General features: G+C 43.6%; 27 protein-coding genes and 1 tRNA gene (1 of these 28 only partly in view). 25 read left to right on the top strand and 3 right to left on the bottom strand.

The features are described 5' to 3' along the window. The first annotated feature begins 202 nt into the window (after nucleotides 1-202). Genes AB5062_RS05645 through AB5062_RS05625 form a run of 5 tightly spaced genes read left to right on the top strand, consistent with a single transcriptional unit; the run spans nucleotide 203 to nucleotide 4,577 of the window. Entirely contained in the window at nucleotides 203-472 is a 270-nt protein-coding gene (locus AB5062_RS05645; RefSeq protein ID WP_005851254.1) for a PqqD family protein, read from the top strand. 4 nt (nucleotides 473-476) lie between these two features. Then, on the top strand, nucleotides 477-1,583 hold the full coding sequence (locus tag AB5062_RS05640) for a nucleotidyltransferase family protein (protein ID WP_118292458.1): 1,107 nt from the start codon (nucleotides 477-479) through the stop codon (nucleotides 1,581-1,583). A gap of 7 nt (nucleotides 1,584-1,590) precedes the next feature. Continuing rightward, nucleotides 1,591-3,243, top strand: a complete 1,653-nt coding sequence (locus AB5062_RS05635; RefSeq protein ID WP_074783136.1) for an ABC transporter ATP-binding protein — start codon at nucleotides 1,591-1,593, stop codon at nucleotides 3,241-3,243. Continuing rightward, nucleotides 3,227-4,141, top strand: coding sequence for a hypothetical protein (locus tag AB5062_RS05630; RefSeq protein ID WP_016270742.1), 915 nt, complete (start codon nucleotides 3,227-3,229; stop codon nucleotides 4,139-4,141). Before AB5062_RS05635 ends, AB5062_RS05630 begins: the two co-directional genes overlap by 17 nt. Beyond that, nucleotides 4,110-4,577 (top strand): S26 family signal peptidase, encoded by a 468-nt coding sequence (locus AB5062_RS05625; protein WP_032945253.1) that lies wholly within the window; start codon nucleotides 4,110-4,112, stop codon nucleotides 4,575-4,577. The genes AB5062_RS05630 and AB5062_RS05625 overlap by 32 nt, the downstream gene beginning before the upstream one ends. Before the next feature lie 27 nt (nucleotides 4,578-4,604). Here AB5062_RS05625 and AB5062_RS05620 read toward each other — a convergent pair whose 3' ends face one another. After that, nucleotides 4,605-5,765: an exo-beta-N-acetylmuramidase NamZ domain-containing protein gene (locus tag AB5062_RS05620; protein WP_005840441.1), complete on the bottom strand. Its 1,161-nt coding sequence runs from the start codon at nucleotides 5,763-5,765 to the stop codon at nucleotides 4,605-4,607. A 53-nt stretch (nucleotides 5,766-5,818) separates the two neighbouring features. Between AB5062_RS05620 and AB5062_RS05615 the strand changes: the two genes are divergently transcribed. Together AB5062_RS05615 and AB5062_RS05610 are read left to right on the top strand one after the other, a co-directional pair. Further along, nucleotides 5,819-6,355, top strand: coding sequence for an HD domain-containing protein (locus tag AB5062_RS05615; protein WP_005840439.1), 537 nt, complete (start codon nucleotides 5,819-5,821; stop codon nucleotides 6,353-6,355). A 90-nt stretch (nucleotides 6,356-6,445) separates the two neighbouring features. Then, nucleotides 6,446-9,181, top strand: coding sequence for a putative LPS assembly protein LptD (locus tag AB5062_RS05610; protein WP_008671498.1), 2,736 nt, complete (start codon nucleotides 6,446-6,448; stop codon nucleotides 9,179-9,181). Nucleotides 9,182-9,270: 89 nt separating this feature from the next. Here AB5062_RS05610 and AB5062_RS05605 read toward each other — a convergent pair whose 3' ends face one another. After that, nucleotides 9,271-9,933, bottom strand: a complete 663-nt coding sequence (locus AB5062_RS05605; protein ID WP_005840435.1) for a uracil-DNA glycosylase — start codon at nucleotides 9,931-9,933, stop codon at nucleotides 9,271-9,273. A 560-nt stretch (nucleotides 9,934-10,493) separates the two neighbouring features. On the opposite strand from AB5062_RS05605, the gene AB5062_RS05600 reads away from it, so the two are divergent. The 4 genes from AB5062_RS05600 (at nucleotide 10,494) to AB5062_RS05585 (ending at nucleotide 17,446) form a co-directional block, all read left to right on the top strand. Beyond that, nucleotides 10,494-13,565, top strand: a complete 3,072-nt coding sequence (locus tag AB5062_RS05600) for a SusC/RagA family TonB-linked outer membrane protein (RefSeq protein ID WP_368326846.1) — start codon at nucleotides 10,494-10,496, stop codon at nucleotides 13,563-13,565. A 19-nt stretch (nucleotides 13,566-13,584) separates the two neighbouring features. Further along, nucleotides 13,585-15,288, top strand: coding sequence for a RagB/SusD family nutrient uptake outer membrane protein (locus AB5062_RS05595; protein WP_368326847.1), 1,704 nt, complete (start codon nucleotides 13,585-13,587; stop codon nucleotides 15,286-15,288). Nucleotides 15,289-15,343: 55 nt separating this feature from the next. Then, nucleotides 15,344-15,802: a hypothetical protein gene (locus AB5062_RS05590; protein WP_118292461.1), complete on the top strand. Its 459-nt coding sequence runs from the start codon at nucleotides 15,344-15,346 to the stop codon at nucleotides 15,800-15,802. Between the two features lie 144 nt (nucleotides 15,803-15,946). After that, a complete protein-coding gene (locus AB5062_RS05585; protein WP_118292462.1) occupies nucleotides 15,947-17,446 on the top strand; it encodes a putative Ig domain-containing protein in 1,500 nt (499 codons plus the stop codon). A gap of 93 nt (nucleotides 17,447-17,539) precedes the next feature. On the opposite strand, the gene asnA is transcribed toward AB5062_RS05585, so the two are convergent. After that, nucleotides 17,540-18,580, bottom strand: a complete 1,041-nt coding sequence (gene asnA, locus AB5062_RS05580) for an aspartate--ammonia ligase (protein WP_005851270.1) — start codon at nucleotides 18,578-18,580, stop codon at nucleotides 17,540-17,542. 202 nt (nucleotides 18,581-18,782) lie between these two features. Between asnA and AB5062_RS05575 the strand changes: the two genes are divergently transcribed. The 14 genes from AB5062_RS05575 to nagA all read left to right on the top strand — a co-directional run. After that, nucleotides 18,783-18,854, top strand: a tRNA-Arg gene (locus AB5062_RS05575). A gap of 311 nt (nucleotides 18,855-19,165) precedes the next feature. Further along, a complete protein-coding gene (locus AB5062_RS05570) occupies nucleotides 19,166-22,441 on the top strand; it encodes a TonB-dependent receptor (protein ID WP_005840431.1) in 3,276 nt (1,091 codons plus the stop codon). 19 nt (nucleotides 22,442-22,460) lie between these two features. Then, a complete protein-coding gene (nanU, locus tag AB5062_RS05565) occupies nucleotides 22,461-23,963 on the top strand; it encodes a SusD family outer membrane lipoprotein NanU (RefSeq protein WP_005840429.1) in 1,503 nt (500 codons plus the stop codon). 132 nt (nucleotides 23,964-24,095) lie between these two features. Beyond that, entirely contained in the window at nucleotides 24,096-25,736 is a 1,641-nt protein-coding gene (locus tag AB5062_RS05560) for a sialidase family protein (RefSeq protein ID WP_005851277.1), read from the top strand. A 3-nt stretch (nucleotides 25,737-25,739) separates the two neighbouring features. Further along, entirely contained in the window at nucleotides 25,740-27,746 is a 2,007-nt protein-coding gene (locus AB5062_RS05555) for a family 20 glycosylhydrolase (protein WP_118292387.1), read from the top strand. A 1-nt stretch (nucleotide 27,747) separates the two neighbouring features. After that, nucleotides 27,748-28,413, top strand: coding sequence for a GDSL-type esterase/lipase family protein (locus tag AB5062_RS05550; RefSeq protein WP_005840423.1), 666 nt, complete (start codon nucleotides 27,748-27,750; stop codon nucleotides 28,411-28,413). Next, nucleotides 28,410-30,473 (top strand): GDSL-type esterase/lipase family protein, encoded by a 2,064-nt coding sequence (locus AB5062_RS05545; protein ID WP_118292388.1) that lies wholly within the window; start codon nucleotides 28,410-28,412, stop codon nucleotides 30,471-30,473. The genes AB5062_RS05550 and AB5062_RS05545 overlap by 4 nt, the downstream gene beginning before the upstream one ends. Before the next feature lie 26 nt (nucleotides 30,474-30,499). Beyond that, nucleotides 30,500-33,067, top strand: coding sequence for a glycoside hydrolase family 2 protein (locus AB5062_RS05540; RefSeq protein WP_118292389.1), 2,568 nt, complete (start codon nucleotides 30,500-30,502; stop codon nucleotides 33,065-33,067). A gap of 16 nt (nucleotides 33,068-33,083) precedes the next feature. Further along, a complete protein-coding gene (locus AB5062_RS05535) occupies nucleotides 33,084-35,408 on the top strand; it encodes a glycoside hydrolase family 20 protein (RefSeq protein WP_012056031.1) in 2,325 nt (774 codons plus the stop codon). Nucleotides 35,409-35,594: 186 nt separating this feature from the next. Then, nucleotides 35,595-36,722 carry a cyclically-permuted mutarotase family protein gene (locus AB5062_RS05530; RefSeq protein WP_118292390.1) on the top strand — a complete coding sequence of 376 codons (1,128 nt, stop codon included), beginning with the start codon at nucleotides 35,595-35,597 and terminating at the stop codon, nucleotides 36,720-36,722. Then, entirely contained in the window at nucleotides 36,719-38,773 is a 2,055-nt protein-coding gene (locus AB5062_RS05525; protein WP_005840414.1) for a family 20 glycosylhydrolase, read from the top strand. The genes AB5062_RS05530 and AB5062_RS05525 overlap by 4 nt, the downstream gene beginning before the upstream one ends. A gap of 26 nt (nucleotides 38,774-38,799) precedes the next feature. After that, nucleotides 38,800-41,052, top strand: coding sequence for a GH92 family glycosyl hydrolase (locus tag AB5062_RS05520; protein WP_005840412.1), 2,253 nt, complete (start codon nucleotides 38,800-38,802; stop codon nucleotides 41,050-41,052). Nucleotides 41,053-41,054: 2 nt separating this feature from the next. Then, entirely contained in the window at nucleotides 41,055-43,559 is a 2,505-nt protein-coding gene (gene galB, locus AB5062_RS05515) for a beta-galactosidase GalB (RefSeq protein WP_118292391.1), read from the top strand. 174 nt (nucleotides 43,560-43,733) lie between these two features. Then, nucleotides 43,734-43,888: the beginning of an N-acetylglucosamine-6-phosphate deacetylase gene (gene nagA / locus AB5062_RS05510; protein WP_005840408.1), read on the top strand. 1,009 nt of this gene lie beyond the right edge of the window; only the first 155 of its 1,164 coding nucleotides appear in the window; it begins with the start codon at nucleotides 43,734-43,736; its stop codon lies off the right edge, out of view.

The raw sequence follows: 43,888 nt of genomic DNA, 5'->3' as shown, positions 1-43,888 counted from the left end.
AATAGAATCTGTTGTGCCGTTTCTTGTTCCTGTTATATCAGTAACGATATGGGAACTGAAGTCTTTCGCAGCTTTTATCGGACCTCCTTTTTCAGCTTATGCAGTATTATGAGTTAAACACCTAACCACTTAATAGACTGCATTTTTGCTGTATTATCATCAACCTTGCTTTTTCTTTCTGCGTTTACTTTATATTTTGCTTATGAAACTCAACTCTAACTTCAAACTCCGCCATATAGCCGGAGAAACCATTATAATCAATCAAGGTACACCGGATGTGGATTTCACCCGAATTATCTCGCTGAACTCTTCCGCACGTTTTCTATGGAACAAGTTTTGCGGAAAGGAATTTTCTGTAGACGAGGTAGGTTGTCTCTTGGCTAAAACCTATCATATACCGGTGCAGCAAGCCCGGCAAGATGCAATGGCTTGGGTTAGCTCATTGAAAAAATGTAATGTTATAATAGACTGAACCGATGGAATTGAACCAATCAGAAAAAATGCTGTTTGCTCTGCTGTGTTCAGCCTTGAACACCATTCCGGTCAATTCTGCCCTTTTTGCCGATGTGTCATTGTTATCTTGGCAGAGTTGCTATAAGCTGGCAGTGGAACAGGGAGTGATGGCTTTGGCATGGGACGGAATACAAACCCTGCCGGCCTGTTTGCAACCTCCGAAGGCTTTGAAGTTAAACTGGGCGATGGCGGTAGAGAACTATGAAAAACGCTACCTGCGGTACTGCCATACCATAGCCGAACTTTCAGCTTTTTATAAAACGCATGGCATTACCACGGTCCAGTTGAAAGGAGTGGGTCTCTCCACCTATTATCCTATTCCTTCGCACAGGGAAGGGGGAGATATAGACATCTTCACTTATTCGGCAGACCATTCCCGGAAAAGTGATGCCGAGGCCAACCGGCTGGCAGACCGGTTAATGGAAGAAAAAGGAATAGAGGTAGACTTTGAACACTCCGAAAAGCATAGTGTGTTTTACTATAAAGGTATTCCGATAGAGAATCATAAAACCTTCATTAATTCGGAAACATACCGTATAGCAGTGAAGATGGATAAGCTCCTTCAAAAACTGCTACAACCCGTATCGGCGGAATTGGACGGAAAATGCTCCATTTTAATCCCATCTTCCACCTTTAATACCGTATTTCTCGCTTTTCATGCCGCCCAGCATTATGCACGCGGCCTGGCACTTCATCATCTTTGCGACTGGGCTTGCCTGCTGAATAGATACGGCCTGCATATTCCTGAGGAAGTGACGGATATTCGTTTTAGAAATATGATATTGGCAATGACCCGCCTCTGTAATGATTATTTAGGAACTTCCGTTCCTGTATATGGAGGAGAAGGATTGGCGGAGGAAATCTTGCGGGAAATCATCCGGCCACCCTATACGATGTCAGTTCCGGCGAAGAATAAATGGGGCATTCTGGTTTATAAAACCAAACGTATGCTGCATACTCATCGTGCGTGCAACAGCGTGTTGCGCATTTCACTGTGCAAATGGGTTGGAAATTCTATTCTGTTGCATCTGCGCTCTCCCCATACCATCTTCCAGACGGAACGAAAATAAGCGGTTTATGTTGAAAAGAATCTGCCGTTTGTTGTTGCCTGATGAAAGGAAAATGGGGATAAGGGTGGTTTGTGCCGTATTTCTTTGCGCATTACTTGACTTTGCCGGACTCGCTGCCCTGTTGCCTGTCTTGTTTTTTCTGTTGGATGACGGGAGGGATAAAGATGCCGCCCTGTTATTTTGTCTGGTGGCAATAGTCTTTATTTTGGTGAAAAACGCTTTGGCAGCGGGGCTTTCACGTTTTCAAAACCATTTTCTGATGTCTCTTTACCGTCGGCTCAGCTTTTCTCTCTTTACTTCTTACTATCAACGGGGATTATTGTTTATACGCAGCAGGGGGAGTATCCGGCTGGGATATGAGGTGAACTATATCTGTTATGCTTTTTCTTTAAACCTTCTTTCCCCCTTGCTTCGCATGACAGGAGAACTGCTGCTTGTTTTTTGGGTGACGGCAGCTTTGTTGGTTTATGCTCCGTTGACGGTACTGATGTTGTATATTGCCTTTCTGCCTTTCATGCTGATTTACGGATGGGGGATCAGGAAACCGATGCGCCGTTATGGTGAGCAGGAGCAGCAGGCTCGTCGTGAGCAATCCCGGCTGGTCACGGAAACGATGAAAGGGTATGCCGAATTGGAACTGAATGCGGCGTTTCCTTTTCTTCAGCAGGCATTCGCCCAGAGGGTAAGGAAAATCAGTGAGAGCCGTTTGAAACTGGAAACGATACAGCATCTTCCTCTTTGCCTTTCCGAAATGGCGGTCATATCGGGGCTGACCTTGCTCACCGTTTTCGGAACAGGGGATATCAAAGCGCTGGTAGGTGTCTTTGCTGTGGCGGCTTTCCGGCTGTTACCCGCTTTGCGCGGCATCTTAGGTGGTTGGACACAAGTACAGAATGCGGTCTATTCTCTGCGGATTATAGAGGAAGGGTTGGGGGATAAGGGGATGGAAGCAGTTTCTCCATCATGGGGGCAGGAAGCGTTTTCTTTTCAAAAAGAGATACGGATAGAACACCTCACCTATGCTTATCCTGAAAGTAAAGAGGTTCTAAAGGACTTTTGTTGTACTATTCGTAAGGGGGAATATGTAGGTATCTGTGGTGAGAGTGGCGTGGGTAAATCTACCTTGTTTAATCTGCTTTTGGGATTTATCACTCCGGATAAAGGCGCTATTCGGATAGATGGCAGGCCGCTTGCCGATGTGCCGAGGCAGGAATGGCATCGCAAGGTGGGATATGTGCAACAGGAAGTGTTTGTGCTGGATGGGACCTTGGCGGAAAACATTGCTTTGGGATGCCGGTCTATAGATAAGGAACGGGTAGCGGAGATAGTGAGGCTGGTGAGATTGGATGCTTGGATGGATGAATTGCCGCAAGGAATGGATACTCCTTTGGGTGAAGGGGGAGGAAGGCTTTCGGGAGGTCAGAAACAACGGGTAGGCATCGCCCGTGCTTTGTATAAGAAAGCGGAGGTGCTTCTACTGGATGAGGCTACTTCTGCATTGGATAATGAGACTGAACGGGCTGTCAATGAAATGCTTCTCGGTCTGATGAAGGAGTGTAGGGGGCTGACTGTTCTTACGATAGCCCATCGGGAAAGCTCGTTGGCATATTGTCATCGTGTAATCAGATTAAATGGAAAAGACAATGGATCGAATTTATAAAATAGGTGGCCACTGCTTCGCATTGCCGGACGAAAGGTTGATGGAGGCGGTGGATGGTATCAGCGGTTTCAAGCCTTTTGTTTGGCAACCGGATCTGGTTTCGGCAAAAGATGTATATGAGGGTGCTTGGTTGCCGGATTTTACTGTTTGGGAGGGAAACGGTTGGGGTTTTCCGGCTTTTCAGAGAAAGTCCTATGGGTTCGGATATGAAGATGTAACCGGTACTTTTGGTGTGAGTGGGGATAGCTTTTTGTTGGAACTGGCTCCGCAGGGAGAACCGTCGCTTTATCTCCGGACGATGGGTGGAACCGGGAGAGGTATCTGTTTATATGGTCATTATTCTCCCCGTCTTTTAAGGTTTGCCTTATGGATGGGGTATGGCCTGATGACGGTACGGAAAGATACGGTTGCCTTGCATGGCAGTTGTATTGTTTATAAGGGGAAAGCGGTTCTTTTTTTAGGTGAAAGCGGAACCGGAAAAAGTACCCATACCCGTTTGTGGAGGGAAAATATAGCAGGAAGTAAGTTGCTGAATGATGACAGTCCCATTGTGCGTTATGAAGAGGGGGGCGTGTGGGTATATGGCAGCCCGTGGAGTGGGAAGACTCCTTGTTATAAGGCGGAGCGTTATCCGTTGGCCGGATGTGTACGTTTGTCACAAGCACCGTATAACAAGATACGGAGATTGAACACTTTGCAGGCTTATGCAGCTTTGCATCCGTCTGCTCCTCCTGCATTTGCATACGAGGAGGAATTATACTGTGGGGTTTGTAGTCTGTTGGAAAAGATGGTTTCATCCATTCCTGTTTATCATCTGGAGTGTTTGCCCGATGCGGAGGCGGTGAAATTAGTATGTCGTACTTTATATGGAGATGGGTATGAAGCGGATAGCGAATGAATGTTTCTTTGCGTGGGTGGAGTCGGAAATCAAAAGTGGCAGGAGTGTGAAGTTCCGGGTGAAAGGCAATTCCATGATGCCTTTACTGAGAAATGGGAAGGATGAAGTGGTGGTGGGGCCGTATGATAAGGAGGAGTTGAAACTTTTTGATGTCATTCTGTTCCGGCAGACAGACCGGTATGTATTGCATCGGATTATTCAAAAAAGAGGCAGTCGTTATCTGATGCAGGGGGATGGCGTCTGCCGTTTTTATGAGGAATGTGAGGATACGGATATCATCGGGGTGGTGAGAAAGGTATGCAGGCCTTCCGGAAAGAAGATTGAAACGGATTCCATGTGTTGGCGGTTGGGAAGCCGTTTGTGGTTGGGGCTTGGTGGATGCAGAGGAATGGTGCTGCGTGTCCTGAATAGATTGGGTTGTTGTCTCCTTTTTTGACGAAAGCTGTCAGCTTGGAAGGAAATATTATTCATAAAGCAGGTATTTCTCTCTCATCTTTTTGTAGGCTTCCAGTTCATTCTGCCATCCTGCACGGATTTCTTCTTCACTGGCTCCTTTCATGATTTGTTCCCTTACGGTACGGTTCCCTATCAGCAGGTCGAACCATTGCGGGCGGGTAAAGAACTTGTCCGCTTTCCCAAGGTCTTGATAAGCTTGATAATAGGTGATGATGTATTTTAGAGAGAATCCTTTCGGGGCGGTGATATGGCGGAGATTATTGCCATAGCAGTATTGGTTTTTATACATCGGATTCTTGTCAAAGCCTTCCAAGGCTTCCGGTCTGAAAGAAAAGGAGGAGATGCGGATATCCGGTGAACCGATTACTTGAAAAGGATAAAGAGTACCTCTGCCCACACTGATGGCTGTACCTTCAAACGGGCAGAGTGAAGGATATAAGGCAATTGCCTGGTCGTTGGGCAGGTTGGGAGAGGGTTTTACCGGAAGCGAATAGGGTTGTCCGTGTTTCCAGCCTTCCACGGGGATGACGGTCAACGCGCATTTTTTGCCGTTGGGCAGCCAGCCTTCGCCATTGATCATTTGAGCCAGCTCGCCTACAGTGCAACCGTGTAAAATGGGGATGGCGTGCATACCCACAAAACTTTTCTGGTTTTTCTGTCGCACAGGGCCGTCCACGTAATCACAAGGATTGGGCCGGTCTGTGATGACCAGTTGTTTCCGGTTCTCGGCACAAGCTTCCATTACATACTGCATGGTGCTGATATAGGTATAGAAACGGGCGCCTACATCCTGAATGTCGAACACAATCAGGTCTATGTCCTGTAGCTGTGTGGCTGTAGGTTTCTTATTTTTACCGTAAAGGGACAGGATGGGTATTCCCGTGCGGGTATCTTTTCCGTTCCTGATGGTTTCTCCGGCATCGGCGTCACCCCGGAAGCCGTGTTCGGGAGCGAATACCTTTTTAATTTGTATATGCGCTGCAAGCAGGGTGTCCAACAGATGGGTTTCTCCTACTTTGGAGGTTTGGTTTACAACCAATGCCACACGCTTCCCTTTTAATATAGGTAAGAGACGGTCCATCTGTTCGGCTCCGGTGATAACCTTTTGCGCGGTCACGGCGTTGCAGATAAACAAGAGGCAGTATAGGAAAATGTATTTTGTTTTCATGATATGTGGCGATTATTTTGTAATATTGCACAAAAATAAGAATTTAATTGAGAATGGACGCACTTGCTATCATTAATAAATATTATCCTGAAGATAATGAACTGAAACATATCCTGCTGGCGCATAGCCGTTCGGTGGCCGATAAGGCGTTATGGATTGCCGGCAAGCATCCGGAATTGAATCTGGACAAGCAGTTTCTGGAAGAGGCGGCGATGCTGCACGATATTGGTATTTTTATGACGGATGCTGAGGGCATTTGTTGTTTCGGATCTTATCCTTATATTTGTCATGGATATTTGGGGGCTGATCTGATGCGGAAAGAAGGATTTCCGCGTCATGCATTGGTCTGTGAAAGACATACGGGAGCGGGTATGTCTTTGCAAAGTATTATTGACCAGCAGTTGCCTGTTCCTCATCGGAATATGGTTCCGGTTTCGCTGGAAGAACAGGTTATTTGCTTTGCCGACAAGTTTTTCTCAAAGACGCATCTGGACAGGGAAAAGAGCGTGGAGAAAGCGTTAAAGAGTATTTCACGTTATGGGGAAGATGGGATAATCCGTTTTAACCATTGGTGCGAATGTTTCTTGTAAGCCTTAAAAATAAATTAAATATCCGCTAAATAGTTCATTATTGGCGGATAATGCTTAATTTTGCCCCTCAAAAGCGTAAATGATTTGTGAATGACGCCACTAAAACGACATAGATTTATAACATTCCTACTACTATTTGCATGCCTGTCACTTTCTTTAAGTACAGGTGCTCAACGCAGAAAGCGGAATTCTGCATCCGGTAATGATTCCCTGAAAGTAGATAGTGCTTTGGTAGATACGTTGTCTATCGATACGGTTGCACCTAAAAAGAAACAGCCGTTGGATGCGCCTGTTATTTATGAAGCAAATGACTCTATCGTATTCACTGAGGGCGGATATGCCCATCTGTATGGTGACGGTAAGGTGAACTATGAGAAAATAGAGTTGACCTCTGCCGTGATTACAATGAACATGGATAGCAGTACGGTGTATGCCCGTGGTGTTCCCGACTCGGCTGGCGTGGAAAAAGGTACTCCTGTCTTTAAGGATGGCGAGACTCCGTATGAGTCAAAAATCATGCGTTATAACTTCAAGTCGAAGAAGGGGTTCATTAATAATATCGTTACTCAGCAGGGGGAAGGATACGTTACCAGTGAGGAGTCGAAGAAAGGTGCTAATGATGAACTTTATTTGCGTCACGGACGATATACTACGTGTGATAATCACGAACATCCTCACTTCTATCTGAAACTTTCCATGGCGAAAGTGCGTCCTAAGAAAAATGTGGTTTTCGGTCCTGCCCAGCTGGTGGTGGAGGATGTGCCGTTGCCTATCGCCATTCCTTTCGGATTTTTTCCGTTTAACAGCAGTTATTCGTCAGGATTCATTATGCCTACATACGGTGATGAAATGAATCGTGGTTTTTATTTGCGTGATGGGGGATATTATTTCGCCATCAGTGACCGTATGGATTTGAAAGTGTTGGGTGAGATCTTTACGAAAGGTTCATGGGGACTGTCCGTGCAGTCTAATTATAACAAGAGATATAAATATAGCGGTAATTTCAATGCCAGTTATCTGGTAACGAAAACCGGTGAGAAGAATATGCCGGACTATATGGTTACAAAAGATTTCAGAATTGCATGGAGTCACAGACAGGATGCCAAGGCTAACCCTAACAGCTCTTTTTCGGCGAATGTGAACTTTGCGACCAGTAGTTATGACCAGCGTAACCTGAGTAGTTTGTATAACCCGCAGCAGTATTCAAATAACACCAAGACGTCTAGTGTGAGTTATTCGCGCAATTTCCCCGAAATAGGATTGAATCTGTCCAGTACATTCAATATCTCTCAGAATACGCGTGACTCTTCTATCAGTGTGACGTTGCCGGATTTGAATATTTCATTGAACCGTATTTATCCGTTCAAGCGTAAGAAAGCGGTAGGTGATGAACGTTGGTATGAGAAAATCTCACTCCAATATACCGGCCAGATGACGAACTCGATTAATACCAAGGATAATCTGATTCTGAAGCAGGGTTTGAATAAATGGACTAATGGTATGCAGCATAAGATTCCTATCAGCGCTACATTCACTTTGTTTAAATATATCAACGTTGTGCCTTCTTTCAACTATACCGAGCGCTGGTATATGCGCAAGGTGGAGCAGAGTTATGATCCGTCGGCACCTAATAATGTGCGGAGAGATACAATCAACGGTTTCAACCGTGTGTATAACTATGATTTGAGCTTGCAGGTGAATACCAAGATGTATGGTTTCTACAAACCGTGGAAGAAATTGTTTGGCGACAAGATTGAAATGATCCGTCACGTCTTTACTCCTTCGGTGAGCATGAGTTATGCACCGGACTTCAGTACGTCCAGGTATGGATATGTGGGAACGTATACTTATACTGATACGGATGGAGAAGTACGTACTCAGACTTATAATCCATATGAAGGTTTGCCTTACTCTTTCTCGCCCAGTGGTAAATCCGAGAATTTCACTTTCTCTATAGATAATAATGTGGAAATGAAAGTGAAATCCGATGCGGATACTACCGGAGTGAAGAAAATCAGCTTGATTGACCAGTTGGGAGCCAGTATTTCCTATAATGCGGCGGCTAAAGAGAAACCTTGGGGAAATTTGAGTATGAATCTGCGCTTGAAACTGACCAAGAGTTATACTTTTAATATGAACGCCCAGTTTGCTACGTATGCTTATGAGTTTGATAAAGACGGCAAGGTAGTGGAAGGCAACCGTACAGAATGGTCATACGGACGTTTTGGTCGTTTTCAGGGGTATAGCGGTTCTTTCTCGTATACATTGAATAATGATTCGTGGAAAAAGTGGTTTGGTCCGAAAGATGAAAAGGACAGTAAGGGGGATAAAGACAAGAAGAATGAAAATCTGGATGAGTACAGTGATGATGGCAATGAAAACACGGAGGAAGAAGATAACTCCGGTTTGAGAAAGACAGAGAAGGCGGCTATAGATCCGGATGGCTATATGGCTTTCAAGATGCCATGGTCATTGAGCTTGAGTTATAGTTATAGTATTCGTGAGGACAGAAGCAAGCAGATTAATATCAAGACGATGCGATATCCTTATTCGGTGACTCATTCATTGAATGTTTCCGGTAATGTGAAGTTGGGTAGCCGCTGGAATGTGAATTATTCTTCGGGGTATGATTTTAATACGAAAGAGATGTCAATGACAACGGTCAATATCAGCCGTGACCTGCACTGTTTCAATATGAGCTGTGGCTTGGTATTCGGTCCCTTTACTTCCTATAACTTCAGTATTCGTGCTAACTCCAGTATGCTGACCGATGCTTTGAAATGGGATCAGCGAAGCAATACGGGTAGTGCGGTGAATTGGTACTAGGAAGAAGTTGGGAATAAAAAAATGAGAAATGGTTTCTGATAACAACACGCAACCATTTCTCATTTTTTTATTCTGTTTTTTATTTATGTCTACCACTCAATCGGTGTTTGCCCGTGCGCTTGCAAATATTCGTTGGTACGGCTGAAGTGCTTGTTGCCAAAGAAACCGTTATAGGCTGACAGGGGGGACGGATGTGCAGAAGCCAGTACCAGGTGCTTGTTGCGGTCTATGAAGGCGCCTTTTTTCTGTGCATAAGATCCCCATAAGATGAATACAATATTTTCACGTTGTTCTGCCAATACACGGATGGCGGCATCTGTAAATTCCTCCCAGCCCCGTCGTTGATGAGAGCCTGCCTGGTGGGCACGGACCGTCAGTGTGGCATTGAGTAATAAAACTCCTTGATTCGCCCAGCGGGTCAGGTTGCCTGAAGTAGGGATGGGAGCACCCAAATCGCTTTGTATTTCTTTGAAAATATTTTGTAGGGAAGGAGGAAAAGGTACTCCGTCATTAACAGAGAAGCAGAGTCCGTGCGCCTGGCCGGGACCATGGTAGGGATCTTGGCCGATAATGACGACTTTCACTTTGTCAAACGGGCACAGATTGAAGGCGTTGAATATAAATCTGCCCGGTGGGTAAATAGTGGCAGTCTGGTATTCGCTTCTTACAAACTCAGTGAGTCTGATAAAGTAATCTTTTTCAAATTCGGGTGCCAGATGTTGTTTCCAGCTTTCTTCTATTTGTACGTTCATCTTATTTTATTTTTTAATTTTCCCAAAGATAGGGAAAGTTTATAAACGATGTTACGTTTCGAATGATAAAAATAAGCTTCGTTTTCATGGAAATCGCTCTATTCTTTTTCTACTCCTAAGAAAAAGTAAATTTCAGATGGAAGTATGCTTTTTATTTTCAGCGGTTTGAGTAGGTGGGCATGTGTAATGACTAAGTTCTTTGAGAATTAAATAATAAATCTGCTCTATCCGGGAACAAATATAGAAATTATTTTCAATTTTCATTGTTAAATCCGAAAGTATTTTTCTTATGAATGAGGCTTTTTATTAAATGTATATTTAATAAAATAGGTTTATATTGCTGAATATTAGCCTAATATAGCTTTTATTCCAATTTATTAATTTCTTCTTATTTTGCGCTTTCTGGTAGAAAACAGGTATCACAAATAGGGCCGAAACGGGTTCTTCATGCTCTTGAATAGGCTTTTAAAGGCGTGGCTAAGTTCTCAAAGAACTTAGCTAATTAACATCTGTGTATTTAAAATTATTAAAAATATTATTTAATCTAATGTCTAATTTTAATGGAGAAAAGCATGAAAAAAAATGTGCCTGTTCCTTGTTCGTTGAGGCAGATATTGTCCTTGGCGTTGCTATTACTTGGATCGACAATGGTAGCACAAAATCTCACAGTGAAAGGTCTTGTTGTGGACAGCAGTGCAGAACCTGTAATTGGGGCAAACGTGTTGGTAGAGGGAACTACCAATGGGACAATTACAGATTTTGAAGGGCTCTTTACGCTGCAGAATGTCCCGAGTAAAGCCAATCTTGTAATTTCTTTTATCGGGTACAAAACCCAAGTTGTCCCTGTAAGTGGGCAAAAAGACTTTAAAATTGTATTGAAAGATGACAGTGAACTGATTGATGAGGTGGTGGTGATTGGTTACGGTACGACTTCTACCCGTAAGATGGCTTCTTCCGTTACGGCGGTGAAGGGCGAGAAGTTGCAGGACTTACCGTTCAATGACGTGGTCAGCTCTTTGCAAGGACGTGCCAGCGGCGTCATCGTCCAGCAGTCCGGAGGAGAACCGGGATCGGTTCCGTCCATTTCAATCCGTGGAGGTGGAGCTCCCATTTATGTAATAGATGGTGTGATTTCTGACTCTTGGGATTTCAATACTTTGAATCCGGTAGATATTGAGAGCATGTCCATATTGAAGGATGCGGCATCTTTGGCCGTATACGGATCGCGCGCTGCCAACGGTATTATAATGGTGAAGACCAAGCAGGGCGGCAAAGGCAAAATAGCCGTAACTTATTCATTTAATGCGGAATTCAGCCAGCCCACCATGATGATGGAAAAGACCCGTGCTTATGATTATGCGGTACATCAGAATTTGGTGCGCGAAAATGATTTCCTTTCTCCCACCTTTGATGATACGCAGTTGCAGGCTATTCTCAACCAAACTGATCCCTACAATCTGGCAGACACCGATTGGCAGGACTTGGCTTTGAAGAATTTTGCCCCGCAGTACAAGCATTCCCTCTCGTTGAGCGGAACCAGCCAGCGGGTGAATTATTATGTGTCATTGGGCGCTTTCGACCAGGGGAGCTTGTATCGTTCCAATGCATTGAATTACAACCGCTATAATCTCCGTAGTAACATCAATACCACGTTTGATGAAATAGGATTGAAAGTGGGTGTCAATATCAATGGCGCCATTGAGAATAAAGAATATCCGTCCACCAGTGCCGGACGTATCTGGGAATTGCTGGCCGATGTGTCCCCCTTGCAGCCGGCTTATAATGAAGACGGTACTTACAGGGCGCTGACGGACCATCCGTTGGTACTGACCGACAAACGCTCGGGCTATGACAAGAACGACGGAAAGTATATCAATGTACAATTGGTAGCCGACTGGACCTTGCCTTGGCTGAAAGACTTGACTTTGGGTACCATGTTCAATTACAGGGCAAACGACTCGCATGTGAAGAACTTTTCAACAAAGGCTCCCCAATACAATGCCGACGGTTCGTTGTACCCCATTGCCAAACCATCTTTGACGGAAAAAGGTTATTGGGGATCAATCTATAACTTTGAGTTGAGTGCAGCCTATATGAAGACTTTTGCCGAGAAGCACACCATAGACGCCAAAGCTGTCTTTACTGTTTCGGAGAGTGACGGTTCCGAGTTCTGGGCTTCTCGTAAGGAATATATGTCGGCAGTCGTTGACCAGTTGTTTGCAGGTTCGCAAGAAGGCCAGCTGAACTCCGGTAACTCCAGTGAAGGAGGAAGAATGGGTTTTGTAGGCCGTTTGAAGTACGATTATGAGAACCGTTATATCATTGAAGGCAGCTTCCGCTATGATGGCTCTGATAATTTTGCACCGGGACACCGTTGGGGCTTCTTCCCTTCGGGCGCAGTAGCCTGGGCGCTTAGCGAAGAACCCTTCTTTAAAAACCTGGACTTGAAGTTTGTCAACTTGTTGAAGTTCCGTGCTTCTTATGGACAAACAGGTACGGAAGCGGGCGTGAACCGTTTCGGCTATCTTTCTACTTATTCCATGGATACGACGGGTGCTGTGGTAGGAGGTGCCTTGGTGTCGGGCTTTAACGAAGGGGCTTTGGTCGCTCCGGAACTGTTGAGCTGGTACACTGTCAATTCCTTGAACTACGGTCTTGACTTCTCGTTGTTCAAACAACGCTTTACAGGTTCGCTGGATTATTTTTATTACGTAACCAAAGGTGGTTTGATGAGTCCGGGCGACCGTTATACCACTCCGTTAGGCAAATCGCTTCCACAGATAAAATCGGATAGCGAACAGCGCCGCGAAGGTTTTGAGTTTTCATTCCGCTGGAGAGATACTACTGCCCGTAAGTTTACTTACAAAGTGGGCTTGAACATGACTTATTATAACAATTTGTGGAAGGTAAAAGCGGATGAAGGCGAAACCAGCCTGAAGAACCCTTGGAAGCGCCAGACCCATCAGACGGACTATTTCGGTATCGCCTATTATGACAGGGGCTTGTATCAGACTCCTCAGCAGATTGTAATGTACCCCCGGCGTACTTCTTCTGCGGACACCCGGCTGGGCGACATCGCCTATACGGACGTAAACGGTGACGGAAAAATAGACGGAGAAGACCAGGTACGCATAGGTATGCCTACCAGTCCTCATTTCACCTTCGGTGTGGACTTCTCCTTCAATTATGAAGGATTTACGCTTTCCGGATTGATTTACGGAACGGGTAAACGCTATCTGGGATTGGGCGACCGCTTGAAAAAGGGTGAAGCCAAATACCTGTATTATAAAGAACAACTGAACTATTGGCGTCCCGATAACACAGATGCCGATTTCCCGCGTGTCTCGACTTCTGCCAATGTCAATGGAAGCAACAACCAGGCTGCGTCTACTTTCTGGTATAAAAACGCTCAGTTCTTGCGCTTGAAGAATCTTTCTTTAAGTTATGACTTGAAATATAAATTATTGAAGAAATGCGATTGGATATCCACGCTCCGCATTAATCTGGCAGGCAGCAACTTGTTCACTATCTCCGGCGTGAATGATTATTTCGACCCGGAAACATCCGATACAAGTGCTAACGGTTATCCTGTACAGCGCGTTTATTCAATTGGTGCAACAATCGGTTTTTAAAGTAAGGGAGGAATAAACAATGAAGAAACTCAAAAATATACTGGCAGTCGTTCTTTTAGCTGCCGCAACGTTTTCTTGTAGTGATGTATTGGACAAAGGTCCGCTAGATAGCTATTCGGAGAATGATGTATGGAAAAGCACGGATTTAACGCAGGCTTTCCTCTACACTACACTCAGAATATCTACCGACAAGTTGATACAGAATGACCGTTGGACGGACAATGACATCATTCTGGATGATGGGGAGGCCACGGCCATCAACAAGGACTTGAAAGACAGATATTATGATGCCGGATGGAATGTTTATGAAAACATCCGCCGTTGCAATCTGGTGATAGCCAAAATGGCCGATGCGCCTTTTACGGAAGGCGAACGCGCCAACTTTATAGCCCAGGCTAAATTCTTTAGGGCAATGACTTATTTTTCTCGCGCACGTCTTTTCGGCAAACTGATGTTGGTCAAGGAGTTGGTGGACAAAGACGAGGACATGACTCAGTATGGCAGGACGGCCACCATTAAAGATACGTATGACTTTATTTTGCAGGACTTGAAAGACGCTGCTTCCGGATTGAGAGCCAGTGAACCCACAGGAATGCCGACCAAAGGTGCTGCTTATGCTTTGCTGGCCGAAGCTGCATTGCACGGTGCGGCTTACATTGAAAGCGGACAAAGTGAATATTACGAAATAGCCCGGCAGGCCAGTGAGGATTTGTTTGCGCTGAATGTCTATTCATTGGACACCGATTACAAGAATATGTTCAATGACTTCGACCATTCCCAGAACTCGAAAGAGATTATACTTGCCCAGTGGAAGAGCTCGGATAATACCATTTTCCAGAATACGTGGATGCAGGATCTGGTTCCCAACAACGACAACAATAAGAATAAGGAAGGATCGCTCCCCTTGCTGGTTGAAGAGCTGGCAGGCTGGCCCAAGTCTTTCCCTTCCGTTGATTTGGTAAACCAGTATCTGGTAGTGGATGAGGACGGCAAGGCAAAAGAATGGGATGAAACGTCTTATTATCAGAACTTTTTAGCAAAAGGGGGATATGTGTCCAATGCGATTTATAAGAATAGGGACAACCGTTTTTATGCTTCCATTGCCCAGGATTCTTCCAACTATTTTAAGAATACCATCACGATGAGAAAAAAGGGTAACCTGAACTGGGCGTCGAAAGCTGCCGAGATATGGGGAACTCCTATTTCAGGATATGTGTATCGCAAAGGAGTGTACGAGGCTGTAAGGTTGTTGAACAGCGAACCTACTTCTTATCACTACGTACTTTTGAGGTTGGGACGTTCTTATCTGAATTATGCTGAGGTCATGTTGCGTCAGAACAAAGTGAATGCCGCTATTGAATATATCAATAAGACCCGTACTGTTCATGGCGGTTTGCCTGAATTGCCTTCCGGATTGTCAGCCGAAGAGGCGTGGAAAGAATATAAACGGGAACGCCGCATCGAACTGCTGCACGAAAATGACCGCTACTGGTCTTTGCTTCGTTGGGGTAAGGCCGACGGACTGGAAATTATGAAGGAGCTGAATACACACCAAAATGCATGTATGGAAATAGCAGAGGATGGCAAGTCGTTTGAAATCATTGATTTACCTTCTAATATTTCGGATAATAATCATGCCTTTACTTCCAGGCGTTATTTATTCCCGGTGCCGCAGTCGGAAAGAGATGTCAATCCCAGTCTGGACCAGAACCCGGAATGGTAATGCGGTGAAACGTATTTTTTAATATAAGTGGAATTTAAAACAAAATATTGCAGATATGAAGAAAATTATAAATATAGCGATGCTATTGGTACTGTTGGTATCAGCCTCTTCGTGCTTGAAATCCGGATTGGATGACCTGCCGACTTACGATGAGGCTAAGATTACCAATATCTATTTTGAATACCGTTGGTATGACGACGGTGCAAAACAATTGCGGGTTCAAACTTTGACACTTGCCAAGACAATAGATGAAGAAAACAATACGGTTACGTGCAAGATTACCGTTCCCGGAACCAATGCTCTTTTTACAGAGCAGATTCGGAATGAAGTTTCGTTGAGTAATATTGTATGCTACATTGATATGTCTACGGCCGCACGTCTGAAACCTTTGAATGGTGCTCCTACTTTAGGGGAGGTGCAAGATTTCTCGGCAAAGGATTTCCGTTATCTTATTACTGCCGCTAATGGTGATAAAAGAGAATGGACTATCAAGATACAGGATTTTATAAAATGAGATTTTAACATAGCTGAATAGGTATTAGGATTACTGTGATTGATTAACTGGAGGTGCCGTGAGGAAAAGCGGCACCTTCTTCGCTTTTTCTTATAAATGTGTATTTTTACAGACCGATTTAACCTATTAATTTTATAAATCAAGATGATGATGAAAAGAAGTTTAACTCCCACAATATTCGTTTGGGTGCTTGTGCTGGTTCTGGGAACCTTTCAAGCGGTGGCAAACGGAGCAAATCCTCGCTTGTTTGAGGGCGCACCTCAGATCAATCCTCCTTCTATTATAGGTAACTATCCTTCTACGCCTTTCTTGTTTTACATTCCCACTTTGGGAGAACGTCCTATGCAATGGAAGGCCGACGGACTGCCCCAAGGGCTGGTGCTGGATGAGAAGACAGGGATCATAAAGGGGCAGGTATCCCGGAAAGGTGTTTATAAAGTAAAGCTGGTTGCTGAAAATAAATCAGGTAAAGACGAGAAGGAATTGCTTATAAACATCGGTGATGCACTGGCTTTAACCCCTCCTATGGGCTGGAGTAGCTGGAATACCTTTGGAAGGCATCTCACCGGAGAACTGATAAAAGAAGTGGCCGACGCGATGGTGGCCAATGGTATGCGCGATTTGGGATATGCCTATATTAATATAGATGATTTCTGGCAATTGGCAGAACGGGGGGCGGATGGACATATTCAAGTGGATAAGGAGAAGTTTCCCGATGGCATAAAACCGATTGCGGACTATCTGCACGAACGGGGATTTAAACTTGGCATCTACTCCGATGCGGCAGATAAAACTTGCGGGGGAGTATGCGGCAGTTATGGCCATGAGGTGACGGATGCCAATGACTTTGCTTCGTGGGGAGTGGACTTGTTGAAATATGACTATTGCAATGCGCCGGACGGAAGGCAGGATGCGATGGAACGTTACACGGTGATGGGGAAGGCGCTGCGTGCTACAGGCCGTTCCATTGTTTTCAGCATCTGTGAATGGGGACAACGTGAACCGTGGAAGTGGGCCAAATCCGTAGGCGGGCATTACTGGAGGACTACAGGAGATATCGGCGACCATTGGTCTAATGCTGTCACGGGTCCGGGTTGGGGTGTCATGGAAATAACGGATATAAACGGGAAATTGGATAACTATGCAGGTCCCGGCGGTTGGAATGATCCGGACATGCTGATTGTGGGGATTTCAGGAAAAAGTATGTCTATTGCTGATGCAAAGAGTGGCTGCTCCGATGAACAGTATCGTTCGCACATGAGTTTGTGGTGTATGATGGCTTCTCCTTTATTGAGCGGAAATGATGTACGCGATATGACGTCGGTTACTTTAGAAACTCTGACTAACCCTGAAATCATAGCCATCAATCAGGATGTGCTGGGCAGACAGGCAGAGAGGGTTATCCGTCATGATAAATACGATGTCTGGGCTAAACCGCTGAGCGACGGTTCGGTGGCAGTGATGTGTCTGAACCGTTTTGACGAGCCTGTGACAGTGCACCTTAATGACAAGACCATTCCCGGAGTTACCACGAATACCGGGATTCGTGATGTATGGTTGCACAAAGAGTTAGGAAAGTTTCCGCAAGGAATGAATGTGGAATTGGGGGCTTATCAGTGCAAAGTATTTATTTTCAAGAAATAAAGTGTGGCGGATAGAAAAAGAGGATGATGAAAGAGAAAACCTGAGAGCTTTCTTTTTACGTCATCCTCTTTTTTCATTGCTGATGGATTATAATCAAATAAGTTGCATACCCAGTTGGGCGCATTCTTTTCTCATCTCTTCGGGCCATATACTGGCTTGGATTTCACCTATGTGGGCTTTCTGTAAATAAAGCATACAGAGTCGTGATTGTCCTATACCACCGCCGATACACAAAGGAAGAGTTTCATTTAGCAGGCGTTTGTGGAAATACAGTTCTTTACGTTTTTCCTGTCCGCTGAGTGTCAGTTGGCGGAGCAGCGCTTCTTTGTCTACACGGATACCCATAGAGGAAAGTTCGACGGAACGGTCCAGTACTTTGTCCCAAACTAACAGGTCGCCATTCAGACCGGGAAGTCCGGTTTCCGGGTTGATTGTGGTATAGTCGTCATAGTCAGGTGCGCGCAAGTCATGTTCTTTACCGTCACTCAGTTTGCAGCCTATACCTATAATAAATACCGCACCGTATTTTTGTGAGATGGCATGTTCACGTTCTTTCGGACTCTTGTCGGGATACATCTGGCAAAGCTCTTCCGAGTGGATGAAATGAATGTCATGTGGCAGGAAGGGTTTGATCTGCGGGTACATTTCACATACCATATATTCTGTGCGGCGCATGGCTGCATAAATACGGGTTACTATTTGTTTCAGGAAATCAACCGTGCGTTGTTCTTTGGTAATTACACGCTCCCAGTCCCACTGGTCTACATATAGCGAGTGGAGATTACCTAATTCCTCGTCAGCCCGGATGGCGTTCATGTCTGTATAGATGCCATAACCCGGCTCTATATTGTAATCGGCCAAAGTCAGCCTTTTCCATTTTGCCAGTGAATGGACAACTTCGGCCTGTGCGTCTCCCAAGTCTTTGATAGGGAAAGATACCGCCCGTTCGGTTCCGCTCAAGTCATCATTGATACCCATTCCCTTCAATACAAATAGCGGGGCGGTGACACGGCGCAGACGTAATTCTGAAGACAGGTTCTGTTGAAAGAACTCTTTTATTTGCTTAATGCCTAACTCTGTTTGTTTTAAATCAAGCAAGGCTTTATAGTTAGCTGGTTTAATTAGGTAACTCATTGTAAAATAGATCTAGTTGTTTTAATTGCTTGCAAATATAGAAATTATTTGTGATATTGTTATATATTTAGCCGAAAATATAATCAAATTGATTGTTTTATACTTAAATTAATGAGCAAAATATTATTTTGATAGATAAATATCCCAAATTATTAGGATAAAGACAATATATTTTGTACTTTTGCACGTCCAAGTTTCAGACGCACCCGTAGTTCAATGGATAGAATACCGGATTCCGGTTCCGACGATATGAGTTCGATTCTCATCGGGTGTACAATTCAGTAACCTCTTTGCAAAGAATTGCAAGGAGGTTTTTTCTTGTTATATCTTCTCCGTATGAACCTTTTTTCCTTTTTTGAGTTATTCCCTTATGTAACTTTTTAAAATATGCCTTAATATTTAGTTTATTCTAAAAAACAAAGACTAATAAAGAATATAGTTCCTTTTGTTTCTTGTATATACTAAATATATGTGCATATATTCGCTGTTGATTTTAAAATTATTTTCTTTTTGAGGGGTTTTAAAACTAACACTTAATTAAACTTTTTTATTTAAACATTAATTTATCAACCAAATCTGAGATTCATGAAGAAAGCTCTCTTTTTTATCGTATGCCTCTGTTTTGCAATAAACATGATGGCGCAAACAAAAACGATAACAGGGGTAGTGGTAGATGCCACCGGTGAACCTGTTATCGGAGCGAGTGTCCTGGAGGTGGGGACAACAAATGGTACAATAACTGATGTAGACGGTAACTTTACTATCCAAGTGCCTGTGGGGGCAAAACTGGATGTGAGTTATATAGGTTACAAAACACAACAAATTGTAGTGGGAGTGCCAAACACCTACAAGGTTATTTTAAAAGAAGATGCAGAAATGCTGGATGAGGTCGTGGTGACCGGTTATGGAATGAGTCAGAAACGTTCGTTGATGACGAACTCTATTTCAAAGTTGGATGATAAAGTATTACAAAATGCAGCTATGAGTAATGCGGCCCAATCCTTGCAGGGAACTGTCAGCGGATTGCGTGTGACAAATACTTCGGGTAAACCGGGTAGTTCGCCCAATATCGTTTTGCGTGGTGGTGCTTCCATAAACAAGAATCTGGAAGGGCCGTTGGTCGTGGTGGATGGCCTTGTGCGTTCTATGGATGATATCAATCCTTCAGATATTGAATCCATACAGGTACTGAAAGATGCGGCTTCCACAGCTATTTATGGTGCCCGTGCCAATAACGGCGTAATTCTGGTGACAACCAAGAAGGGGGTGGAAGGCAGGACACAAATTACTTATAAGTTCAAAGGGGGTGTGAACTTTGCACGTGAAGGGTATAAGTATTTGGATGCCGGTGACTATTTGTATTATCAACGTTTAGGTTGGCAGCGTACCAATGGCGGTACAAGTATGGAGAACCAGAAAGGTTTTGGGGTTAACTCCGGAGTGGATCTGGCCTTTATGACAGATGCAAACAAACATTTGCTGAATGAAGGATGGCGGTCTATGGCGGATCCTGTGGACCCTGATAAAACTTTGATTTTTAGAAACCATGCCGGTGAGCTGCATGATCTGACTTTCCGCAATGCCGCGTTTACACAAGATCATTATCTGAATTTGTCGGGAGGTAATGACAAAGGAACATTTTCCTCATCTTTAGGGTATTATTCGGAAGACGGTCAGATAATTTCTACCAATTATCAGCGTGTGAACGGGACTATCAACGGTTCATACAAGTTGTTGCCCGTTTTGACAGTGAATGCCGGCGGTAGTTTTTCATGGTCCAAGATGCCCGATTTATGGACTTACGACTTGAAAAGCCCTTGGAACGGAGAAACGGGAGAGTATGAGTTGTTCTATCGTACCATGAGTATGTTTCCCACCTGGAATCCGTGGAATGAGGATGGAAGTCCTGCTGCCGGATGGAGTAATCAGGATGGTAATCCTTATTATTGGAAAGATAAACTGACTCGTTCTACAACGAACCGTAAGACTTCGTTTAATATTGGTTTTGCTTTGGAAATCCTTCCGCAGCAATTGTTCCTGAATGGAAACAGTTCTATGTATTATACAGACAGTCAGTTTGAACTGTTTGAAAAGAAATATCAACAGATAGGACAAGCTCCCAATACCAATCGTAATGCTTCTCAAACAAATACAAAAGTTTTTCAACAACAGCATGCATTGACTCTGGAATATAAAAAAGGTTTTAGCGGACATAATATCAATGCCATGGCAGGTGGTGAGTATTTTGATTATCAGTATCAGAACCTGGAAGCGCGTGTTTCCGGTGCTCCTACAGATGATATACCTACTTTAAATGCGGGCACTAACCGTACTTATACTACTTCTGTCAAAACCGGATATCGCATTCTTTCCGGTTTCGCCCGTGTTAACTATGATTATAATTATCGTTATATGGTGTCCTTGGTAGCCCGTTATGACGGTATTTCCAAATTGTCCGACAATCGTTGGGGATTTTTTCCGGGTATATCTGCCGGTTGGAATGTGCATGAGGAAGCTTTCTTTAAAGATTCAAAGTTTGCGGAAGTAGTATCCTTGATTAAACCGCGTATCAGTTATGGGTTGAACGGTAATGTAAACGGTATCGGTAATTTTGATGTATATGGTAAATATGGTTCGGTAGGTGCTTATAATGGTAATCTGGGTTATTTGAATACAGGGGTGGTCAATAGTAAATTGCGTTGGGAAAAGAGCCATACGTTTGAACTGGGACTTGACTTGGGCTTTTTCAATAATCGTATTCATATGATTATGGACTATTATGACCGCACGACTTCCGATTTGCTGACTGATGTGAATTTGCCGGAATATACAGGATTTCCCTCGTTCAAAACGAATCTGGGTACTATCAGCAACCGTGGTTTCGAACTGGAAGCCAAGGTGAATCTGCTGACAAGGAAGGACTGGTCATGGGATGTCACCGCTAATACTTCGTTTGTGAAAAATATGGTGAAGAAGCTGCCTTTTAACGGGAATGTGAACAACCGTCAGGGGGGTGAGCAGGTATGGGATCCAAAATCCAACTCGTTGGTTTGGGTAGGCGGCATTCAAGAAGGAAAAAGCTTGGGTGATATCATTGCTTATAAACAAGTGCGTATCTTGCGTGACTGGGATGATGTGAGAAATCATGCCGGTGATTTTGTGGATGAGGTTGCCAACCTGTATGGGCCGAATAAGGCTGCCGAATATGCGGGTAAACCGGGATGGAAACCCATTGAGCCGGGAGATGTACTGTGGGATGACAAGAATGGGGATAATGTTATAAATTCATACGACCGTCAGGTGGTGGGTAATATTTATCCGAAATGGACCGGTGGTTTTTCTACCACGCTGAACTATAAAAACTGGTCTTTGTATGGTCGTTTTGACTATGCGGTAGGTCATACCATTTACAATGATTTGAAAGCAAGAATCTTGGGGCAGTATAACGGGTCGTTCAATTTGATTACGGATGTCAGAAATTCGTGGTCTGAAAACAATACGGAAACTAGTATTCCTAAATTCTATTGGGCCGACCAGAATGCGAAAAAGAACATTACCCGTTCCAATAATGGTACAACGAATCTGAACAATAATAACTCTACTTTCTATGAAAAGGGGGATTATTTGTGTCTGCGTGAGGTAACCTTGAGTTATAAATTCCCGAAGAATCTTATAAATAAGGTGTTCTTGACCGATGCGTCCGTGTATGTTACGGGACAGAATTTATTCTATATTACCGGATATGATGGAACTTCTCCGGAACCGGTTATGGATATTCAGGCAAATGGTCGTGGCGGTATAGACAATGGACGCTATCCTACACCAAGAACCGTCCTGTTTGGTTTACAATTGTCATTTTAATGTGTAAAAAAGAAAAGGTATGAACATAAAAAAGATAATATTGGCTTTTGCCGCATCGGCTATGTTGGCCGGTGGATGTACTTCGTTGGATATGGACCCGGTGAGCGATATCACTGACTTGAATTACTGGAAAACTCCGGAACAGTTTGATTCATTTGTTTTTGGACTGCATAGTCGCTTCAGGAGCCATTCGTGGAATATGTTTTTGTTGGGTGAGGCAAGAAGTGATGTCTTTGGGGGAATTCCTTTCGGTGGAGAAGCTACCCAGGGGATGGAACGTTTTCCTTATAATACATTGAATGCGGAGAATCCCGGAATCAGCGGGTTTGGTGATTTGTATCAGAATATCAACCAGATGAACTTGTTTATCAGCAGAACTCTTCATACGGATGTGCTGACTGAAAGTGCCAGGAATTATTATTTGGGACAGGTGTATGGATTGCGTGCTTACTATATGTATCAGCTATATCGTTCATGGGGAGATGTCGTGTTTACGGAAGAGCCTAGCCTGGGTTTTGAAGTGGGTAAACTGGCAAAGGCGGCGACTCCGGCTGCCGAAATCTTTGAGCAGGTAAAAAAAGATATAGAATCTTCATTAAGTTATTTTGGATCCGATTATACCATAAAGGAAAAAAAATCGCTGTGGTCAAAGGCTGCCACATTGATGCTGAAAGCGGATGTATATCTGTGGAGTGCCCATCGTGACGGGGGAGAAGGAGATGCCCGGACAGCAAAGAATGCGTTGGTTGACATACAGAATAATATTAGTCGTAGCAATCTGGACTTGATGGATACTTATCAGGGAGTGTTTGCTTATGATAATAAAGGTAATAAAGAGATTATCTTTACCATTCATAATGAATTGTTTGAATACAATCTGTGGAATGGAAATAATGATTTGTTTCCACAGGCTGATTATTTAGGGAAATTCTATAATGCGGATGGTACTTTGATAAATACGTCGGTCGAGAATAATTTCGGTATCATGCGCCTGATGGTGAAATTGGAAAACTTCAAGAAGTTTCTGCCGGGAGACACTCGTCGTGACGTTACATTGAAAGATGTATATAATAAGGTGGAAAATGGCAAGTTGGAATTGGTGGGGGTGTATCCGCATAAGTATTGGGGAGTTATGAATGGGAGTACACGGGTGAGATGTGATGATTATCCTATTTATAGATATTCGGATTTGCTATTGATGCTGGCTGAGGCGAAAGTGCTTTTGGGTGAGGATCCGGCTACAGAGATAAACCGGGTGCGCCGGCGTGCGTTTGGTGATGCGTATGATGCTTCAACAGTGGGGTTTCCCAATCAGGAAGTCGATAAGCGTCCGGCGGATGCTGTCTTGCAGGAACGTTTGTTTGAATTTATGCTGGAAGGTAAACGATGGTATGACTTGAGGCGTTTTGGCGATTCGTACGTGCTTGACTATACTCCGGCGGAGCCTGCCCGTCTGCTTTGGCCTATCAACCAAGGAGCTCTTACTAATAATCCATTGTTGAAACAAACGGTTGGTTATTAAATTTTTGTCGGATAAGAATCTTTAATTGCATAAAAAGACGGTGTTCTTTATGAAATTAATAAAGAAACCGTCTTTTTATTTTCTAATTTCAATAAAAACTTTTATTTTTACACCCGTAAAATTATAAATATTATGAGAAACCCTAGCTTATTACTGCTAATTGTTGTTTTTATATTAGCACCCTTCAAGTTGAGTGCGGCGGCAGATACGGTTGTTGTCCGCGAAACCCGGATTCCTGTGTTGATTGAAAGGCAGGATAATGAGTTGTTTCATTTACGTATAGAGGCTACTCAAAGTCAGATGCTGAATGAAGTGAAGTTGGACTTCGGCAAAGACGTGAATTTGAATGAAATTGAATCTGTGAAACTGTATTATGGTGGAACTGAAAGCGTGGAGAGGAGGGGAAAGACTTATTTTGCTCCGGTAGATTATATATCTAATAATACTCCGGGAAAAACATTGGCTGCCAATACTTCTTATTCCGTTTTGAAGTCGGAAGTGAAGGCCCCGAAGCGTGAGGTTGTATTGAAAGCTGACCAAAAATTGTTTCCGGGAGTGAATTATTTTTGGATTAGCCTGCAAATGAAGCCTGTTGCTTCTATCTTGTCCAAAGTGTCGGCAGAAGTGGTGGAAGCTAAGATTGACGGACAGGTTGCTCCTTTGAAGATAGCCCGTAAGGCGGATACCCATTATATGGGGATCGGCGTGCGCCATGCCGGTGACGACGGGGCTGCTGCCTATCGTATTCCCGGATTGGCCACTTCAAATAAAGGAACCTTGTTGGGGGTATATGATGTACGCTATAATAATAGTGCGGATTTACAGGAGTATGTGGAAATAGGTCTGAGCAGAAGTACGGACGGAGGTCAGACTTGGGAGAAAATGCGCATTCCGATGGCATTTGGTGAATATGATGGGTTGCCTAAAGCACAGAATGGAGTAGGCGATCCGGCCATTTTGGTTGATAAGAAGACAGGAACTATCTGGATTGTCGCTGCCTGGACACATGGTATGGGAAATGGGCGTGCGTGGTGGAATTCACAAACAGGCATGGACCGTAATCATACAGCACAATTAATGATGGTGAAAAGTGATGATGATGGTAAGACCTGGTCGGAGCCTATGAATATAACAGAACAGGTGAAAGATCCGTCATGGTATTTCTTGCTGCAAGGTCCCGGTAGAGGTATCTCTATGGAAGATGGAACATTGGTCTTTGCCAGCCAGTATATTGGTAATGACCGTATTCCTAATGCCGGTATTATATACAGTAAGGATCATGGAAAAACCTGGAATATCAGTACATTGGCACGCACTAATACAACTGAATCTCAGGTAGCGGAAGTGGAACCGGGAGTGCTGATGCTGAATATGCGTGATAATCGTGGTGGCAGTCGTGCCGTTTCTACAACTACAGATTTAGGTAAAACATGGAAAGAACATGAGTCTTCACGTACAGCCTTACAGGAACCGGTTTGTATGGCCAGTTTGATTAGTGTTAAAGCTAAAGAGAATGTATTGGGTAAAGACATCCTTTTGTTCTCTAATCCGAATGATGCCAAGAACCGTCATAGCATTACCATCAAAGCAAGTCTGGATGGTGGGGTGACTTGGTTGCCCGAGAATCAATTGCTGCTGGATGCCGGTTGGGGTTGGGGATACAGCTGCTTGACTATGATTGACAAGGAAACAGTAGGAATTTTATATGAAAGCAGTGTGGCCCACATGACTTTCCAAGCGATAAAGCTGAAAGATATTATTAAGACCAAATAAATAATGAAACGCAGATTTTCTAGTTTTATTGGTATGATACTGGTTTGTGCTGTAACTATAGCACAAACCAGTATCTCGTTACTTCCTAAACCTCAGTTGTATAAGGATACGGGGAAGAACTTTACTATGGGAAAGGTGAAACTTTCTACTCCGGTGTTGAGGCCGGAGTGGGAAGTTTTTATCATGAATGCAGGTGGTGAGATTGTTGAACACTCGTCATCGGTGATTGAAGTGGAACTGGTTCCGTCTATTGAGGAGGCCAGGTTAAATGGGGCTGAAGCCTATCGTCTTTCTGTTTCAAACAAGCGGATAAAGATAGAGGCTGTAACAGAACAGGGAGTGTATTGGGCTATGCAGACACTTCGGCAATTGGAACGGAAAAAAGGGAAGAGAAGTTCTGTTGCCGGATGTGAGATTGTAGACTGGCCGGCATTCCGGATACGCGGATTTATGCAGGATGTGGGACGCAGTTATATTTCAATGGAAGAATTGAAAAGAGAGATCGAGATTTTATCCCGGTTTAAGATTAATGTATTTCATTGGCATCTTACTGAAAACCAGGCATGGAGATTGGAAAGTAAAATCTTTCCTATGCTGAATGATAGTGTGAACACCATCCGTATGCCGGGTAAATATTATACGCTGGAAGAGGCACGCGATTTGGTGGATTTTTGTAAGAAACATCAGGTGTTGTTGATTCCTGAGATAGATATGCCGGGGCATAGTGCTGCCTTTGTGCGTGCTTTCCGCCATGATATGCAAAGTCCGGAAGGGATGAAAATATTGAAACTGTTGCTGGATGAGGTGTGTGAGACATTTGATGTGCCTTATTTACATATAGGTACGGATGAGGTGGAGTTTACCAATCCGCATTTTGTACCCGAAATGGTGGCGTATGTACGCTCAAAAGGGAAAAAAGTAATATCCTGGAATCCGGGCTGGCACTATAAACCGGGGGAAATAGACATGACACATTTGTGGAGTTACCGTGGAAAGGCGCAACCGGGTATTCCTGCTATCGATTCCAAATTTCATTATCTGAATCATTTTGATGTTTTCGGTGATATTGTAGCTTTGTACAACAGCCGTATTTATGATCAGGCAGAAGGCAGTGAGGACATTGCGGGAACTATATTGGCTTTGTGGCACGATCGTTTGATTGACAATGAGTGGAATCTGGTTATTGAAAATGGCTTGTATCCCAATATGCTTGCTATTGCCGAGCGTGCCTGGAGAGGGGGAGGTACGGAATATTTTGACGGACTGGGTACGATACTTCCACCCGAAGACACGGAAGCATTCAAAGAATTCGCTGATTTTGAAAAGCGTATGTTGTGGCATAAGGAGCATACGTTTAAAGGATATCCTTTCGCCTATGTAAAACAGACTAATGTAAAATGGAATATTACGGATGCTTTTCCTAATGGGGGAGATATGGATAAGGTGTTCCCGCCTGAACAGGAATTAAAGGATACCTATCATTATAACGGGAATACGTATGGTGTACGTCAGGCAATAGGGGCAGGTATTTATTTACGCCATGTCTGGGGGACGTTTGTTCCCGGATTTTATGTCGATCCTAAAGAGGATCATACCGCGTATGCATATACTTGGGTATATTCTCCTAAAGATCAGGAAGTGGGGTTATGGGCAGAATTTCAGAATTATAGCCGTTCGGAGATGGATCTGGCTCCGCTGCAAGGTAAATGGGATTATAAAGGTAGCCGTATTTGGATTAATGATAGGGAGATAATGCCTCCTGTATGGACAGCAACCCATCAGGTGAAGAGTAATGAAATTCCATTAGGAAATGAAAATTGTGTGGCACGTTCTCCACTGGCTGTGCATTTAAATAAGGGTTGGAATAAAGTGTTCCTGAAATTACCTGTCGGTAAGTTCCGGATGGACCAGACGCGTCTTGTGAAGTGGATGTTTACTGCTGTCTTTGTGACTCCTGACGGAGAAAGGGCGGCAGAGGGATTGATTTATTCACCAGATAAACAAAAATAAAATGAAACGTATTGTCTTATTGTTATTGGGATTATTATTAGCGTTACCCCAGTTTGCTCAGGAACGCAAGTATTCTACTTTTTATGAGCAGAGAGCGACTTTGTTTGAAGAACTTCCGGTTACTTCAAAAGATATTATTTTTTTAGGGAACAGTATTACCAACGGTTGCGAGTGGGCTGAGTTGTTCCAAAATAAGAATGTGAAGAACAGGGGTATCAGTGGAGATATCTGTATGGGGGTATATGACCGTTTGGATCCGATTGTAAAGGGAAAACCGGCAAAGATTTTTTTATTGATCGGTATCAATGATGTTTCTCGGGGAACGTCTGCGGATAAAATTATTTCAGAAATAAGTATGATTGTTCGGAAAATAAAGCAAGAATCTCCAAAAACAAAATTATATTTGCAAAGTGTATTGCCGGTGAATGATTGTTACGGTATGTTTAACGGGCATACATCACGCTGGCAGGTGGTAAAACAAATTAATGATTTGTTGGAACCATTGGCGGTAAAGGAAGGAGCTGCCTATATTGATTTGTATAGTCATTTTGTGGAGAAAGAGACAGGCAAGATGAATCCAGTATATACTAATGACGGATTACATTTATTAGGAAAGGGATACTTGCTGTGGCGTGATATTGTAAAACCTTATGTTGACCAGAAATGAAGAAGACATTAATACTGATTTTATGTTTGTTTCTTTGTACCGTTTCATTTGCACGGAAGCGGGTGAAGGTTGCTTGTGTAGGTAATAGCATTACCTATGGCATAGGTGTATCCGATCCTGATAAGGAGTCCTATCCTGCCCGGTTACAGCAAATGCTGGGTGAAGGGTATACGGTGGAGCGTTTTGGAAAGCCGGGAGCTACGTTGCTGAACAAGGGACACCGGCCTTTTATGCAACAGAAAGAGTTTAAGGATGCATTGGCTTTTGCCGGTGATGTAGTGGTTATTCATTTAGGAGTGAATGATACAGATCCGCGTGATTGGCCCAATTACCGTGATTTTTTTATAGCGGATTATCGTGCACTGATTGATTCGTTCAGAGTGGCGAATCCTGAATGTCGTATTTTGATTGCCCGTCTGACTCCGATTGCCGACCGCCATCCGCGGTTTGAGTCCGGCACACGCGACTGGCATGATGAGATTCAGCTGGCTATAGAAACGATAGCGAAATACGCACAAGTACAGTTGATAGATTTCCATGCACCTTTATATCCATATCCTTTTATGTTGCCCGATGCTGTCCATCCTGATAAGGAAGGTGCGGCTGTCCTGGCAAAAACGGTGTATGAAGGCATAACCGGTGATTTTGGCGGTTTGCAAATGCCGGAAATTTATACGGACAATATGGTATTGCAGCATGGACGTCTGCTGACTATTCAGGGAAAAGCGGATGCCGGTGAGAAAGTAACTGTTTCCATAGACAGGCAGCAACTTCAGGCTGTGACGGGAGCAGATGGAAAGTGGGCGGTGGATGTCCGGCCATTGAAGGCGGGCGGTCCATATACGCTGACTGTTTCTACAGAAAAACGGAAACTGGTCTATGAAAATGTGTTGGCGGGAGAAGTGTGGCTCTGTTCCGGACAATCGAATATGGAGTTTTATCTGAATTGGAGTGCGACTGCCGCACAAGATGTTCCTCAAGCTGCAAATAGCAATATCCGTTTATATGATATGAAAGCCCGTTGGCGTACGGATGCGGTGGAGTGGGATGCTTCGGTACTCGATTCATTGAATCATCTGCAATATTATAAGGATACACGGTGGACAGTTTGTTCGCCTGAAACAGCCGGTAATTTCTCGGCGGTGGCTTACTATTTCGGAAAGAAATTGCAGGATAGTTTGCAAGTCCCTGTAGGACTGATTTGCAATGCCATTGGCGGATCTCCTACTGAAGCATGGATAGACCGTAGTACATTGGAATATCGTTTCCCGGCTATTTTACGTAATTGGATGCAGAATGATTTTATCCAAGACTGGGTGTGTGGGCGTGCTGCCTTGAATGTAAAGCAGTCTTCCAATAAATTGCAACGCCATCCTTATGAGCCTTGTTATTTGTATGAATCGGGTATCCGTCCTTTGGAACAGTTTCCGGTCAAAGGCTTTATTTGGTATCAGGGTGAGTCTAATGCCCATAATCGGGAGGCTCATGAAAGGTTGTTCAGATTGTTGGTGGAAAGTTGGCGCAAGAATTGGGGGGATGCGGAACTTCCATTCTATTTTGTCCAATTGTCCAGTATAGACCGTCCGTCATGGACTTGGTTCCGTGATAGCCAGCGTCGTTTGATGGCGGAGATTCCTCATACCGGTATGGCTGTCAGTTCAGATAGGGGAGACTCATTGGACGTACATCCCAAACAGAAAAGAGAAGTCGGTGAACGGTTGGCTGCATGGGCTTTGAATAAAACATACGGATATAAAAATGTCATTCCTTCGGGACCGCTTTATAAATCAGTCGTATTTAGTGGAGGTGCGGCTTATATTTCTTTTGATTATGCGGAGGAGTTGTCCACTTCGGATGGGAAACCGCTTCGTACATTCGAAGTGGCAGGTGATGATGGATTATTTTATCCGGCACAGGCTGTTGTTGAAAACGGTAAAATAAAAGTATGGAGTGACAAGGTGAAAGAGCCGGAAACGGTTCGTTACGGATGGCAGCCATTTACCCGTGCCAATCTGGTAAATGGCGCCGGTTTGCCTGCATCCACATTCCGGGCTGAATAGTATATGAATTAATAAAGATAGGTAAGATGAAGAAAACATTAAAAGTTTTGATGATGTTAGGATGCTTTCCGATGATGCTCAGTGCAAAGGAGTATAAGAAGTCAGAGAGTCTGAGTCTTGATAAGGGATGGGAGTTCGCCCAGGTCGGCCGGAACGAATGGTTGCCGGCTACGGTGCCCGGAACGGTACATCAGGATTTGATTTCTCATAATAAGCTGCCTAATCCATTTTATGGGATGAATGAGCAAAAAGTGCAGTGGGTAGAGAATGAGGACTGGGTTTATAAAACTACTTTTAATGTGACGGATGAGCAACTCTCGCAGGATGCTGCCTTGTTGATTTTGGAAGGGTTGGATACGTATGCGGATATTTACCTGAACGGCTCTTTGTTGGAACGTACGGACAATATGTTTGTCGGCTATACTCTTCCGGTAAAAGAGGTGTTGCGGAAGGGAGAAAACCATTTGCAGATTCTGTTTCATTCACCTGTCAAGCAAACTTTACCCCAATGGGAAACCAATGGTTTTGATTATCCTGCTGATAATGATCATAGTGATAAGCGGGTTAGTATCTATAGCCGTAAAGCGCCTTACAGTTATGGCTGGGATTGGGGAATCCGCTTGGTAACCAGTGGTATTTGGCGGCCTGTGACACTGACTTTCTATGATGTGGCACGCATTGATGATTACTATGTACGTCAGGCTTCGGTAACAAAAGATCTGGCGAAAGTTGAAAACCGCCTGACTGTAAACAGTGTTTCTGCAACTCCTCAGAAAGCGGAAGTAACCGTTGCTTATTCTTATAAGGAGGGTGAAAAGGTAACCGAACAGAAAGAGGTGACATTGCAGCCGGGAACAAACCATATTCTTCTTCCCATAGAGATACGGCAGCCTCATTTATGGATGCCTAATGGTTGGGGGGAACCTGCATTGTATGACTTTGAAGCCGTAATAAAGGTGGATGGTAAAGTGATAGCTTCTCAAAAAGAGCGTATCGGACTCCGTACAATAAAGGTGGTGAAAGAAAAAGACGATCAGGGAGAATCCTTCTATTTTGTAGTCAATGGTGAACCTATGTTTGCCAAAGGCGCGAATTTTATCCCGGATGATGCTTTGCTGCCTAACATTACTGAAGAACGTTACCGCCAGTTGTTCAAGGATGTGAAAGATGCCAATATGAATATGATTCGTGTATGGGGTGGAGGAATTTATGAGGATGATGCTTTTTATCAGGCGGCGGACGAGAATGGAATTTTAGTTTGGCAGGATTTTATTTTTGCCTGCACTACTTATCCGTCCGATCCTGCTTTTATGAAACGGGTAGAGGCCGAGGCGGAATATAATATCAAGCGTTTACGGAACCATGCCAGTCTGGCTATGTGGTGTGGAAACAATGAAATTTATGAAGGTATGCGCTACTGGGGATGGGATAAGAAATACACTGATCCCGGTATTATGGAAGGAATGAAGCAGGGCTATGACAAACTTTTCCGTGAGTTGTTGCCTCGTAAAGTAGCTGAACTTGATCCGGACCGTTTCTATATGCATGGTTCTCCGTACGAGGCCAATTGGGGACGTCCCGAAAGTTGGAAGATTGCAGACAGCCATAATTGGGGTATCTGGTATGGTCAGAAACCGTTTGAAAGTCTGGATACGGAAATTCCGCGTTTTATGAGTGAGTTTGGTTTTCAGGCATTTCCTGAAATGAAGACGATTGCTACTTTTGCCTCACCGGAAGATTATGCATTGGAATCGGAGGTGATGAATGCTCATCAAAAAGCCACTATCGGTAATTTCCTCATCAAGAAGACTATGGGACTGTATTATAAAGTGCCTGAAGATTTCGATCAGTTGGTTTATATGGGTTTGGTTTTGCAGGGGGTAGGAGTGCGCCAGGGTTTGGAAGCCCATCGTCGTAACCGTCCCTATTGTATGGGGACTTTATATTGGCAGCTGAATGACAGCTGGCCGGTCGTTTCCTGGTCGAGCATTGATTATTATGGCAATTGGAAAGCGTTGCATTATCAGGCAAAAAGAGCTTTTGCTCCGGTATTGGTAGATGCTGTCAAGGAAGGGGAGGATTTGAATATTTATGTTATGTCGGACAAGCTGGAAGCGGATAAAGAGGTGACTTTATTGTTGCGTGTGATGGATTTTAATGGAAAAGTTCTGACTAAAAAGAGTATCAAGGGTGAGGTTCCGGCCAATGCTTCCACCTTATATTATAAGGAACCTTATGCGGGTATAACAACAAGTCCTCAAAATACTTTTCTTCTAATGACATTAAAAAATAAGAAAGGTGAGGTTTTATCCGAAGAAATTTATTACTTTAACCACGCAAAAGATCAGGAGCTTCCGAAGACTGAGATCCGCTATAAAGTGAAGCCGATGGATGGAAAATATGAAGTGACTCTGTCTGCCAGACAGCTGGCCAGGGATGTGTTCATAGAGATTCCTGTTCAAGGTGTGAGATTTACTGACAACTTCTTTGACTTGTTGCCGGGACAGACAAAGAAAGTGATTATTACTTCAGATAAACTGAAGAAGAATGAAAAGGTTGATATAACTATTAAGCAATTAAGTGATACTAACTAATCAATTAATATCTATTATGAAAACTTTAATGGGCCTTGCAGGGCTGACAATGGCAGGTTTTATGCTTTTATCCTGTAACACAGAAGTGAAAGAAGCAAATTATCAGATAATTCCGTTACCGCAGGAAATTTCGGTAATGGATCAGGCTGCTCCGTTTATTTTGTCAAATGGAACTAAGATAATGTATCCGGAAGGCAATGAAAAAATGCAAAAGAACGCTGAATTTTTGGCAAGTTATATCAAAGATCTTACCGGAAAGTCATTGGCTGTACAAGCCGGTACAGACGGCAAAGGAATAATCCTGCAATTAGGTGGAAATGCTGAAAATCCTGAAGGATACCAGTTAAAGGTAACCAGCGACCAAGTGGTTATTTCAGGACCTACGGAAGCCGGAGTATTTTATGGCATCCAGACGTTGCGTAAATCTATTCCGGTAGCACAAGGAGTGGATATCGCTTTACCGGCGGTTGAAATCAATGACTATCCTCGTTTCTCTTATCGTGGTGCAATGTTGGATGTGTCACGTCATTTTTTCCCGGTAGATTCAGTAAAGCGTTTTATTGATATGCTGGCTTTGCACAACATCAACCGTTTCCACTGGCATTTGTCTGAAGACCAGGGATGGAGAATCGAAATCAAGAGTCGTCCTGAACTGACTGAAATAGGTTCTAAAAGAGCGGAAACGGTTATCGGACATAACTCGGGAAAATATGATGGCAAGCCTTATGGTGGATTCTTCACACAGGAAGAAGCAAAAGAAATTGTAGCTTATGCTGCCGAACGTCATATTACGGTTATACCGGAAATTGATATGCCGGGACACATGCAGGCTGCTTTGGCTGCATATCCTAACTTGGGCTGTACTGGTGGTCCGTACGAAGTATGGAAAATCTGGGGGGTATCAGAAGATGTGCTTTGCGCAGGAAATGATGAAACCTTGAAATTCATTGAAGATGTATTAGGGGAAATTATTCAGATTTTCCCGTCAGAATATATTCATGTAGGTGGTGACGAATGTCCTAAGGTACGTTGGGCAAAATGTCCAAAGTGCCAGGCTCGTATCAAGGCTTTAGGTCTTAAGTCTGACAAGAATCATACTGCCGAGGAAAGATTGCAGAGTTTCATTATCAATCATGCAGAGAAGTTCCTGAACGGACACGGACGTCAGATTATCGGTTGGGATGAAATTCTGGAAGGCGGATTGGCTCCCAATGCCACTGTAATGTCATGGCGTGGTGTTGCCGGAGGTATTGAAGCCGCAAAACAGAAACATGATGTAATTATGACTCCTAATACTTATTTGTATTTCGACTATTACCAAACCAAGGATATTGCTAATGAACCTGAGGCTATTGGTGGATATGTACCCGTTGAAACAGTATATAACTATGAGCCGATGCCGGCTGATCTGACTCCGGAAGAGCAGAAATACATCATTGGCGTACAGGCCAACTTATGGACTGAATACATTCCTACCTACAGTCAGGTAGAATATATGGAATTACCCCGTATGGCTGCTTTGTCTGAAATTCAGTGGACCATGCCGGAAAAGAAAAACTATGAAGGTTTCTTGAAGCGTTTGCCTCAGTTGGTAGATATTTATGATGTTTATAAATATAATTATGCCAAGCATGTCTTTGATGTAAATGCTGTATTTACTCCTAATCCGAAAGATGGTACGCTGGATGTTACTTTGTCTACTATTGATAATAGTCCTATCTATTACACTTTGGATGGAACGGAACCTTCCGCTGCTTCCCAGTTGTATACGGAAACATTGAAATTGAAACAGAATTGTACTTTTAAAGCGATTACTGTACGTCCTGCAGGAAATAGCCGCGTGGTTACAGAGGAAATTGCTTTTAACAAGGCTAGTATGAAACCTGTCACTATGTTGCAACCGGTAAACAAGCAATATGAATTCAAAGGCGCTCCCACTTTGGTGGACGGATTGAAAGGTAACGGTAACTATAAGACGGGCCGTTGGATTGCTTTCTATAAAAATGATATGGAAGCAGTTATTGATATGCAGCAACCGACAGAAATCAGCAGCGCTTCTATTTCTACTTGTGTGGAAAAAGGTGACTGGGTGTTTGATGCCCGTGCTTTTTCTGTAGCTGTATCCGAAGACGGAAAGAACTTTAAGGAAATTGCTTCAGAAAAATATCCGGCAATGAAGCAGGATGACAAGAATGGAGTGTTCAACCATACGTTGACTTTCGATCCGGTGACTGCCCGTTATGTGAAAGTGACCGCTTTAGCGGAACATAGCATTCCTGCTTGGCACGGTGGCAAAGGAAATCCGGCTTTCTTGTTTGTTGATGAAATTTCATTAAATTGATAGTTATATTCAAATAATGACTGTGTGCCAAAAGTGTGATAGAGTACCGTTGGGCGTGAGGTGGAATGCCTCCGTCCATATGCGTAAGGAATGTTGTGTTTGCGTTGGTGCAATCCGTTTCTGGGGCAAGCGGGATGGCTGATTTGCTTTTGGCACACTTTTTATTATTTGCTTCACCATGAAAACATGATCAGAAAAATAATATATGGCGTTTATGCGATACTGGGCATGATGACAATGGCTGCTTGTAGCGGTCAATCGGATGCTTCTGAAATATCTCTTGAGAAAATGCATGGGTTCCCTACAGAGAATACCGGTTTTCTTAAGGGAGTTTCTGCATTATATGCGGGAGTGATTGAAGGAAATTTGCTGATAGCCGGAGGTTGTAATTTCCCTGATATACCGGTAGCCGATGGAGGAAAAAAAGCTTATTATCGGGATATATATATCGCCCCTTTGTCAAATGATACGGCTTTTGAGTGGAAGAAAATAGGCCAACTGCCTCAGGCAGCAGCTTATGGAGTCACTATTTCTACTGAAAAAGGGTTAATTTGTGTTGGAGGGACTACGGCAACACACAGCTTGTCTGATGTTTTTCTTTTATCTTTGCAAAAAGACACCTTGAAAAGAGAAACTTTGCCCTCTTTGCCTGTAACTATGGATAATATGGCAGGTGCATTAGTAGGACATTCACTATATATTGTCGGTGGAAATGTAAATGGCATTCCATCCTCGGCCATGTACATGCTTGATCTGTTGGATTTGTCTGGAGGATGGAAAAGAGAAACAGATATTCCGGGTGAACCCAGAGTACAACCTGTTTGCGTGGCACAAGATGGAAAACTTTATGTGTGGGGGGGATTTGCCCCGGCTGTTGAAGGGCATCAGGCTTCTTTGTCAGTAGATGGATATATGTATTCTCCGGAAACGAAAGAATGGTCATCGGTTGCCACCCCGTATGATGCGGAAGGTAATGAGATCTCTTTAGGTGGTGGAATGGGAACCTCTTTTGGCGAGGGTATGATATTGTGTGCCGGAGGAGTTGATAAGGATATATTCTTAAAAGCTCTGCAAGGTATTTATGCGGGAAAAGAATATTTGTCACATCCTGTAGAGTGGTATCGGTTTAATAGAAACCTGCTGCTCTATCATCCGCAGACGGATAAATGGACTACATTAGGCGAATATGAGCAAGGTGCGCGTGCCGGAGCTGTAATAGTTTCGCAGGACGGATTTCATTACATTATTAATGGAGAATTGAAACCGGGCATTCGTACTAATGAAATTAATAGAATTAAAGAAAAGAGAAGATGAGAAGATTGATTATATTGGCGGAAGTTGCATTGGGCTTGCTGTTTGCAAGTTGCACGAAAGAAGAGCAACGCACACTTTCTGTTATTCCCGCACCATTAAAGGTGGAATTACAGCAGGAAGTGTTTTCATTGAATTCGGAAACAGGGTTATATATAGATGCGTCTGAGGGGGACAAGAAGATTTTGGAAGATTATCTGGTGGCTTCTTCCATGAATTTGAAACCGGTAATAGCAGAAGAGGGACATAATGTTGTCTTGAAACAAGTGGCGGAACTGCCGGAGGTAAACTCTTCCGAGGGATATGTTCTGACGGTAACTCCTGATCAGGTACTTATTCGTGCAACTTCCGGGGCAGGATTGTTCTATGGAGTTCAGACTATGCTGCAAATGGTTGATGAAAAAGGATTGCCGGCAGGAGTCATTACGGATGAACCCCGTTTTGCTTATCGTGGCTTTATGATGGATGTTTCCCGTCATTTCTTCGATAAGGAATTTATAAAAAAGCAGATGGATGCTTTGGCATATTATAAATTGAACCGTCTGCATCTGCATCTTACTGACGCTGCGGGCTGGCGTCTTGAAATAAAAAAATATCCCCGTCTGACAGAATTTGCGGCATGGCGTGAGTTTCCTACCTGGAAAGAATGGTGGAATAACGGACGACGGTATGAAGAAGAAGGCAGTAAAGATGCTCACGGAGGTTATTATACTCAAGATGATATCCGCGAACTGGTGGCATACGCTCAGGAGCGTTTTATTACTGTTATTCCTGAGATAGAGATGCCTGCGCATTCGGAAGAAGTACTGACTGCTTATCCTGAGTTGTCTTGTACACACGAACCTTACAAACAAGCCGATTTCTGTGTCGGTAATGAAAAGACTTTTGAGTTTCTGGAAAATGTGTTGACAGAGGTAATGGAACTTTTCCCGTCCGAATATATTCATATAGGAGGGGATGAGGCAGGTAAAGCCTCATGGCCCACTTGCAAACTGTGCCAGGCACGTATGAAAAAAGAAGGCTTGAAAGATGTGAACGAGTTACAGAGTTATCTGATTCATCGTATTGAGGTCTTTTTGAATGCCCACGGACGTAAATTATTGGGTTGGGATGAAATATTGGAAGGTGGTTTGGCACCTAATGCCACTGTCATGTCATGGCGTGGCACGGAAGGGGGAATGAAAGCGGTTGATTCCGGCCACATGGCTATTATGAGTCCGGGTGAGTTCTGCTATTTTGATTCTTATCAGGATGCTCCTGATTCCCAGCCGGAAGCAATAGGAGGCTATCTGCCTTTGTCCAAAGTTTATTCATTTAATCCTGTACCCGATACTTTGAGTGCGGATAAAGTCCAGTTGGTGTATGGAGTACAAGCTAATTTATTCACAGAATATATTCCGACTCCGGAACATGCGGAAATGATGATTTATCCTCGTATTCTTGCCTTGGCGGAAGTTGCTTGGAGTGCCCCTTCTGTGAAGAACTATGATGATTTTCATGTTCGTGCATTGAAAGAGGTAGAGGCATTGAAAGCTGAAGGATACCATCCTTTTGATTTGAAAAATGAGATAGGAAATCGTCCGGGAGCGGATCAGCCCGTACAACATTTGGCAGTAGGTAAGAAAGTGGCTTACGGACCGGATGCCGCTTATTATCCCGGCTATTCGGCCGGTGGTGACAGTGCCTTGGTAGATGGTGTGATCGGAGGCTGGACTTATGGTGACAGGCGTTGGCAAGGTTTTATAGACAAGAAAAGAATGGATGTGACCATTGATATGGAAAAAGAAACAGAAATTCATTCTGTTGGAGCAGACTTTATGCAGGTGTGTGGACCTGAAGTCTTTATGCCTTCAGAAGTGATCATTTCCGTTTCCAATGATGGTAAGGAGTTTACGGAACTGAAGCGCATGGAGCATAAAGTAGTGAAGGATGACAAAGTGACTTTCATCAACTTTGGTTGGGAAGGAAATGCCAAAGCACGTTACATACGTTATCAGGCATCTTCGGGCGAATTCGGAGGTTTCTTGTTTACAGATGAAATTGTAGTGAAATAATAGAACTTATATAAACAACAAATAGCATGAAGAAACAAATTTTGTTATCGGCTGTTCTGGCTTGTATCTCAGTTTTTTCTGCGGCAGCACAGAAAGAGCCGGTAGATTATGTAAACCCTTTTGTGGGTACTACTAATTACGGTACGACAAACCCCGGAGCATTAACCCCTCATGGAATGATGTCGGTGACTCCTTTCAATGTGATGGGGGTTCCCGAAGGGGATAAGGATAAAGACAAGCAATGGTGGTCCACTCCATACGAATTCAATAATAAATATCTTACCGGCTTTGCGCACGTTAATCTTAGCGGGGTAGGCTGTCCGGAATTGGGATCATTGTTATTAATGCCTACCACCGGCAAACTGGATGTGGATTATCATAATTATGGAAGCTTCTATCAAGGTGAAACTGCAAATCCGGGTTATTATACCAATATACTGGATAAATACAATGTGAAATGTGAACTGACTGCCACTCCACGTACCAGTATGGCACGCTTTACTTTTCCTGCCGGACAAAGCAATATCTTGTTGAATCTGGGAGAGGGATTGACCAATGAGAGTGGTGCTACCGTTCGTTTTGTAAACGACCGTGAGATTGAAGGTACCAAATTGTTGGGAACTTTCTGTTATAATCCTCAGGCGGTATTTCCTATCTATTTTGTAATGCGTATCAACAAAGTACCGGCAAAACGCGGTTATTGGAAAATGATGCGTCCGATGGGTGTGGAGGCGCAATGGGATGATACGGCCGGTAAATACAAACTCTATACTGCTTATACAAAAGAAATAAGCGGAGATGATATAGGAGTGTGGTTTACTTACGATACCACGGCGGAAGAAGTGATTGAAGTCAGTATGGGCGTGTCTTTTGTCAGCATAGAGAATGCCCGTTTGAATCTGGAAAAAGAACAGCCTTTCGGTACAACATTCGACAAACTGCGTGCGGAAGCCCGTAAGAAATGGAACGATGATCTTTCCCGTATCAAAGTGGAAGGTGGAACGGAAGAGCAAAAAGGAGTATTCTATACCGCTATGTATCACACGATGGTTCATCCGAATATTTTGCAGGATGTAAGCGGACAATATCCACAAATGGAGGGAGATAAGATTTTGACCACCAACCGTAACCGTTACACGGTATTCTCATTGTGGGATACTTATCGTAACTATCACCAGTTGATGACTTTGGTATATCCGGAGCGTCAGATGGATATGATTCACACCATGATGGGCATGTACAAGGAACACGGATGGTTCCCGAAATGGGAATTGTATGGTCGTGAAACATTGACGATGGAAGGTGACCCTTCTATTCCTGTTCTGGTAGACAGTTGGATGAAGGGATTGCAAGACTTTGACATTGACGAAGCTTATAAGGGAATGTATAAGTCGGCCACTACTCCGGGCAAGGATAATCTGATGCGTCCGGATAATGACGATTATATGTCCAAAGGGTATGTGCCGATGGAAAGTCAGTATGATAATTCGGTTTCTCATGCTTTGGAATACTATGTTGCCGACTATGCACTTTCTACCTTGGCGGAGGCTTTAGGTAAGAAAGAAGATGCGAAATTGTTCCGCAAACGTTCTATGGGCTATAAAAATTATTATAGCAAGGATTTCGGAACCTTGCGTCCGATAACTAAAGAAGGCAAATTCTATGAACCGTTTGATCCGAAAGAAGGAGCTAATTTTGCACCTAGTCCCGGTTTCCATGAAGGTAATGCATGGAATTACACTTTCTTTGTGCCTCATGATATCAATGGCTTGGTAAAGTTGATGGGGGGCGACAAGAAATTTGTTGATAAATTGCAAAGCGTGTTTGATGAAGGGAATTATGATCCTGCCAATGAACCCGATATAGCCTATCCTTACCTGTTCAGTCGTTTCAAAGGTGAAGAATGGCGTACACAGAAATTGGTGAAGGAATTGCTGGCTAAGTATTTCACAACTAAGCCGGATGGAATTCCCGGCAATGATGATACGGGTACGATGTCTGCATGGGCTATATTCAGTATGATGGGATTCTATCCGGATTGTCCGGGTGTGCCCGAATATACATTGACCACTCCTACTTTTGATAAAGTGACCGTTCAGCTTGATCCTAAATATTGGGGCAAGAAAGAATTGGTTATCAAGAAAGAAGGACAAGGGGATTATATAAAGGAAATCAGACTGGGCAATAAGAAAATTAATAAATATTTGATTTCGCATGATGATTTGATCAAGGCAGGTGAAATTACTTTTATAGTAACAGAAAATCCTAATAAGAAATAACTATGAATACGAAACGATTTTTGTGTGCTGCGTTAGGAGCTGTTTGTTATTTTGCTTTTTTGCAAGCGCAGGTACGTACAGAGCAGACTTTCGAAAAAGGGTGGAAATTTACGCGTGAAGATAATGCGGAATTTGCCAATCCCGGTTATAATGACAGTAAATGGCAGAACGTCACCGTTCCTCATGATTGGGCGATTTATGGTCCGTTCAGTATCAATAACGACAAGCAGGAAATGGCTATTACTCAAGATGGACAGACCGAGGCGATGGAACATGCCGGACGTACCGGAGGTCTTCCGTTTGTAGGAACCGGATGGTATCGCCTGAACTTTGATGCTCCTGGTTTTGAGAAAGGCAAGAAAGCGACTTTGATATTTGATGGAGCAATGAGCCATGCCCGTGTTTATGTGAACGGGCAGGAGGCCGGTTATTGGCCCTACGGTTATAATTCTTTTTATGTGGATGCGACCCCTTATCTGAAACCGGGTGAGAGGAACGAACTGGCAGTCCGTTTGGAAAACGAGCCTGAATCATCACGTTGGTATCCGGGGGCCGGATTGTACCGCAATGTTCATCTGGTAATCAATGAAGATACGCATATTCCTGCTTGGGGGACGTATGTTACCACTCCTGTGGTGACAGACAAATATGCAAAAGTGTCTTTGAAAACTTCTTTGGTTAGCCCTGAAGGAGCTAATAAGGATAATTACCGTATTGTGACGCAGATCAAGGATAAAAACGGCAAAGTGGTTGCTACCGGAGAAAACAAGTTGAGTGTTTTTGATAATGCTTTGTTTGAACAGGAGTTTGCAGTGGCTAATCCTGAGTTGTGGAGTCCTAATACTCCGGTTCTTTATACAGCTGAATCCAAAGTATATGAAGGGAATACCTTGAAAGACGAATATACCACCCGCTTTGGTATCCGTACTTTGGAGATTGTCCCCGGCAAGGGCTTTTTCCTGAATGGAAAGCTGACCAAATTCAAAGGGGTATGTAACCATCATGACTTGGGTCCGTTAGGCGGTGCTGTAAATGATGCCGCTATACGTCGTCAGATTCGTATTCTGAAAGATATGGGTTGTAATGCCATCCGTACTTCTCATAATATGCCGGCACCCGAATTGGTGGAGGCTTGTGATGAAATGGGTATGATGCTGATGGTGGAGTCTTTCGACGAGTGGAAATCGGCAAAGATGGCCAACGGTTATCATAAAATATTTGATGAATGGGTGGAGAAGGATCTGACTAATCTGATCCGTCATTACCGTAACAATCCGAGTATTGTTATGTGGTGCATCGGTAACGAAGTACCCGACCAGTGGAATGGCAATAACGGACCAAAGCTTTCGCGTATGTTACAGGATATCTGTCATCGTGAAGATCCTACCCGTCCTGTAACACAAGGTATGGATGCGCCTGATGCTGTAGTAAATAATAATATGGCTGCTGTGATGGATGTGGCCGGTTTCAATTACCGCCCTCATAAATATCCAGAAAACTATAAGAAATTGCCTCAGCAGATTATTCTAGGTAGTGAAACAGCTTCTACAGTAAGTTCGCGTGGCGTCTATAAATTCCCTGTTGTCCGTCAGGCTATGAAGAAATATGACGATCATCAGTCTTCTTCTTACGATGTGGAACATTGTGGTTGGTCCAATTTGCCGGAGGATGACTGGATTTGGCATGAGGATAACGCATGGGGTATCGGAGAATTTGTATGGACGGGCTTCGATTATTTGGGCGAACCGACTCCTTATTATACTGATTGGCCCAGCCATTCTTCTTTGTTCGGTATCATCGACCTGGCCGGATTGCCCAAAGACCGTTACTATCTGTATCGCAGTCATTGGAACAAAGATGAAGAAACGCTGCATATCCTTCCTCATTGGACATGGCCGGGACGTGAAGGAGAAGTGACTCCTATTTTTGTTTATACAAATTATCCGTCGGCAGAAGTGTTTATCAATGGCAAGAGTCAGGGTAAGCGTACCAAAGATTTGACTGTAACGGCTGAAAATAGTGCGGATTCTGCTTCCATAGCAGATTTCAAACGCCAGAAACGCTACCGTTTGATGTGGATGGATACAAAGTATGAGCCGGGAACCGTAAAAGTGGTTGCCTATAATGATAAGGGGGAAGCTGTGGCCGAAAAGGAAATCCATACGGCAGGCAAGCCCGACCATATAGAACTGGTTGCAGATCGCAATGAAATAAAGGCTGATGGCAAGGATTTGTCATTTGTCACAGTAAGAGTGGTGGATAAAGAGGGTAATCTTTGTCCCGATGCGCAGCATCTCATCAAGTATTCTGTAAAAGGTGCGGGAACCTATCGTGCCGGTGCAAACGGAGATCCCACTTCATTGGAACTTTTCCATGTTCCGCAGATGAAAGTGTTTAACGGAATGATGACTGCTGTTGTGCAAAGTACTGATAAACCGGGAGAAATCATATTGACCGCAACAGGTAAAGGACTTAAATCAGGTAGGCTAGTTTTAATGAGTAAGTAAAAAGATTTGTTTCAATTTCCACTATCTGTGCCCCGCTTGATTTTATTAAGCGGGGCTTATTTATTAAAAAAGTTGGAAAATAATTGGGGAAATCTGTTTTAGAAAGTGAAAAAGTTGCTATTTTTGTTGGCAAATTTAATATGCCAATTAAAAATTCTAACTTATCATAGTATCATGTTGACCCAAATCATTAACGCAAAGATTCTTACCCCACAGGGCTGGTTGAAGGACGGATCTGTCCTTATGCGCGACAATAAGATTTTAGAAGTTACCAATTGTGATTTAGCTGTTATCGGAGCCGAGCTGATTGACGCTAAAGGTATGTATGT

This window comes from Phocaeicola sp. RTP21359st1_B8_RTP21360_211022, assembly GCF_040911965.1.
In the GTDB taxonomy this organism is placed as follows: Bacteria; Bacteroidota; Bacteroidia; order Bacteroidales; family Bacteroidaceae; genus Phocaeicola; species Phocaeicola vulgatus.
This window is presented reverse-complemented; position numbering and strand designations above follow the sequence as displayed.

What these genes read in the sequence shown, in the direction of transcription:
- AB5062_RS05645 (WP_005851254.1), top strand. Translation starts at nt 203, where the DNA reads ATGAAACTCAACTCTAACTTCAAACTCCGCCATATAGCCGGAGAAACC.
- AB5062_RS05640 (WP_118292458.1), top strand. Translation starts at nt 477, where the DNA reads ATGGAATTGAACCAATCAGAAAAAATGCTGTTTGCTCTGCTGTGTTCA.
- AB5062_RS05635 (WP_074783136.1), top strand. Translation starts at nt 1,591, where the DNA reads ATGTTGAAAAGAATCTGCCGTTTGTTGTTGCCTGATGAAAGGAAAATG.
- AB5062_RS05630 (WP_016270742.1), top strand. Translation starts at nt 3,227, where the DNA reads ATGGATCGAATTTATAAAATAGGTGGCCACTGCTTCGCATTGCCGGAC.
- AB5062_RS05625 (WP_032945253.1), top strand. Translation starts at nt 4,110, where the DNA reads ATGGAGATGGGTATGAAGCGGATAGCGAATGAATGTTTCTTTGCGTGG.
- AB5062_RS05620 (WP_005840441.1), bottom strand. Translation starts at nt 5,765, where the DNA reads ATGAAAACAAAATACATTTTCCTATACTGCCTCTTGTTTATCTGCAAC.
- AB5062_RS05615 (WP_005840439.1), top strand. Translation starts at nt 5,819, where the DNA reads ATGGACGCACTTGCTATCATTAATAAATATTATCCTGAAGATAATGAA.
- AB5062_RS05610 (WP_008671498.1), top strand. Translation starts at nt 6,446, where the DNA reads ATGACGCCACTAAAACGACATAGATTTATAACATTCCTACTACTATTT.
- AB5062_RS05605 (WP_005840435.1), bottom strand. Translation starts at nt 9,933, where the DNA reads ATGAACGTACAAATAGAAGAAAGCTGGAAACAACATCTGGCACCCGAA.
- AB5062_RS05600 (WP_368326846.1), top strand. Translation starts at nt 10,494, where the DNA reads ATGGAGAAAAGCATGAAAAAAAATGTGCCTGTTCCTTGTTCGTTGAGG.
- AB5062_RS05595 (WP_368326847.1), top strand. Translation starts at nt 13,585, where the DNA reads ATGAAGAAACTCAAAAATATACTGGCAGTCGTTCTTTTAGCTGCCGCA.
- AB5062_RS05590 (WP_118292461.1), top strand. Translation starts at nt 15,344, where the DNA reads ATGAAGAAAATTATAAATATAGCGATGCTATTGGTACTGTTGGTATCA.
- AB5062_RS05585 (WP_118292462.1), top strand. Translation starts at nt 15,947, where the DNA reads ATGATGATGAAAAGAAGTTTAACTCCCACAATATTCGTTTGGGTGCTT.
- asnA (WP_005851270.1), bottom strand. Translation starts at nt 18,580, where the DNA reads ATGAGTTACCTAATTAAACCAGCTAACTATAAAGCCTTGCTTGATTTA.
- AB5062_RS05570 (WP_005840431.1), top strand. Translation starts at nt 19,166, where the DNA reads ATGAAGAAAGCTCTCTTTTTTATCGTATGCCTCTGTTTTGCAATAAAC.
- nanU (WP_005840429.1), top strand. Translation starts at nt 22,461, where the DNA reads ATGAACATAAAAAAGATAATATTGGCTTTTGCCGCATCGGCTATGTTG.
- AB5062_RS05560 (WP_005851277.1), top strand. Translation starts at nt 24,096, where the DNA reads ATGAGAAACCCTAGCTTATTACTGCTAATTGTTGTTTTTATATTAGCA.
- AB5062_RS05555 (WP_118292387.1), top strand. Translation starts at nt 25,740, where the DNA reads ATGAAACGCAGATTTTCTAGTTTTATTGGTATGATACTGGTTTGTGCT.
- AB5062_RS05550 (WP_005840423.1), top strand. Translation starts at nt 27,748, where the DNA reads ATGAAACGTATTGTCTTATTGTTATTGGGATTATTATTAGCGTTACCC.
- AB5062_RS05545 (WP_118292388.1), top strand. Translation starts at nt 28,410, where the DNA reads ATGAAGAAGACATTAATACTGATTTTATGTTTGTTTCTTTGTACCGTT.
- AB5062_RS05540 (WP_118292389.1), top strand. Translation starts at nt 30,500, where the DNA reads ATGAAGAAAACATTAAAAGTTTTGATGATGTTAGGATGCTTTCCGATG.
- AB5062_RS05535 (WP_012056031.1), top strand. Translation starts at nt 33,084, where the DNA reads ATGAAAACTTTAATGGGCCTTGCAGGGCTGACAATGGCAGGTTTTATG.
- AB5062_RS05530 (WP_118292390.1), top strand. Translation starts at nt 35,595, where the DNA reads ATGATCAGAAAAATAATATATGGCGTTTATGCGATACTGGGCATGATG.
- AB5062_RS05525 (WP_005840414.1), top strand. Translation starts at nt 36,719, where the DNA reads ATGAGAAGATTGATTATATTGGCGGAAGTTGCATTGGGCTTGCTGTTT.
- AB5062_RS05520 (WP_005840412.1), top strand. Translation starts at nt 38,800, where the DNA reads ATGAAGAAACAAATTTTGTTATCGGCTGTTCTGGCTTGTATCTCAGTT.
- galB (WP_118292391.1), top strand. Translation starts at nt 41,055, where the DNA reads ATGAATACGAAACGATTTTTGTGTGCTGCGTTAGGAGCTGTTTGTTAT.